45 protein-coding genes and 3 pseudogenes (2 of these 48 running past the window's edge) are annotated in these 57,671 nt (G+C 43.8%); 27 read left to right on the top strand and 21 right to left on the bottom strand.

What is annotated here, in order from left to right; all coding sequences use genetic code 11:
- Positions 1-1,600: the 3' portion of a DNA polymerase I gene (gene polA, locus CIK98_RS12630; RefSeq protein ID WP_094384756.1), read on the top strand. It extends 1,166 nt beyond the left edge of the window; the window shows 1,600 of its 2,766 coding nt (coding positions 1,167-2,766); its start codon lies beyond the left edge, outside the window; its stop codon occupies positions 1,598-1,600.
- 415 nt (positions 1,601-2,015) lie between these two features.
- On the opposite strand, the gene CIK98_RS12635 is transcribed toward polA, so the two are convergent.
- Positions 2,016-2,537, bottom strand: coding sequence for a gamma carbonic anhydrase family protein (locus CIK98_RS12635; protein ID WP_094384757.1), 522 nt, complete (start codon positions 2,535-2,537; stop codon positions 2,016-2,018).
- A 387-nt stretch (positions 2,538-2,924) separates the two neighbouring features.
- Here CIK98_RS12635 and CIK98_RS12640 point away from each other — a divergent pair, with 387 nt between their 5' ends.
- The 17 genes and pseudogenes from CIK98_RS12640 to CIK98_RS12715 all read left to right on the top strand — a co-directional run bounded on the left by CIK98_RS12640 (position 2,925) and on the right by CIK98_RS12715 (position 24,561).
- The gene (locus tag CIK98_RS12640; RefSeq protein ID WP_094384759.1) at positions 2,925-4,775 is read left to right on the top strand and encodes a 2-oxoacid:acceptor oxidoreductase subunit alpha; all 1,851 of its coding nucleotides are present in this window, start codon (positions 2,925-2,927) and stop codon (positions 4,773-4,775) included.
- A 23-nt stretch (positions 4,776-4,798) separates the two neighbouring features.
- A complete protein-coding gene (locus CIK98_RS12645; RefSeq protein WP_094384761.1) occupies positions 4,799-5,803 on the top strand; it encodes a 2-oxoacid:ferredoxin oxidoreductase subunit beta in 1,005 nt (334 codons plus the stop codon).
- Positions 5,804-6,083: 280 nt separating this feature from the next.
- Positions 6,084-7,685: a phosphoenolpyruvate carboxykinase (ATP) gene (pckA, locus tag CIK98_RS12650; protein ID WP_094384762.1), complete on the top strand. Its 1,602-nt coding sequence runs from the start codon at positions 6,084-6,086 to the stop codon at positions 7,683-7,685.
- A 430-nt stretch (positions 7,686-8,115) separates the two neighbouring features.
- The gene (locus CIK98_RS12655; RefSeq protein ID WP_141210541.1) at positions 8,116-9,513 is read left to right on the top strand and encodes a DUF6242 domain-containing protein; all 1,398 of its coding nucleotides are present in this window, start codon (positions 8,116-8,118) and stop codon (positions 9,511-9,513) included.
- 28 nt (positions 9,514-9,541) lie between these two features.
- Complete coding sequence (locus tag CIK98_RS12660; protein WP_094384766.1) at positions 9,542-10,222, top strand: DUF6089 family protein; 681 nt, start codon at positions 9,542-9,544, stop codon at positions 10,220-10,222.
- A 23-nt stretch (positions 10,223-10,245) separates the two neighbouring features.
- The gene (locus CIK98_RS12665) at positions 10,246-11,001 is read left to right on the top strand and encodes an isoprenyl transferase (RefSeq protein ID WP_094384768.1); all 756 of its coding nucleotides are present in this window, start codon (positions 10,246-10,248) and stop codon (positions 10,999-11,001) included.
- Entirely contained in the window at positions 10,998-13,649 is a 2,652-nt protein-coding gene (locus CIK98_RS12670) for an outer membrane protein assembly factor (protein WP_094384770.1), read from the top strand. The genes CIK98_RS12665 and CIK98_RS12670 overlap by 4 nt, the downstream gene beginning before the upstream one ends.
- Positions 13,650-13,697: 48 nt before the next feature.
- Positions 13,698-14,207: an OmpH family outer membrane protein gene (locus CIK98_RS12675; protein ID WP_094384772.1), complete on the top strand. Its 510-nt coding sequence runs from the start codon at positions 13,698-13,700 to the stop codon at positions 14,205-14,207.
- Between the two features lie 37 nt (positions 14,208-14,244).
- Complete coding sequence (locus CIK98_RS12680; RefSeq protein ID WP_094384774.1) at positions 14,245-14,742, top strand: OmpH family outer membrane protein; 498 nt, start codon at positions 14,245-14,247, stop codon at positions 14,740-14,742.
- Between the two features lie 6 nt (positions 14,743-14,748).
- The gene (locus CIK98_RS12685; protein ID WP_094384776.1) at positions 14,749-15,294 is read left to right on the top strand and encodes an OmpH family outer membrane protein; all 546 of its coding nucleotides are present in this window, start codon (positions 14,749-14,751) and stop codon (positions 15,292-15,294) included.
- 13 nt (positions 15,295-15,307) lie between these two features.
- Positions 15,308-16,126, top strand: coding sequence for a glutamate racemase (murI, locus tag CIK98_RS12690; protein WP_094384778.1), 819 nt, complete (start codon positions 15,308-15,310; stop codon positions 16,124-16,126).
- A 27-nt stretch (positions 16,127-16,153) separates the two neighbouring features.
- Positions 16,154-18,886, top strand: a pseudogene (locus tag CIK98_RS12695) (sugar-binding domain-containing protein); the annotation flags it as partial.
- Between the two features lie 54 nt (positions 18,887-18,940).
- A pseudogene (locus tag CIK98_RS12700) lies at positions 18,941-20,575 on the top strand (beta-galactosidase); the annotation flags it as partial.
- Positions 20,576-20,599: 24 nt separating this feature from the next.
- The gene (locus CIK98_RS18750) at positions 20,600-20,860 is read left to right on the top strand and encodes a hypothetical protein (protein WP_253249728.1); all 261 of its coding nucleotides are present in this window, start codon (positions 20,600-20,602) and stop codon (positions 20,858-20,860) included.
- 145 nt (positions 20,861-21,005) lie between these two features.
- Complete coding sequence (locus CIK98_RS12705) at positions 21,006-22,394, top strand: CotH kinase family protein (RefSeq protein ID WP_172409943.1); 1,389 nt, start codon at positions 21,006-21,008, stop codon at positions 22,392-22,394.
- A 4-nt stretch (positions 22,395-22,398) separates the two neighbouring features.
- Entirely contained in the window at positions 22,399-23,448 is a 1,050-nt protein-coding gene (locus CIK98_RS12710; RefSeq protein ID WP_094384782.1) for an acyltransferase, read from the top strand.
- A gap of 3 nt (positions 23,449-23,451) precedes the next feature.
- A complete protein-coding gene (locus CIK98_RS12715; protein WP_141210542.1) occupies positions 23,452-24,561 on the top strand; it encodes a glycosyltransferase in 1,110 nt (369 codons plus the stop codon).
- Positions 24,562-24,765: 204 nt separating this feature from the next.
- Here the strand turns inward: CIK98_RS12715 and CIK98_RS12720 are convergent, their stop codons facing one another.
- Positions 24,766-25,689 (bottom strand): glycosyltransferase family 2 protein, encoded by a 924-nt coding sequence (locus CIK98_RS12720; RefSeq protein ID WP_094384786.1) that lies wholly within the window; start codon positions 25,687-25,689, stop codon positions 24,766-24,768.
- Between the two features lie 27 nt (positions 25,690-25,716).
- Complete coding sequence (locus CIK98_RS12725) at positions 25,717-26,958, bottom strand: hypothetical protein (protein ID WP_094384788.1); 1,242 nt, start codon at positions 26,956-26,958, stop codon at positions 25,717-25,719.
- Positions 26,959-27,128: 170 nt separating this feature from the next.
- On the opposite strand from CIK98_RS12725, the gene CIK98_RS12730 reads away from it, so the two are divergent.
- Entirely contained in the window at positions 27,129-28,727 is a 1,599-nt protein-coding gene (locus tag CIK98_RS12730; RefSeq protein WP_094384790.1) for a phosphoethanolamine transferase, read from the top strand.
- On the opposite strand, the gene CIK98_RS12735 is transcribed toward CIK98_RS12730, so the two are convergent.
- From CIK98_RS12735 to leuS, 6 genes are all read right to left on the bottom strand, one after another.
- Positions 28,717-29,790, bottom strand: coding sequence for a glycosyltransferase family 4 protein (locus CIK98_RS12735; protein WP_094384792.1), 1,074 nt, complete (start codon positions 29,788-29,790; stop codon positions 28,717-28,719). The two genes, CIK98_RS12730 and CIK98_RS12735, sit on opposite strands and share 11 nt — an antisense overlap.
- 14 nt (positions 29,791-29,804) lie before the next feature.
- Positions 29,805-30,503 carry a glycosyltransferase family 2 protein gene (locus CIK98_RS12740; protein WP_094384794.1) on the bottom strand — a complete coding sequence of 233 codons (699 nt, stop codon included), beginning with the start codon at positions 30,501-30,503 and terminating at the stop codon, positions 29,805-29,807.
- A 5-nt stretch (positions 30,504-30,508) separates the two neighbouring features.
- Positions 30,509-32,515, bottom strand: coding sequence for a T9SS type A sorting domain-containing protein (locus tag CIK98_RS12745; RefSeq protein WP_094384796.1), 2,007 nt, complete (start codon positions 32,513-32,515; stop codon positions 30,509-30,511).
- A complete protein-coding gene (locus CIK98_RS12750) occupies positions 32,512-33,111 on the bottom strand; it encodes a non-canonical purine NTP diphosphatase (RefSeq protein WP_094384798.1) in 600 nt (199 codons plus the stop codon). The genes CIK98_RS12745 and CIK98_RS12750 overlap by 4 nt, the downstream gene beginning before the upstream one ends.
- Positions 33,108-34,031: a YitT family protein gene (locus CIK98_RS12755; protein ID WP_094384800.1), complete on the bottom strand. Its 924-nt coding sequence runs from the start codon at positions 34,029-34,031 to the stop codon at positions 33,108-33,110. The genes CIK98_RS12750 and CIK98_RS12755 overlap by 4 nt, the downstream gene beginning before the upstream one ends.
- Before the next feature lie 117 nt (positions 34,032-34,148).
- On the bottom strand, positions 34,149-36,998 hold the full coding sequence (leuS, locus tag CIK98_RS12760; protein WP_094384802.1) for a leucine--tRNA ligase: 2,850 nt from the start codon (positions 36,996-36,998) through the stop codon (positions 34,149-34,151).
- 187 nt (positions 36,999-37,185) lie between these two features.
- Between leuS and mutS the strand changes: the two genes are divergently transcribed.
- The 6 genes from mutS to CIK98_RS12790 all read left to right on the top strand — a co-directional run bounded on the left by mutS (position 37,186) and on the right by CIK98_RS12790 (position 45,765).
- Positions 37,186-39,798 (top strand): DNA mismatch repair protein MutS, encoded by a 2,613-nt coding sequence (mutS, locus tag CIK98_RS12765; protein ID WP_094384804.1) that lies wholly within the window; start codon positions 37,186-37,188, stop codon positions 39,796-39,798.
- The gene (locus tag CIK98_RS12770) at positions 39,795-41,132 is read left to right on the top strand and encodes an MATE family efflux transporter (RefSeq protein ID WP_094384806.1); all 1,338 of its coding nucleotides are present in this window, start codon (positions 39,795-39,797) and stop codon (positions 41,130-41,132) included. The genes mutS and CIK98_RS12770 overlap by 4 nt, the downstream gene beginning before the upstream one ends.
- 94 nt (positions 41,133-41,226) lie before the next feature.
- The gene (gene rpoN / locus CIK98_RS12775; protein ID WP_094384808.1) at positions 41,227-42,738 is read left to right on the top strand and encodes an RNA polymerase factor sigma-54; all 1,512 of its coding nucleotides are present in this window, start codon (positions 41,227-41,229) and stop codon (positions 42,736-42,738) included.
- Between the two features lie 39 nt (positions 42,739-42,777).
- Complete coding sequence (locus tag CIK98_RS12780) at positions 42,778-43,395, top strand: phosphatase PAP2 family protein (protein ID WP_094384810.1); 618 nt, start codon at positions 42,778-42,780, stop codon at positions 43,393-43,395.
- Positions 43,396-43,412: 17 nt separating this feature from the next.
- Positions 43,413-43,919, top strand: a complete 507-nt coding sequence (gene purE, locus CIK98_RS12785; RefSeq protein WP_094384812.1) for a 5-(carboxyamino)imidazole ribonucleotide mutase — start codon at positions 43,413-43,415, stop codon at positions 43,917-43,919.
- Position 43,920: 1 nt separating this feature from the next.
- The gene (locus CIK98_RS12790; protein WP_094384814.1) at positions 43,921-45,765 is read left to right on the top strand and encodes a 4-hydroxy-3-methylbut-2-en-1-yl diphosphate synthase; all 1,845 of its coding nucleotides are present in this window, start codon (positions 43,921-43,923) and stop codon (positions 45,763-45,765) included.
- A 33-nt stretch (positions 45,766-45,798) separates the two neighbouring features.
- Here the strand turns inward: CIK98_RS12790 and CIK98_RS12795 are convergent, their stop codons facing one another.
- Together CIK98_RS12795 and CIK98_RS12800 are read right to left on the bottom strand one after the other, a co-directional pair.
- On the bottom strand, positions 45,799-46,206 hold the full coding sequence (locus CIK98_RS12795; RefSeq protein ID WP_094384816.1) for a GtrA family protein: 408 nt from the start codon (positions 46,204-46,206) through the stop codon (positions 45,799-45,801).
- Positions 46,203-48,575: a CotH kinase family protein gene (locus CIK98_RS12800; RefSeq protein ID WP_094384818.1), complete on the bottom strand. Its 2,373-nt coding sequence runs from the start codon at positions 48,573-48,575 to the stop codon at positions 46,203-46,205. Before CIK98_RS12800 ends, CIK98_RS12795 begins: the two co-directional genes overlap by 4 nt.
- A gap of 478 nt (positions 48,576-49,053) precedes the next feature.
- Between CIK98_RS12800 and nadA the strand changes: the two genes are divergently transcribed.
- The gene (nadA, locus tag CIK98_RS12805; protein WP_094384819.1) at positions 49,054-50,046 is read left to right on the top strand and encodes a quinolinate synthase NadA; all 993 of its coding nucleotides are present in this window, start codon (positions 49,054-49,056) and stop codon (positions 50,044-50,046) included.
- 378 nt (positions 50,047-50,424) lie between these two features.
- Here nadA and CIK98_RS12810 read toward each other — a convergent pair whose 3' ends face one another.
- Together CIK98_RS12810 and CIK98_RS12815 are read right to left on the bottom strand one after the other, a co-directional pair.
- Entirely contained in the window at positions 50,425-50,925 is a 501-nt protein-coding gene (locus CIK98_RS12810) for an HD domain-containing protein (protein ID WP_094384821.1), read from the bottom strand.
- Positions 50,926-50,939: 14 nt separating this feature from the next.
- On the bottom strand, positions 50,940-51,650 hold the full coding sequence (locus CIK98_RS12815; RefSeq protein WP_253249729.1) for a DUF1349 domain-containing protein: 711 nt from the start codon (positions 51,648-51,650) through the stop codon (positions 50,940-50,942).
- Positions 51,651-51,857: 207 nt separating this feature from the next.
- Here CIK98_RS12815 and CIK98_RS12820 point away from each other — a divergent pair, with 207 nt between their 5' ends.
- Positions 51,858-52,406, top strand: coding sequence for a carbonic anhydrase (locus tag CIK98_RS12820; protein WP_094384823.1), 549 nt, complete (start codon positions 51,858-51,860; stop codon positions 52,404-52,406).
- A 17-nt stretch (positions 52,407-52,423) separates the two neighbouring features.
- Here CIK98_RS12820 and CIK98_RS12825 read toward each other — a convergent pair whose 3' ends face one another.
- The 8 genes and pseudogenes from CIK98_RS12825 to CIK98_RS12860 all read right to left on the bottom strand — a co-directional run.
- Complete coding sequence (locus CIK98_RS12825) at positions 52,424-52,630, bottom strand: DUF4250 domain-containing protein (RefSeq protein ID WP_094384825.1); 207 nt, start codon at positions 52,628-52,630, stop codon at positions 52,424-52,426.
- 13 nt (positions 52,631-52,643) lie between these two features.
- Positions 52,644-52,970: a nitrous oxide-stimulated promoter family protein gene (locus CIK98_RS12830; protein ID WP_094384827.1), complete on the bottom strand. Its 327-nt coding sequence runs from the start codon at positions 52,968-52,970 to the stop codon at positions 52,644-52,646.
- A gap of 3 nt (positions 52,971-52,973) precedes the next feature.
- Entirely contained in the window at positions 52,974-53,357 is a 384-nt protein-coding gene (locus CIK98_RS12835) for a GNAT family N-acetyltransferase (RefSeq protein ID WP_094384829.1), read from the bottom strand.
- The gene (locus tag CIK98_RS12840) at positions 53,354-54,094 is read right to left on the bottom strand and encodes an SDR family NAD(P)-dependent oxidoreductase (RefSeq protein WP_094384831.1); all 741 of its coding nucleotides are present in this window, start codon (positions 54,092-54,094) and stop codon (positions 53,354-53,356) included. The genes CIK98_RS12835 and CIK98_RS12840 overlap by 4 nt, the downstream gene beginning before the upstream one ends.
- Before the next feature lie 248 nt (positions 54,095-54,342).
- Positions 54,343-54,872: pseudogene (locus CIK98_RS12845) on the bottom strand (transposase).
- 500 nt (positions 54,873-55,372) lie between these two features.
- Entirely contained in the window at positions 55,373-56,851 is a 1,479-nt protein-coding gene (locus CIK98_RS12850; RefSeq protein WP_094384833.1) for an ATP-binding protein, read from the bottom strand.
- Positions 56,852-56,974: 123 nt separating this feature from the next.
- Complete coding sequence (locus CIK98_RS12855; RefSeq protein ID WP_094384835.1) at positions 56,975-57,283, bottom strand: hypothetical protein; 309 nt, start codon at positions 57,281-57,283, stop codon at positions 56,975-56,977.
- A protein-coding gene (locus CIK98_RS12860) for an HXXEE domain-containing protein (protein ID WP_094384837.1) crosses the window boundary here: on the bottom strand, positions 57,267-57,671 show its 3' portion. Its footprint extends 105 nt past the window's final position; the window shows 405 of its 510 coding nt (coding positions 106-510); its start codon lies beyond the right edge, outside the window; it ends in the stop codon at positions 57,267-57,269. Before CIK98_RS12860 ends, CIK98_RS12855 begins: the two co-directional genes overlap by 17 nt.

Raw genomic sequence — 57,671 nt, forward strand, 5'->3', positions numbered from 1 at the left:
CGAGGCAAGGAAAATTGTGGATTTGTTAAGGCCAGTGTATGAGAACGAGAAAATTCTGAAAGTGGGACAAAACCTCAAGTACGACTATGAGGTGTTGATGAAATATGGTGTGAGACTCGCAGGGAAGATGTTCGACACAATGCTCGCCCACTATGTCATACAACCAGAGCTTCGGCACAACATGGACTACCTTGCCGAAATTTATCTCAACTACAAGACAATCCACATCGACGAGCTTATCGGACCAAAAGGCAAAAACCAAAAGAACATGCGCGACCTTAGGCCGCAAGATGTGTATGAATATGCCGCGGAAGATGCCGACGTGACTTTGAAACTTAAAAACAAACTCGAAGGCGAACTGAAGAAGTATGGTGCCGAAGAACTGTTCTACAACATCGAAATGCCTCTCATGCCTGTTTTGGCGGAAATGGAGATGAACGGAGTGACTATAGACACACAGTCGCTGGCAGATACTTCTGATGTGCTGACAAAAAGAATGGAAGAGGTGGAAAAGGAAATATACGAACTGGCTGGAGCTCCATTCAACATCGCATCGCCAAGACAAGTAGGTGAAGTGCTTTTCGACAAACTACAGATTGTGGAGAAGGCGAAAAAGACGAAAACAGGACAGTATGTCACCAACGAAGAGGTGCTTCAGTCGTTAAAGGGAAAACACAAGATTGTGGAGGCAATACTCGAACACCGAGGACTGAAAAAGCTACTTGGCACATATATCGACGCTCTGCCGAAACTAATAAACGCTCGAACAGGCCACATACACACTTCTTTCAACCAAGCCACAACAGCCACAGGTCGTCTCTCGTCAAGTGACCCGAACCTGCAAAATATTCCGGTAAGAGGAGAAGAAGGCAAGGAAATACGCAAGGCTTTCATCCCGGAACCAGGTTGCCTGTTCTTTTCTGCCGACTACAGCCAGATTGAACTTAGAGTGATGGCACATCTCAGCGGCGACGAAAACATGATAGAGGCATTCCGCGAAGGACATGACATTCATGCAGCTACAGCAGCGAAAATATACAAAGAGGAGATGGAAAACGTTACTCGAGACCAGCGTACTAAAGCAAAGCGGGCCAACTTTGGTATCATCTATGGCATAACAATATTCGGACTTGCCGAACGACTGGAAATCAGCCGCGACGAGGCAAAGATGCTGATAGAAGGATATTTCGAAACCTTCCCAAAGGTGAAGGAATACATGGAAAAGGCAAAGGAACAGGCTAGAAACCAAGGATATGTGGAGACTCAATTTCATCGCCGCCGCTATCTGGCCGATATCAACTCTGCAAACGCCACCGTTAGAGGCTTTGCCGAGCGCAACGCCATAAACGCTCCAATCCAGGGAACTGCCGCCGACATCATTAAGGTGGCTATGATAAGGATTTACAACAGATTCCGTGCAGAAGGCATTCGCTCGAAGATGATACTTCAGGTTCACGACGAACTAAACTTCAGTGTCTATCCTGAGGAAAAAGAGAAAGTGGAACAAATAGTGCTTGAAGAGATGCAAAACGCCTTCCCTATGCAAGTGCCTCTCGTAGCTGACTGCGGTTGGGGAAACAACTGGCTGGAAGCTCATTGATTAGGTTTTAAGGCGCTACTTTGCATACACAATTACTGACCAAGCGTGACAATGTGACAAGCGTGACAAGGGTTTTCGGCATACCCTCCAACACAAAAATAGTTCTCTATTTAATATATATATATTATATATATAAATAGAGGATAATATTAATAAAAATTCAAAAGAAGGGGAGTCGAGAAAAAACGTTGTCACGCTTGTCACGCTGTCACACTTACAAGGTTTCGAAATTATCTCAGTTAGGAAAATTTTGTTCCCTAACTGGCCAGCAATTTTTGGGCAGTTATCCCAGAGTTTATCAGCAATTGGGAGAGATTTGCAATATAGTAGACAAAATAGAAATTGTAAAAAAAATACAAAAGAAAGAAATTAGGGAAGCTAATTAAATCAACTTCCCTAACTGCCGAAAATCGAGTTATTTGCCTTCGTTTTGCTCTTCAAGATACCATTTTGAGTACTCAACATAATGACGTCCGAAATTCTCTGCCTGGTCAGGACGAGTGTGTTTAATGAACTTGGCGGGCACCCCACCCCACAGTTCGTGAGCTCCTATCTTAGTGTTTTGAAGCACCAAGGCTCCAGCAGCCACCACAGCGCCCTCGCCTATGTCACAATGGTCGAGCAATGTGGCTCCCATACCAATGAGAGCGCCATCGCGAATAGTACAGGCATGAACGGTGGCGTTATGGCCTATGGTCACATCGTTGCCAATAACTGTAGGACCTGTTGTGTTCGTCACATGAATGCAAGAACCATCCTGAACGTTTGTACGGTCGCCGATGGTGATAGGCGCAACATCGCCCCTTACCACAGCATTAAACCATATAGAGCACTCGTCACCCATGGTGACCTCACCCACTATAGTAGCGTTTTCGCTGAAATAACAGTCACGCCCCCACTTTGGCGTAAGACCTTTGATAGATTTAATTAATGCCATTGCTTAATATATATAAATGTATTATTGTTCGAGGTTGCAAAGATAATGCAAAAAAACAAGTTGGCAAAGGAAAAACGTGGAATATTAACTATAACCCATCGGATATGAGTTATCAAAAAGAAGAAAAAAGGACATCGCGATAAACAAAAAGTATAAAAGAGCAAGCAAGCGACAACTAAAAGAAAGCAAATGAAACATTATCACGACATTATGTCACAAAAATAAAATAATTGGGTATAATAATGCAACTAAAAATAAGTTAGAGTATTATTTTTGTCATTTTTGAAAGATTTCTGCGAAAATATTTGGTTGTTTCAATAAAGCTTTCTATATTTGCACCCAAAATTAAGTATTCAGAATTATTATTCATGAAATAAACAAAACGCTATGGCAGAAAAATTGGAAGTAAAGGAGCTCGACCAAGTGGTTGTACGCTTCTCTGGTGACTCCGGCGATGGTATGCAGTTGGCCGGAAACATCTTCTCCACGGTGTCAGCAACCGTAGGTAATGGTATATCAACATTTCCGGACTATCCCGCCGACATCCGTGCCCCGCAAGGTTCTCTGACCGGAGTATCTGGTTTCCAAGTTCACATTGGAGCTGGTCGTGTATACACACCAGGAGACAAGTGCGATGTACTTGTTGCAATGAATGCGGCAGCCCTGAAGACACAGTACAAATATGCCAAGCCTCAGGCCACTATCATCATCGACACTGACAGTTTCGGACCTAAAGACTTGGAGAAAGCAAAGTTCCAGAGCGAAGACTACCTTGGCGAAATGGGTATCGACCCGGACCGCGTCATCCAGTGCCCTCTCACAAAGATGGTGAAGGACTGCTTGGCTGAAAGCGGTATGGACAACAAGTCCATTCTGAAGTGCCGCAACATGTTTGCACTCGGCATCGTCTGCTGGTTGTTCAACCGCGACCTTGACTTGGTGTCAAACTTCCTCCGCGAAAAATTTGCCAAGAAACCACAGATTGCAGAGAACAACATTAAGGTTGTGCAGGCTGGTTATGACTATGGACACAATACCCACGCAAGCGTTCCTGCAACATACAGAATAGAGTCTACTTCTAAGGAGAAAGGACGTTATATGGACATCACTGGCAACAAGGCCACCTCATACGGACTTATTGCCGCTGCTGAAAAGGCGGGCCTGCGCCTCTTCCTCGGTTCATATCCTATCACTCCTGCCACAGACATTCTCCACGAACTTTCAAAGCACAAGTCGTGTGGCGTTATCACCGTACAGTGCGAAGATGAGATTTCAGGATGCGCAAGTGCTGTAGGTGCCTCGTTTGCAGGTGCTCTGGCAGCAACGTCCACTTCCGGACCTGGCATCTGCCTGAAGTCAGAGGCCATCAACCTTGCTGTCATCGACGAGCTGCCTCTCGTCATCATCGACGTGCAGCGTGGCGGTCCATCCACCGGTCTGCCTACAAAGAGTGAGCAAACCGACCTGTTGCAGGCTCTCTACGGACGCAATGGTGAAAGCCCTATGCCTGTGATTGCAGCCACAAGTCCTACCGACTGTTTCGACGCCGCCTACCAAGCATCCAAGATTGCCCTTGAGCACCTCACACCGGTGATCTTGCTCACCGACGCATTCATTGCCAACGGTTCGGCTGCATGGAAACTGCCCAACATAGCAGACCTCGACGCCATCAACCCTCACTATGTGACACCAGAGCAAAAGGGCAACTACACTCCTTACGAGCGCGACCCAGAGTCACTGGTCCGCTACTGGGCAATACCAGGACAGGAAGGCTATACCCACATTCTCGGTGGTCTTGAAAAAGACGGAAAGACCGGAGCTATATCAACAGAACCGGAAAACCACAACATCATGTGCGGACTCCGTGCTGAAAAGGTGGCCAGAATACCAGTGCCCGACCTTGAGGTGGAAGGCGACAAGGATGATGCCGAACTGCTCATCGTAGGTTTCGGAAGCACCTATGGACATCTCTACTCGGCAATGGAAGAACTTCAGAAGCAGGGCAAGAAAGTGGCATTGGCTCAGTTCAAGTACATCAATCCTCTGCCAAAGAACACTGCCGAAGTGCTCACAAAATATAAAAAGGTGGTAGTGGCAGAACAAAACCTCGGACAGTTTGCTGCTTTCCTACGCTCAAAGGTAGACAACTTCGCACCATACCAGTTCAACGAAGTGAAAGGCCAGCCTTTCGTAGTAGCAGAACTCGTGGCTAACTTCTCAGAGATACTTGAAAAATAAATCACTCAAAAAAGAAAGTAAAGATGGAATTTACAGCACAAGATTATAAGAAAGGACAGCCACGTTGGTGTCCAGGATGTGGTGACCACTTTTTCCTCGCCTCATTGCATAAGGCAATGGCCGAATGTGGTGTCGCTCCACACGAAACGGCAGTGATTTCCGGTATCGGATGCTCAAGCCGACTGCCATACTATGTCAACACATACGCCATGCAGACCATCCACGGTCGTGCAGCTGCCATATCCACAGGAGCAAAGGTTGCAAACCCGAACCTCACAGTTTGGCAAATCAGCGGCGACGGCGACGGACTCGCCATTGGCGGCAACCACTTCATCCATGCCATGCGCCGAAACATCGACCTGAACATGATACTGCTCAACAACAGGATTTATGGTCTTACCAAGGGTCAATACTCCCCTACTTCACCACGCGGTTTTGTAAGCAAGTCAAGTCCTTACGGCACCGTTGAAGACCCATTCCGTCCTGCAGAACTATGCTTTGGTGCCCGTGGACATTTCTTTGCCCGCTCGGTAGCCACCGACGCTCCGGAAACAGTAGAGATTCTCAAGGCTGCCTGGAAGCACAAGGGTGCATCAGTGTGCGAGATTCTCCAAAACTGTGTCATCTTCAACAATGGTTGCTACGACCCTGTATATAACAAGGAAGGACGAAAGAAGAACGCCATCTACGTACGACACGGCCAGCCGCTCATCTTCGGCGAGAACAACGAATACGGACTCGTACAGGAAGGCTTCGGGCTTAAAGTAGTGAAGATAGGCGAAAACGGCATCACCGAGAAAGACATTCTCGTTCACGACGCCCACTGCGAGGACAACACCCTGCAGCTCAAGCTCGCCATGATGGACAACGAGCATGGATTCCCTATCGCACTCGGTGTGATCCGCGACGTGGAAGCTCCTACATACGACGATGCAGTACACAAGCAGATTGAAGAAGTGAAAGCCCAAAAGAAATATCACAACTTCATGGAACTGCTCGAGACAAACGACACTTGGGAAGTGGTGTAGGTGTTTAGTTGAGGAGTAGACGTGTTGACAAGTTGTCAACTCGTCTACTCCTCATCTATTGAAAGATATTACATTTTTGTAACATGAAGTTTGCAAAACCAAAAAAGGAATGTTATTTTTTTGTTAGTTTATCGAAAAAACAATAACAGAATAAAAAATTATCGCCCCTAAATTTTGCAGATAGGAGAATTATTACTACCTTTGCGGCGAAAAAAGGAGGAATAAAGTCACAATAGGCATTAGAAATAAGTATTCACAAATAATATTCATTTACAAAAAAATGGCAAAGTTAGATTTGACAAAGTACGGCATTACCGGAGCAACGGTAATCGCACACAATCCTTCTTACGAGCAGTTGTTCGAGGAGGAGACAAAGGCAGGACTTGAGGGTTATGAAGTTGGACAGCAGACCGAGCTTGGCGCTGTCAACGTAATGACTGGTATCTACACTGGACGTTCACCTAAGGACAAGTACATCGTAATGGACGAGAACTCTAAGGACACTGTATGGTGGACATCTGACAACTATAAGAACGACAACCACCCAATGTCTGAGGACGTTTGGGCAACTGTAAAAGACCTCGCTGTTAAGGAACTTTGCAACAAGAACCTCTATGTAGTAGACGCATTCTGTGGTGCCAACAAGGACACCCGCATGGCTGTTCGCTTCATCGTTGAAGTAGCATGGCAGGCACACTTCGTTACAAATATGTTCATCAAGCCAACAGCTGAGGAACTTGAGAACTTCGAGCCAAACTTCGTTATCTACAACGCTTCTAAGGCAAAGGTAGAGAACTACAAGGAGCTTGGTCTGAACTCTGAGACTTGCGTTGCATTCAACGTAACAAGCCGCGAGCAGGTAATCATCAACACATGGTACGGCGGTGAGATGAAGAAGGGTATGTTCTCTATGATGAACTACTACCTCCCACTCCAGGGCATCGCTTCTATGCACTGCTCTGCAAACTGCGATATGAACGGTAAGAACACAGCTATCTTCTTCGGTCTCTCAGGTACAGGTAAGACCACTCTGTCTACCGACCCGAAGCGTCGCCTTATCGGTGACGACGAGCACGGATGGGACGACAATGGCGTGTTCAACTTCGAAGGTGGTTGCTATGCAAAGGTTATCAACCTGTCAAAGGAGAACGAGCCTGACATCTATGGTGCCATCAAGCGCAACGCTCTTCTCGAGAACGTAACCGTGGCTGCTGACGGCAAGATTGACTTCAACGACAAGTCAGTGACCGAGAACACTCGTGTTTCTTACCCAATCAACCACATCAACAACATCCAGCCAGGTTCATCAGCTCCAGCTGCAAAGAACGTTATCTTCCTTTCAGCTGACGCATTCGGAGTACTTCCTCCAGTATCTATCCTGACTCCAGCACAGACCCAGTACTACTTCCTCTCTGGATTCACAGCTAAGCTCGCTGGTACAGAGCGTGGCATCACTGAGCCAACTCCTACCTTCTCAGCTTGCTTCGGCCAGGCATTCCTCGAGCTTCACCCAACAAAGTATGCTGAGGAACTCGTTAAGAAGATGGAGAAGAGCGGTGCCAAGGCATACCTCGTAAACACTGGTTGGAACGGAACAGGCAAGCGTATCTCTATTCCAGATACACGCGGTATCATCGACGCTATCCTCGATGGTTCAATCCTGAAGGCTGAGACCAAGAAGATTCCAATGTTCGACTTCGAGGTTCCAACATCACTTCCAAACGTAAATCCAGCTATCCTCGACCCACGCGACACTTACGAGTGCGCATGCCAGTGGGAGGAGAAGGCTAAGGATCTCGCTGCACGCTTCATCAAGAACTTCGCTAAGTACACAACTAACGAAGCTGGTAAGGCACTCGTAGCCGCTGGTCCACAGCTTTAATATTCACAAGAGTCATAACACTCTAATATATCTTTGTACATGAGGCTCTACTGGCAAGTGATTGTCGGTAGGGCCAATTTTTAGTAAGTTTATAAGGTAAAAAGAAATGTTGATGGATATACAAATGATAACTATCATGATTGTCACAATAGCCATGATGGCATTGGGAATAGTCATGCTAAAAAACACAAATGTGAGATAACACTTTTCATATACACAGAGCGGACATTACCGCTCTTTTTTGTTTTATGGACAAATAGTGAAACTAATGAAAAAAGAGGGCGAAATAAACAAAAAAAAGGGCCTTTTTTTACAAAGAAGTCATAAAAAGCCACTTTTTATCATATATTTAACTTAATATAAAGTAAGAAGTTGCGGATATTTGAAGAAAACTAAGTAAATTTGCACCTAAAAATAAAAAAAACTATTGATGAGAATACATTTCAGAGCTCTATGCTTGCTATTTGCAACAGCAATAACCATGGCCTCATGCCTTAACTCTGATGACGACACCGTCACTTTCTATGACGATGCCGCTATCACGTCATTTGCATTGTCTAGTGCCAAAATGACCATGCACACAACATCATCACAAGGCAAAGATTCAACATACGTGGAGGTCAGCACAACGGTGAACAGCTATAACTTCATTATCGACCAGCTAAAAGGACTCATATACAACGTCGATTCACTGCCCGTGGGCACTGACCCTACAAAAATACTCTGTACTTACACAACAAAAAACAATAGCTTTGCTGCCATAAAGTCAATGACAAACGACTCTTTGGCATATTTCAGCACTTCAGACAGCATCGACTTTTCAAAACCAAGAACTGTAACCGTATTCTCGTCAAGCGGACTCGGAAAGAAAGACTATACCATAAGCGTAAACATACACAAGGAAAAGACCGACACCTTCAAGTGGAGCCAATACCCCGACTGCTCGTTTGCAAAAACTGCAAAGGACATGAAATCATTCTATCTCAACGGCAACATCGTTCTTCTCGCATCTGACGGAGAGAAAACCAGCACATATTCGCTTGATGCAGCCAACGGGAGACAATTCAACAACCTGAATACAACACTTGCTACAGACGCATGGAAAAACGCATTGGTGAATGAAAACATACTATACGTGCTCGACGGCAAAACACTCAAAAAGACAACCAACGGGCAACAATATGACACAATCATGGACAATGCTCCAATAGACAGGCTCATTGCAGCTTCAACAAAAGAAATTTACGGCCTTGACGGCAATAATAACATCATGGTGTCAAAAGACAAAGGACAGACTTGGAACATAGACATTATGGACTCTGACAGCAAATACGTGCCAACAGACGATATTTCATACATCGCCATACCATTCAAATACGACAACAACAGCGACTATGTGCTCTTGGCAGGCAACAATGCCACAGCGGCTGCCTACACTGATTCCACAGCATTTGTCTGGAGCAAGACAATAGACAAAAGCATAGAAGACAAAGAAAACAAGTGGACTTACTACAACTACGACAGCAACAGCAAATCACCACTGAAAAGCCTGGACGGACTGACAATGGTGTGCCACGGCAATTATATTCTTGCATTAGGAGGTAAAGGACTGGGAGCATGCAAGGAAACAGCTCATGCCGCCATTTACTTCAGCCTTGACAACGGACTCACATGGCACAACAACGATACAATAGTCTACCCCTACGGCTTTGACAAATACAATACCGCCATGGCCGTATGCTCCGACAAAGACAACTATATCTGGATTGTCTGCAACAATACCGGACAAGTATGGAAAGGCCGCATGAATGAGGTAGCTTGGCAATAAAAAAGACAAAGAATATCTTATAGCCAATATGAGAATAATTGCCGTAATAGCACTGATAATCGCCTCTCTGGTCGCAAACGCACAAGAAGACCAGGAATACCGCCTCGAAATAGGCGGAGGAATCGGGCTGACATCATATCAGGGCGACCTTAACGGCAGTATAACAGCCAACATGCAGCCATCTTTCACAGCTGTGGCAAAATACAAGTGGAACCCGAGGATGGCAATAGCGGCTACAATAGGCTATCACCCAATAAAGGGAGACTACTCGAAGTCCAACACTGTCTATCCCGAACTTCCAGACGGGAAAAAGTCGTTCAGCAACTCCATAATCGACATCGGAGGACGCTACGAATATAACTTCTGGCCATACGGCACAGGCAACGACTATCGAGGGGCAAAACGGCTCACTCCATTCCTCACGGCAGGAATCGGACTTTTCGTGGCAAGCGTAAAAGGAGGAACAGTGGTGGCTACAAACTTCCCATTGGGCGGTGGAGTGAAATACAAAATTGCCAAACGGCTTAATGTCACGGCAGAGTGGGTAATGAGATTCACAACAAGCGACCTGATAGACGGAGTGCAAGACCCATACGGAATCACAAGCAGCGGGGCATTTAAGAACAAGGACAGCTACAGCACGCTTCAAGTGGCTGTGACTTACGACCTTTGGGCAAAATGCCGCACTTGTCACAACGACGATTATTAATCGATAAATACAATACTATATATATGGCATACAATTTAGACATGACAAGAATACCGGAACACGTAGCCATCATTATGGACGGAAACGGCAGATGGGCTACAGAACGTGGAAAGGTACGTAGCTACGGGCATCAGGCTGGTGTGGATGCAGTAAGGCGAATAACGTCGGAATGCACACGCATCGGTGTAAAATATCTTACCCTCTACACATTCTCGACAGAAAACTGGAACAGGCCGGCTGACGAGATTGCTGCACTCATGGGACTCATTATCTCTGCCCTGGAAGACGAACTGTTTATGAAAAACGACGTGAAGTTCCGTGTCATCGGCGACTTCGACCGACTGCCGAAGAACGTACAGGACAAACTTAACGGCCTGATGGAACTCACTGCCAACAACAAGACAATGACCATGATCGTGGCGCTAAGCTACTCTTCACGTTGGGAAATAACAAAAACAGTGAAAGACATTGCAAGGGAAGTGGCAGAAGGAAAGATAAAAATTGAAGATATATGTGAATCAACCATATCAGAACATCTCACAACAAACTTCATGCCCGACCCAGACCTGCTTATCAGAACTGGCGGTGAGATTAGGATAAGCAACTACCTGCTGTGGCAGATCGCATACAGCGAACTGTACTTCTGCGACACTTACTGGCCAGACTTCAGTGAGGAAGACCTCCATAAGGCCATTGCTACATACCAAAAAAAGCAAAGACGCTTCGGATTGACAGAAGAACAAGTCGAAAACAAAGAAAACGAAAAAAAGGAAGAATGAACACTTCTAATTTAAAGAAATACATAATCAAAAAGTTTGCGGCTATCGCACTCGTGACTTTCTTCTGCTGTCTGCAGGCAGAAGCACAGGATGTTATAGTCAATCCGGAAATATCATATGCCGGAACACCAAGAACTTGTACCATCGGCGGAATAGCCGTAAAAGGTGTCGAGGGATACGAGGACTATGTGCTTACAGGTCTATCGGGACTCTCCGTCGGCCAGGAAATCAGTGTGCCTGGACAAGAAATCACCGAAGCGGTGAAAAGATACTGGCGACATGGCTTGTTCTCAAAGGTAAGCATTTCGGCCGACTCTCTCGTCGGATCAAAAATTTACCTTTGTTTTAACCTTGCACTACTTCCAAGAGTAAGCAACATCAACTACCACGGAATCAAAAAGTCGGAAAGAGAGGACATGGAAGCTAAACTCGGTATCATGAAAGGTTCACAGATTACACCAAACATGATTGACCGTGCCAAAATCCTCGCAAAGAAATATTTCGACGACAAAGGTTACAAAAACGCCGAAATAAACATCATGCAGAGAGATGACGTGGCAGAGAAAAACAAGGTCATTCTCGATATCTATATCGACAAAAAAGACAAGATGAAGGTGCGATACATCTTCATTGATGGTAACGACAACCTCAAACTCTCAAAAATCAAGGGTGGACTGTTCAAAAAAGGTGTCTTCTCGAAAACACACGAGGCTGGTACGCTCGGTTCGTTCCTGAAATCGAAGAAATTCACACCTGAAAGATACGAAAAAGACAAGCAGAACCTCATCGACAAGTATAACGAACTGGGATACCGCGACATGACAATCGTCCGCGACAGTGTAATAAACCACGACGAGAACCATGTCAACATCTATCTCAAGATTGAGGAGGGACAAAAATACTATCTTCGTAACATTACATGGGTAGGCAACACCATCATCAATTCCGACGCTCTCAACATGATGCTCGGAATGAAGACAGGAGACGTATACAACCAAAAGGAAATGCGCAAAAGACTGTCGGAAGACGAAGATGCCGTGGGCAACTACTATTGGAACAACGGATACCTCTTCTACTCTCTCGTTCCTACGGAAGTGAACATCGTAGGCGACTCTGTAGACGTGGAAATGCGTATCAGCGAAGGACAACAGGCTCACGTAAGCCATGTAAGAATCTATGGTAACGACCGACTCTATGAAGACGTTGTAAGACGAGAACTGAAAGTAAAGCCTGGCGACCTCTTCTCTAAGGACGCTCTCATGCGTACAGCAAGAGAAATTGCCTCTATGGGATTCTTCGACCCGGAAAAAGTCAATCCTGACATACAACCAAACTATGAAGACGGAACAGTGGACATCAACTGGCCACTCGAACAGAAATCAAACGACCAGGTGGAATTCTCACTCGGTTGGGGACAGACTGGTGTAATCGGTCGAATATCACTGAAGCTCAACAACTTCTCAATGCGCAACCTCTTCGGCAAGAACAAAATGCACCGTGGCATCATGCCTATTGGCGACGGAGAACAACTCGCACTCTCGGCACAGACCAACGGATCATACTACCAGTCATACTCCATAAACTATTCTGCACCATGGTTCGGAGGCAAGCGTCCAAACGCATTCAACATCGGAGCTTACTACTCAAAACAGACCGACGTAAACAGCAATTACTATAACAGCTCATGGATGAACTCCATGTACAGCTATTACGGAGGATATGGCTCGTATAACAACTATTATAACAACTACGAGAGTTACTTGGACGACGACAAATACGTACAGCTCTTCGGATTCTCAGTAGGATGGGGCAAACGCCTTCGCTGGCCCGACGACTACTTCCAGCTGTCAATGTCGCTCAGCTACCAAAGATACATGCTCCGCGACTGGCAGTACTTCATCATCAGCAATGGTAACTGTAACAACGTCAACCTCGGCATTACACTTGCAAGAACAAGTACCGACAACCAGCTCTTCCCTCGTTGCGGTTCGGAATTCATGGCTTCTGTCACACTTACTCCACCATGGTCGAAGTTTGACAACAAAGACTACGCAACCCTTGCCACCGACCGCAATTCCGCCACATTCGAACAAGAGCAGCAGGAAAAATACCGCTGGATAGAATACCACAAGTGGAAGTTCAAGTCAAAGACATATACAGCACTCACTAGCGGACAAAAGTGTCTCGTGCTGATGACACGATGCGAATTCGGTATCCTCGGATCATACAACAAGAACAAGAAGTCACCGTTTGAAACCTTCTATGTGGGTGGTGACGGTATGAGTGGATATTCTACAGGATACGCACAGGAAACCATCGCACTCCGTGGTTACGAAAACGGATCACTCACACCATATTCTTCACTGGGATATGCCTACGACCGATTCACACTCGAGCTGCGCTACCCATTTATGCTCGGCAACACAACCATCTATGGTCTTGGATTCCTCGAAGGTGGTAACGCATGGTACGACACTAACAAGTTCAATCCATTCGACATGAAACGTTCTGCTGGTGTCGGTGTTCGTATTTTCCTGCCTATGGTCGGTCTTATGGGTATCGACTGGGCTTATGGATTCGACAAAGCACTGTCTACAGGAACAAAGGGTGGAAGTCAGTTCCACTTCATACTCGGACAGGAGTTCTAATCAGTTTAGCTGAAATTAAAAATTAAAAATTAAAGAATTAAGAGATTTATGAAGAAGATATTTTTAATGATTGTTGTGGCAATGACAACCATGGCAGCTAACGCACAGAAGTTTGCACTCCTCGATATGGAGTACATACTTAAGAATATTCCAGCTTACGAGCGGGCTAACGAGCAACTGAACCAGGTGTCGAAAAAATGGCAGGCAGAAGTGGAAGCCATTAACACCGAAGCGCAAACAATGTATAAGAACTATCAAAACGAGTCGGCATTCTTGTCAAAAGAACAGAAAAAGGCAAAACAGGACGCCATTATGAAGAAAGAGCAGGAGGCCAGCGAACTCAAACGTAAGTATTTTGGACCCGAAGGTGAATTGTATAAAAAACGCGCAAGTCTTATGGGACCTATACAAGACGAAATATACAACGTCGTAAAAGATATTGCCGACATGCGTGGATATCAACTCGTCATCGACAGGGCAAGCGACAGCGGAATAATATTCGGAAGTCCAAAAATAGACATCTCCGACGAGGTCCTGTCCAAACTCGGATATAAGTAACACCAGATTATAAACAATAATTAATTATTATACAAAGATGAAAAAAGTACTTTTTATGATCCTGATGCTGGCACCTATTGCTGCCATGGCACAGAAATTCGGACACGTTAACTCGCAGGAAGTAATCCAGGCTATGCCTGAATACACCAAGGCGAAAACAGAAATCGACGCTCTCCAGCAGCAATATGAGGCTGACCTGAAGGGTATGCAGGAGGAATTCACAAAGAAAGTGAAAGACTACGAGGCTAACGCCAACACACTGCCAGACAACATCAAACAACGCCGCGAAACTGAACTGCAGGAAATGCAGCAGAAGATTCAGCAAAGCTATCAGGACAACCAGCAGGCTCTCGCTCGTGCATCACAGGAGAAAATGCAAGCCATCACCACCAAGGTGGTTGATGCCATCAAGGCTATCGGACAAGCTGGCGGATATGTATATATCATGGACATGACCGGTGGCATTCCTTACATCAGCACCACACTCAGCACTGATGTGACTGCTCAGGTAAAAGCAAAGTTGGGCATCAAATAATTGCTAATGAAACTGATTCTTATTTCAATACTTATTGCCTTGTCGACTACTTCGACAAAGGCACAGGATGTTGAAACTGCATATCCAGTGGCTGCCGCACAACAAGCGGCAGCCACGGTAGGATATTTCAGCTATGGCGAAATCTTCATGTCTATGCCAGAATACAACATTGCACAAAAGCAGATTGAAGAACTTAAGGCAAAATACGAAGAAGAAGCAATAAGGGTGAAAAACGATTTCAACAAAAAATATGAGGAGTTTCTTGAAGGACAAAAAGACTTCCCTCTGACCATTCTTAAAAAGCGTCAAACTGAACTTCAGGAACTGATGAACAAAAACATTGCGTTCAAAGAAGAAAGCAGAAGATTGATGGCACAGGCTGAAAAAGAAATATACGCTCCTCTACACAAACGTATACAAGAACTTCTGAATCAAACCGGTTCAGAATTGAATCTTACCCTTATCGTAAATACCGACTCTGATGCATGCCCATATATCAACCCTGCGCGCAGCATCAACCTTACAGGCTTACTGAAGGAAAAACTTCAATAAAAAAACATCCTTAATGTCTCCTATCGGCATCTTTGACTCAGGCTATGGTGGACTGACCATTCTTCATGGCGTACGCCATCTGTTACCCGAATACGACTACCTGTATCTCGGAGACAACGCCCGTGCGCCTTATGGTCCGCGCTCTTTCGATGTCGTATATGAGTTTACAAGACAGGCTGTCATAAAACTCTTTGATATGGGATGCCAGCTCGTTATTCTCGGATGCAACACAGCCTCGGCAAAGGCCTTACGAACCATACAACAAGTTGACCTTCCCAAAATCGACCCGGAAAGACGTGTGCTCGGCATCATCAGACCTACGGCAGAAGTCATAGGACAGCTTACCAAAAGCCGTCACGTGGGAGTTCTTGCCACTGAAGGCACAATAAAAAGTGAAAGTTATAACCTCGAAATACAAAAGCTCTACCCAGATATTGTTGTTTCTGGAGTGGCTTGTCCTTTCTGGGTGCCATTAGTCGAATACAACGAGGCAGACAGCCCCGGAGCAGACTATTTTGTGAAGAAACGCATTGACCAACTAATGAGGCTCGACCCAAACATCGACGCAATAATACTTGGATGCACTCACTATCCGCTGCTAATGCCGAAGATAGTAAAATATGTAGAGCCTGGGATACGCATCATTCCACAAGGGGAATATGTGGCTGAAAGCCTAAAAAACTATTTTCTGCGACATCCGGAAATGGAGCAAAAATGCTCTAAGGGAGGTAATGTTGAATATCTTACAACTGAAAATCCTGACAAGTTCCGCGAGTCTGCTCAGATTTTCCTACATGAACATGTTGATGTAAAAAACATCACGCTAGCATAAACAAAATAACCTAATATTCATAAATGAATGAAAATACATTGCCTACTAACATCCTTTATGATGATGTTGTGCTTTAATACGACCTATGCACAACAGACTATAGACTTATCAGGCAAATGGAATTTCACAATAGAAAAAGAAACCTCATCTGACGACTTCGTCATGTTACCTGGCTCGATGCAAACCAATGGTAAAGGAAAAGAGGTGACTGCAAATACTATATGGACAGGCTCAACTTACGACTCTTCCTATTATTTCAATCCCTTCATGGCAAAATACCGCATGGAAGGTAACGTGAAATATCCCTTTTTCCTCACACCCAACAAACATTATGTAGGAGCGGCTTGCTATAAGCGCACAGTGAATATTCCCAAGACATGGAAAAAGAAGCGTGTGTGGCTTTTCTTGGAGCGACCGCATATCGAGACCATTGTAAGTGTAAACGGACGGGAAGTTGGCCACCAAATGTCATTGTCAACTCCTCATGAATATGATATCACAGATTTTATTAGAACAGGTACCGACAACGTGATTGCCATCCAAGTGTATAATGGTATTGAAAACGTGGGAGTGGGACAGGACTCACATAGCGTGACAGACCAGACTCAGGGCAACTGGAACGGCATCACAGGACGAATAGAACTGCGCACTTCTCCTCAGCCACGAATCCGAATACAACCAGACATTGCCTCTCGTGAAGTTGTTGTCAAGATTGACGAAGAGTGCTATAAATTTGCACTTGGCGACTCTATGCGATTATGGAGCGAGTTTGACCCTTATCTCTATACTCGAAAGGTAAATCATAAAGGCCGTGAGATAAATGTCACATTCGGTATAAGAGACATAAAAACAAAAGGGCGACAATTCTATCTCAATGGCATGCCGATATGGCTAAGAGGAACTGTTGAGAGTTGTTGTTTTCCTATGACTGGGTTTCCTCCTACAGATGAGGAATCGTGGATTAGCATCTTCAGAAAATGTAAGGAATATGGCTTGAATCATGTGCGTTTCCATAGTTATTGTCCACCGGAGGCTGCTTTTGCTGCAGCTGACAAGGTCGGAATATATCTACAACCAGAGGGACCTTCATGGCCTAATCATGGAGTAAAGCTAAGAAGAGGACAAGTGATAGACAAATATCTTCTTGAAGAATCTAAACGTATAATCGACACCTACGGACATCATCCTTCGTTCGTAATGATGGCTGCTGGAAATGAGCCGGCTGGCGACTGGGTGAACTACTGCAACGACTGGGTTAAGGAAATGCACGAATACGACCCAACGAAGGTATATTGCGGAGCATCAGTTGGTGGCGGATGGGCTTGGGATAATGGTTCTGAGTTTCACGTAAAAGGAGGAGCAAGAGGTCTCGAATGGAAAAACAGCGCTCCGCAGTCCAATGATGACTTCAGCAAAATGATGGACTTTCCAAGAAACTACCCATTCGCAGAAGCAAATAATTCACCCATCATCGCCCACGAACTAGGACAATGGTGTGCATTTCCCGACTTTAGCGAAATACCACAATATACTGGTGTGTACAAGGCAAAGAATTTCGAGATTTTCAAAGACATGCTCGCTGATAATGGTATGGCTTCACAGGCTGGAAAATTCTTATCTGCAAGCGGACAACTGCAGACGCTCTGCTATAAATATGACATTGAACGCAACTTACGCACCAACGACTATGCTGGTTTTCAGCTGTTAGGACTTAACGACTATAGCGGCCAAGGCACAGCTCTTGTTGGTATACTAAACGTCAATTGGCGCGAGAAAGGATATGTCACAGCTACCGAATGGAAAGAGTTTTGCTCACCATTAGTGCCATTGGCAAAGTTTCCGAAGTTCGTGTTCGGGGCTAACGAGACGCTTACCATTCCAGTGGATGTTTATAACGCTCTTAGCGATACAACAGCCAAGATAACATATTGCATCACTAACAACACCGACAATACAATGCTAGCAAAAGGCACTTTGGCCACTCTTCAACTGCCATTGGGCAAACATTCTGGTGTGGGAAGCGTAATACAAGACTTGTCTGCTATCACCGCTCCATCGAAAATGACTCTTTCAATCACAATTAACGGACAATGGCATAATCACTGGGACTTCTGGATATATCCCGAAATTGCAGAAAAGGAACAAATAGCAAACGCTGTTCACATCACCGACACACTCGACTCCCAAGCCCTCAAGGTGCTTGAAAACGGCGGGAAAGTACTGGTCACAGCTGCTGGTAAAGTGACTTTGGGCAACGACATCAAGCAACACTACCTACCAGTATTCTGGAACACTTCGTGGTTTAAGATGCGTCCGCCTCACACTACTGGAGCCTACATAGAAACGAGCCATCCGCTATTCAAACACGATTTCCCAACCGACTCGTGGAGCAACCTCAACTGGTGGGAGTTATTAAACAAAGCTCAGGTGATGAACCTCATGGAACTACCATCCGAATATCAGTCGCCAGTACAACCAATCGACACATGGCACGTAAACCGCAAATTGGGCATGATAATAGAAGCAAAAGTGCTGAACGGCACATTGCTGATGACTACCATGGACATCAGCAGCAACCTTTCCAGCCGCCTTGTAGCACGACAAATGCGCCATGCCATCCTTAAATACATGCAGAGCGAAGATTTCGCCCCATCGCTCCGTGTTAGTCCGGAAACGATCAACAATTTCTTCACAAAGACCGCTCCTAAGGTAGATATGTTCACCAACGACTCGCCAGACGAGCTGAAGCCAGCGTTGAATGAAAATAAAATATTAGTTCCTGAGGTAAAATGGGACAGCAAGAGTTTGATAATTGACGGACAGCGAGTAGTGCCTGTCATGGGAGAAGTTCATTTCTCGCGCATCCCTGCAAGCGAATGGAAGGACGAGGTGAGGAAGATGAAGGAGGGAGGAGTGACTATCGTTGCCACTTATGTATTCTGGAACCACATAGAAGAACAGGAGGGTATATTCAACTGGAGCGGACAGCGCGACTTGCGTCGGTTTATTGAGATATGTAAGGAGGAACAACTGCCTGTAATATTGCGTATCGGACCTTTCTGCCACGGTGAGGTGCGCAACGGAGGCATTCCAGACTGGGTCTTTACCAAGGGATGCAAGACACGATCGCAGGATCCTAAGTTCCTGTCTTTTGTAGATAAGCTCTACCGACAGATATTCTCACAGATACAGGGACTGCAATGGAAGGATGGCGGACCGCTGATGGCGTGTCAGTTCGACAACGAGTATCGTGGCTCCGGCGACTATCTGATGGCTCTGAAACGCATAGCCAAGGGTATCGGCTTCGACCTGCCGTTCTATACACGCACAGGTTGGCCTGAACTATCTAAACCTGTACCCTTCGGCGAGATGATTCCACTATATGGCGACTATGCAGACGGATTTTGGGAACGGTCGATTGAGGAGACGGCCGGCAACTACTTCAAGGCTTTCAACTTCAAGGCGTTCCGTTCCTCCACTGCCATTGCCACCGAACAACTTGGCAAGCAAAAGGAGCGACTCAACGAGGGTGACGAGCAGTATCCGTATTTCACCTGCGAACTTGGTGGAGGCATGATGCAAGCATACCACCGCCGTCCATATATTTATCCTGAAGATGCCTATTCGATGGCATTGGTGAAACTTGGCAGCGGCTCCAATCTCCTCGGATACTACATGTATCACGGTGGAACAAACCCCGAAGGACAGACATGGCTCAACGAGATGCAACGAACTATTGCCACAAACTACAACGACATGCCAGTGAAGAACTACGACTTCCAGGCACCACTCGGCGAATTCGGACAGACCTTGCCCCACTACTACATGTTGCGCAAACTACACCTCTTCATGCAAGACTATGGCGAGCTGCTTGCGCCAATGGAAACCACATTCCCTTGCCGACAGGACATCAGGAAAGGCGACGACACATTCCTCCGCTGGTCATACCGCTCTCAGGGACATAGCGCATTCATTTTCATCAACAACTACGAACGCCTGCAGAACCTCTCCACCAAAAAAGGCGTAAGGCTCGAAGCCTGCGGAATAAAACTGCCCAAGCTCACCATTCCAGCCGGCACAATGTGCATACTGCCCATAAACATCGACGGCATAAAGTACGCCACAGCCCAGCTCATAGCAAAGCGCGACGGAAAGATATACATGGAACAAATCAGCGGAATTCCAACAACCATCGCCATGCAAAACGGAAAGATTATGAAAAATCTCAAACCTCAAGGCACTTCCAAACCAGTCTACGAAAACATCTATCTGCTGACAAGCGAGGAAGCCGAACGACTATTCCTCCCGAAACAGACAGAAAAGAACTCACAAATTGCAGTAGAATACACAAAAATAAAAGAAGCAAGCCCATTACGCAAGATTACCATCGGAGCAAAAGGAGTGGCAGAAGAGCCTAGCGACGAGGACTTTGACAATGCCGCCATATAAAAAACCCCCTTGCCATAAGAAGCAATGGAACACCCCAACCAACAGCTCAGCATTGAATACCAAGGTGACTGCGCCCGCCTCTATGCCAACGGAAAACTCATAGCCGACCAGTTCCAGTACGGTCGCCCATTCCTCTATGGTCTATGGCGACTGCCCGAAGGCACCACAGAGCTTGAGCTCCGCATCCTGCCCATGCAGGCCGATGCCCCCATCTATCTGCCAAGAGAGGCGGACAAAACTCCGGGAGAGAAAGTAAAGAGAGTATGTATTGAAAAATATATTTAAAATAGATTTTTCGCTCTTTTCTTTGTCATAAAAAAAATATTCACTACCTTTGCCGCGACAAATTAGAACAGGACATCTGTACAAATCACTTATGACAAAAAGAATATTCTTAATATTTTCACTCTTTTCCCTTGCGTTTTCCGTAATGGCCAAAACGCAATGGGAAACTGCTATTGCAGAATATAACGAACATTCTCTGCCATTAGTCAATGTCGAGACAAATACAAGCGTTCTGAGCAAAGAAAAATACACTCCTGGACACATTATCATCTGCGACCACGAAATGCGCACAGAAGGCAAGCTATTCGCTTCCTTCAACTGCAAGATAAGGTATCGTGGAGCTTCATCACTAAAATACGAGAAAAAATCGTTTGCCATAAAGCTGCTCGACAGTGATGGCGAAGACCTCGACACCAACATCCTTGGCATCAGGGAAGAGAACGACTGGATACTTGACGCTATGGCCATCGACCGCATAAGAATGCGCAACCGCGTCTGTTTCGACATATGGAACGAGATAAGCCGAACGCCCTACCCTACCGACTTCGACAACCGCAATGGCACTCTCGGCTATTTTGTGGAGGTTTACCTCAACGGCGAATACCACGGACTGTATTGCATGACCGACAAGATAGACCGGAAGCTGCTCGGACTGAAGAAAGCCAAGGAACTGAGCGACGGCAGTCCTTATGTCAGAGGCGTGTTGTATAAAGGCGAAGCCTGGACCGACGCGACAAGCATGAGAGGTTATGACACTTCAGAATCTTTCGACGAGGAAACATGGAACGGCTGGGAACTTCAATATCCCGACGACTATCCATGCTTCGACGCCTGGAAGCCTCTTATGAGTCTCATCGATTTCTGCAACACCCGCAATGCATTCTTCAAGTTGCATTACCGCCAACATTTTTATTACGACAACCTCGTGGATTATGCCGTATTCATTATGGCTCATAATATTATCGACAACAATGTGAAAAACACCCACTTTAGCTGTCCAGACATCAATGTCAGCGAGACATTCCTCATCACTCCCTGGGACCTTGACTGCTCTCTTGGCGGCCTGTATGAGGGAAGTCATTATGAAGAATATACTAAGGTTTCTGACTTAACGTCCAACTATATGTTCTATCAACTGTATATGTATAACGTTGACAATTTCCGTGGAAGCATGAAGGAACGTTGGCAAGAGTTGTCGTCAGGCATCATGTCTCCCAATAGTTTCAACTCCCGTCTTGACGCTTATGCCGAGAGATTCAAGGAGTCTGGCGCATGGCAGCGTGAGTATGACAAGTGGAACAACAATCCAGTCCCCCTCGACCTCGACGAGGAGTTGGAATATGTGAAGCAATGGTATGTTGACAATATTTCAGCACTGAATAAGATATTGGGTGTCGTTTCGTACGTACCTTCCATGATTTTGCAAAAAGAAAATGGAGACGGGAAAATATACAGCCTTGACGGAAAGAGAACTGTATCTATCCCTGGTGGCAAAAGAGTATACATAGAAAATGGCAGAAAAGTAATCCGATGATAATATGATACACACATTACAGTCACTAAGATTCATTTTCATCATGCTTGTGGTGTTGTCACACTATATAGGTTCAAGTTTTGACTTTGGAGGAGAATGTGGTGTCTCGTTCTTCTTCATGTTAAGTGGATTCGTGCTTTCATTGGCATACAGCGAAAGAATATCAAAAGGATTATTCAGCACAAAGCCATTCTGTGTGAAACAATGGATAAAGATATATCCATTGCATATTATTACGTTCATCATAATGTTTGCACTTGACTTAAGACTTGAGAAATATTGTGAACCTGAAGCAGCAATAGCAAACTTACTTTTGCTGCAAAGTTGGGTTCCTGCCGACAGATTCTACTTCGTGGCCAACAGTCCGTCATGGTTTCTTTGTGACATCATGTTTTTCTACGTGGTGTTTTCCTCGTTAAACAAACTCATTTTACGTGTCGACAACATAAGACTATACTCAATAAGCCTCTTCGTGTTTTTGTTGTATATATGCCTAATGGTTGTATTACCCTCCAGTCTGGTGAATCCCGTACTGTATGCCAATCCGTTAACGAGACTATTGGATTTCATTATTGGTATTATATTATTCAAACTATACATCTCAGATAAAGGCATCGCACTGAAGGATAAGCTTGTCAAAAAGTCTTCTTTTGTAGTGTCGTCAATGGAATTTTCTTTGATATTGCTCATAGTAGTCACAGCCATAGTATATCCTCACCTTCAACCGAGAGTAAGGACAGTATCCATCTTTTGGCTATCCATCCCCTTGACCATATTCTTCTTTGCATTGTCAGACCAAAGCAAAGGCGTTGTTTCCAGGTTTTTGCAAGGAAAAACAATGCTATGGTTGGGAAACATATCATTTTGCTTGTATATCATACATGCACCAGTGCTAAGGATATTCAACAGTATATCGGTTCAAGTTGGTATATCTGACTTGACAACAATTCATTTTATACTGTTTACCACCATACTAATACTGTTCTCTCATCTTACAAATAAATTCAACATGGCGTTTTTGTCGAAGATAAGGAACACAAATTTCTTTAAATAGAATATGAGGATATTACTTTTAGGTGAGGCAAGCTTTGTACATAGCACATTACGTAAGGCGTTTGAGGCTCTTGGGCACGATGTGACACTTGTGTCCGCGGGTTGTATATGGGATTGTCCTCGTGATATTGATGTGGGCAGGGATATGCGTTGGGGCAAATTAAGTGGCTTGAAGGTTATTTGGAAGATACTTACAAATCTGACTGTGTTCATTGGCAACGACATTGTTCAGATGAACGACTTCCACACCATACCGTTGAAGTTAGGATGGAACAAGCTTTTCTTCAAGTTCATAAAGCGCTTTAACAAGAAAGTGGTGAGAGGATGTTGGGGAGACGACATTGTTGTGTTTGATGCCCAAGCCCAAGGCGTACTTGCCTATTCCGACACTCATATAGGAACTAAAGCCATAAATGTAGAGGAAAACAAATGGAGAATAGAAGAACAGCATCTGCCGGAGTTTTTGAGTTGTTGTCGGTATGTAAATAAGCATGCAGACGCTTTTGCCGCCTGTCTTTATGAGTACTATATGTACTATAACAAGGATGAATATCGCCCAAGACTGCATTATCTGCCCCTACCCATTGAGATACCCGATGAGAAGAATATCAGTGTGAAAGGCGAGCATTGGCCCATAAAGGTGCTTGTAGGCATACAGAAGCGTAGGGACTTTATAAAGGGAGCAAGCATAATAGGTGAGCTTGTTGAAAAGATTGCGGCAGAACATCCCGACAAGGTTGTTGTAAACAAGGTATATGATGTACCGTATATAGAATATTGCAAAATACTCGAAGAAGCCGATGTATTGGTAGACCAGTTATATTCTTATACTCCCGCCATGAACTCGCTTGCCGCCATGGCTCGTGGAACAGTTGTCATTGGCGGTGGCGAGGAGGAATATTACGACTTTATTGGAGAGAAAGAATTACGTCCAATAATTAATGTTCGTCCTCATGATGATGAATACAACCTAAATGTTCTGCGTAAAGCTTTGCTCACTCCAGGCTGGATAAGCAAAATGTCTCGTGAGAGTGCCGCTTTTGTGCGCAAGCATCACGACTATATGAAAGTCAGTAGGCAGTATATAGAAGTGTATGATAGACTGTTATCATAGTTAATTGCCATTCATGAGGGTTTTCTACAATATCCATTAGAATAAACCATATATGGAGCATGGAATCTGTTTCCTAACCTCTGCGTTTTCCGTCAGAAGCCTTCTGATGTACATCAGAAACCTTCTGATATACGTCCGAAGCCTTCGGACACACATCCAAAGGCTTCGGACGAAGAATTCAAAGGTAGGATAACAAAATGTTCGTTACTTCCCCTTTTTTACATGATAGAAAAACATTTTAAACAACTTGCAGGAACATTTCAGTCCTAACAGGTCCAACGCCAAAGACTTTACCAGCCCTTGAAATCCTCCGTAAGTATGTGGTACCACCTTAAGCGATGGTATCAAGATTTCGCCCGACTGTATATAAACATAGAGTTGTATGTTATACATGTCCATATAAAGCTTATGCCATCGTCTGTCGCGGATGTTGATTCCATGCTTTTGGACAATATCCATCTGAGCCTTAATCAGCTCCGAATAGCTGTCCATCGAAGCCATCAGGCCGTTTGGATTCCAGTAATACTTGTATGCTCCCTGCGACGTTGTGGCTATCACCGGATTTCTTCTTAATATCTCACCAATCATCCACATGTCTTCAAACCTTCTCTTTTGTATAGGAAAGCGAAGATTCACAAAGAGTTCATTCTTGAATATCTTGTTCCACATCCAGCAATGGTTACAACCATTATCTGCCAGCCAGTCCATGCAGTTGTGATAAACATGATTGCCTACGTTGAGGAAACATTCATCATAATATCCCGCGTGTTGCAGGACTGAATACTCCACGATGTCGAAATCTGCATGAATTTCGAGCATTTCGATAAGTGGCTTCAATGTGTCTGGCGCCAATTCGTCGTCGCTGTCAACAAATGTAACATACTCGCCTTTCACCACATCCAATCCATAGTTTTTTGCCTCAGAAGGACCGCCGTTTTGCTTGTGTATCACGGAGATTCTTTTGTCATTTCTTTCCCATTCATCCGCCAAGAATCCACTGTTGTCGGTAGAACCGTCATCCACTATTATTATCTCGCAGTCGTCAATATCCTGCGAGAGAACACTCTCCAAGCAACGCCCGAGTGTGTTCTCATTGTTGTATAAAGGAATGATAATACTAAGTTTCATAATAATAATAATGCAGTTTGGTATATACTATATTAAATATTTTATGATTTTTTGTAAAGAATGTACTATGATGTTGTCATATACGAGCGACGGGGCGAAAGTATGAAACGGGAATAACAGTATAGTAAAAATATAAACCCATGGGTTATTGAATACCGTATAAGAATTTAAGCTATTGATTATTTTGTCTGATGTGTTACCTATAATATTTGTCACATATACCTTATATCCATTCATTTTTGACATGTGGAATATAAAGAAAGAAGTGTATAGGCTCATTGGGATGGTTCTTCCATAATCACATGAAAGAAACGTAAATATTGGCAGCTGTATGAAAAGTTGAAACAGTAATATTCTGCTTATTTCATATTTATCGATATTCTCACATAATCTTTTGCCTTCTCTATATACAGATGGCACATAAGTACATAGGAAATAGGCAAGAGAGAAAACTATGATAAGTGTAATAATTGTCCATAATGGCATATTATCACGAAAAGTGCATTCATAATGAAGTGAAAACACTTCTTTGTTTGTCAATCCAAGAAATTGAATGGCAAACCCGATATTTTCATTTTGAATATCCACATATTGCGATAAATATGGCAACCATGATTGCCATATATCATTTACTTGATTGTCTGTTCCCCTGAATATGCAAGATAAAACCATACATAGTATAGGTATCAAAAATATGAACAAAGAATTTTTAATATTCTTCTTTTTGTTCCAATATTGCAAAACTAATACAGGAACCATTACAAAGAATATTGGTTCGTAAATGGTAATGCTGACAGACATTATCATTATCGATATTATAAGGCTATTGATTCCATTGTCCTTTAAGTATCTGAAAAATAACTTATATGAAAGATAACAAAGACAAAGCATCATGAAATCTCTTCTGTAAACAGTCAGTGAAGTTGTACTGCAAACTATTGGAAACATAGCTCCAAGTATACTCCATTTATACTCGTTGAATATTTTAATAATAAGATAAAGAAATAATACATAAAAAAATGCCTCAATTAATACTATTGCATATCTTATGTCGAATGAATGAATATGGTTTGCCCATAATAAACATTGGCCAATGAGTCCTCGCCTCACAAAACCACCTTCATAGTTTATCATCCAATCACTTATCTCATATGTTTCATAATCCGGGATATAAACGAAGGAATATATGGCTACAAAGCAAATAATGGCAATAAAATATATTGTCAGAATATTGTTTACGTAATATGCTTTTTCGTCACTGATATTCATTCTCAAAATTATTTAGGAGGCAAAGATACAGTTTCTTTTTTATATAGCCAAGAGAAATTGTAAAATATCCACTATTTTTTAATAGAAATGCTTTGACAACTGGAATAATCTTTGTACCTTTGTCTCGATAATAAAGAGAATGAATACTTTATTCACCAATATTGATAATTATGAACACTCAAAACAAAGCTGATAATATACAATGTTTAACGAGAGTTAGAAACTTTGGAAAAAATTTGTTATGTAACAATTCTTTTTCCACTAACAGTTTAAGGCTTATAAAATTCTGTTTGTATATTACATTCTTTTATGGTGTTACATTATTATTAGCTGAGTTTTATGACAATCCATTTTCAAGCATCGGCGATTTTGCCATTTTGGTGTCACACTGGTTAATGATTGAGGTTGTTGTCTTTGGACTCTTTTACATAATAAGTATCAATAAATACGTATTTAGCGTGTCATTTCCAATAATTATGGTATTATCCACCATAATAGCATATTATCGCTACACTTTGCATTTGACATTAATGCCAGAGGTAATAGAACTATTGCTGGAGAATGACTTACGTACGAGTATCGACTTAGTCAGTTGGCAACTTATTTTGTGGATTATTATATCTTTCACTGTATCTTTCTTTGTTACTATCCACAGATTTCGTATCAAGCAAATTCCATGCAAATGGTTTCACTGTATTATATCTTTTCTTATAATATTTGTGCCATTGAATATGGAAATGTCAATTAATGCTATTGCAAAAAGAATACCTTATTCCATATTTTTTACTGTAGTAGAATATATAGATAATCATAGAAGTGTAGCATCAGAAAGACCGGATTTTGACGGACTTGTAAAATGTAACACTGATACTATGACTGTCGTTTTCATTATTGGAGAATCCTTGAGGGCTTCGAGTATGCAGATTAATGGATATGAAAGAGAAACCACTCCCTTACTATGTAAAGAAAAGAATGTTGTTTCAATGTCAAATATATATAGTGATTATAATTTAACCCATCTCAGCATACCTCATTTTATGACCCGATCTGACGAAAGACACCCTGACAGGGCTTATACCGAGCGTTCTTTCGTATCGTTGATGAAACATGCTGGTTTTTCTACTGCGTGGCTTGCAAATCAGGAGAGTATAAAGAGTTTCTTGTATTTTATGAAGGAGTGCGACAGACTCAAGTATGTTAGCAGTGGAAAGGTGTCATATATTTATGACAAATGGCTTGATACAGATTTGTTGCCTTACTTAGATGATGAACTAAGGCGTAAAGAACCACGCAAACTGATAATACTTCATACCGTTGGTTCTCATTGGTATTATAACACTCATTTCACTGATGAGTATCAAAAATTCATTCCTGTCACAAACAGCAAAATATTATCCTCAAACACATTCGAACAAATTCGCAATTCATATGATAACACCATATTGTTCTCTGATTATTTTTGGAATCAGGTAATAAAGAGATTGAAAAAAAGGAATGCTGTTTTGATTTATTTATCAGATCATGGTGAGTGCATGGGTGAAGACGGTCATTTTATTCATGGTAGTGTGGATAATGAACCTCAACATTTGCCTGGTTGTTTTGTATGGTATTCTGATATATTCGCCAGTAAATACCACGATAAGGTTGATGCTTTGCTATTTAACAAAGACAAAAGATATAAGTCTTATTTCTTGTTTCATAGCATTCTTGATGCCGCAGATATAAAGACTGAATACATTGACAATCACTTGAATATATTCACAAGATGACTTGTATCCATTTACCAAAAATATAATCCTTTGAATATTGTTTGCCTATAGTCAAGGCATGCGTGCCATATTCCTTTCTCTGTTCTTCTGATGCCATCATTTTCATAACTGCTAGAATATACTTTTTGTAGTTATCTTGTTCTACAATAAGGCCATTATATTCGTTGGTAATAATATCGCTCGCACCATAATGGAAGTTGAAAACCACAGACGGCAACCCGCAGGCTTGGGCTTCTATTAGAGTCATGGGAAGTCCCTCGTAGCGTGATGTCATAAGATGAAGACTATAATGCGGATAAATTTCCATAATATTGTTGTTTCTGCCACACAGCTTCACTTTGTCCTCAAGATTCAGGTTGAGTATCTGCTGCTGCAACGATTCCCTACACGACCCTTCGCCATAAATGTCGAGTTGCCAGTCAGGATACTGCATTGATATTTCCTTCCAACAGTCGATAAGTATGTCAAAGCCTTTCTGTTTCTCCAGTCTTCCTACAGCTATAGCTTTCCTTACGGAATAATCCTTAGCGTATGAAGTAACTTCGTTTATGTAGTTGGGAATAATATCCACTCTCTTGGCATGTCTGAACTGCTTGGCATCTTCGCTTGTGAGACAAACAATTCTTTCTGCCTTTAATTCTGTGAGGAAAAACAACCGGTTAAAAGGATTGAAGTTTCTTGCCAGATGCGATTCATATATCTTCCTCGCATTAGTACGACAGAATGGCAACAAGATGGCTCCTAAGGTTGTGGTAAAGAATATGATGTCTGGGTTAAGTCGATTAATAGTATTGTTCAACCGGTTGATTGCAGTAAGCATTGTATTCATGCGACTTAATAGTCTTGACACAGCATTGTTGGTTTTCTTGGCAAATGGAACATCAAGATGTATCAATTTTATTCCATCCATAAGATGATAGTGTTGCGGACGGATGTCATGATACACAGATATAAGTGTCACGTTATGGTGATATTGGGTGAATAGTGTGTTTGCCTTATCACTTACAATACGTTCCACTCCACCGTTTTCAGAATAATCTTCTATAACGTATATGATGTTCATGTTTAGTGAAATTATTAATATAGATTAGCAATATTCTTAATTATACTCCATCTGAATTTCATCTGTTGCCATATAGAGTATTTGCTTCCTTTGCCATTACAAGAGATAGTCTCCTTATGTCTACGGAATAAAATGAGTTTGTCTGGTATGAACTTCACATTGTATTTATAAGCAGCAACATTGCCTATCCATATATCGTGCATAGGAATGTCTTTGGGGAATGGCAGTGATGCCTCAAGTATATTGCGCCTGAAAGCCATACAGCAGCCTGTATAACCGTTTTTCCATACAGTGTTGTATATGTGTCCTTGTCTTACTTGCATAATGGCATAGAGTGAAGGATATAATGGATTTAGATTACTGTCTGTCACTTCCGCATCGCTCACCACACAATCATACTTCTGCAACCATTTCATGCACACCTCTACCTTATTCGTTTTCCAAACGTCATCCTGGTCTGCAAGAAAAATATAGTCTCCTTTTGCTTCTTTCAAAGCGTTTTCAAAATTGAATGTTGGCGAATGTTTGCGTGGCCCTTCAATTATTCTTATCCTTTTGTCACCAATACAATTGATTATTACAATTGTCCCATCCGTTGATCCGTCGTCAGACACAATGATTTCGTCGTCAGAGGACAGTTGGCATAATATAGAGTCAATCTGTTCTCTGATGAATTTTTCACCATTATATGTGGCGACACATACTGAAATCATGGCAATCAGTTTACAATTACGACTTTACAAACAGTACCTTTTTTTCCATCATTTGTTGCTGTATTCACCATATACACACCTGAGGCCACACGCTTGCCTCTAAGGTCGTTGCCATCCCATTGGAATGATCCTCCTGTGCTTCGTCCTTGGGCAACGAGTGTGCCATTAGAACTGGTGATTTTGACATCTGAATTTATTGACAGACCGGTGATATTAATCATTCCTTTATATTCTGGAGTTACTGGATTAGGATAAGCCCAAACATTGTCGCTATCCATTTCTTCGTTTGCCTGAGTTGCCTCGCTATGATATGAGCATAGTCCGCTTTCTGTGCCTATATACACAATGCCTGTTCTCTCGTCTATGGTAATGCTTTGTACGTTGTCGGACAACAAAGGACTGTTTGAAGCCGTAAAATGCTTCTCTTCCACCATATTGTCTGCACTTATAAGGTATACTCCACTGCCATCAGTGCCTATCCACTTGCGGTTAGCATTGTCTATCGCTATGGCAGTAATATTCAGTCCTGACAACAGGTAGTCGGCATAGTTTGTTCCATCGTTTCGCGGCACTTTCACTTGATAGAAACCTTTGGTAGGGTCTTTCTTATATTCTTCTGTAAGTACAAACAAACCTTGGTTAAGACCTACCCAAATATTTCCTTCGTGGTCTTCTGCAAGACTATAGCATCGTTCAACATTGGAAATGATGGCACCATCCTCGTTTACGAAATTGGAATATTCTGTGAGTTTGTCAGTGGATAAGTCATAACTGTATACAGCAGTATGATTCCAATAGTCACTGTATATCCATAACTTGTTTTCTGAATCAATACTCATGAATTTCAAATTTTCGTTGCCTTCTGTAGGATTAAATTTATCTATTTCTGTCCAGTTGTTGTTTGAATCAAGTTTTAATAATATATTATTGATACTCTCACTATTCGCTACATAAAGGTCGCCTGTTTTGGAATAAAGGAGCGAAGTTACCATTTGATAATTCACATGTCCCTCAAGACCATCTACAAAAGATATGGGACTGTTTTCATTATTATAGTATTTGACAAGTTCCCCGTCGTAAAACTCAAAAAGACCGGCTGACATTCCTGCCATTACGTGCCTAGAGTCTCTTGGGTCTACATCTAATGTCAAAATATCATAATAACGAATTCCATATTTTTGACCTATCCCTTCATTACTATATGCAGTCCATTCATCTTTATCAATATCCAACACTTGTATTGAAGCTGGTTTTCGGGTATCCCACATGCCTCCATTACATGTATACAGTTTGTTCTCATGTATCTTCATATACCCGAAATAGTTGTATTTCGGCCCTCCGGGCTGAAGGGTTTTCACGAGGTCGATGTTTTCTTCGTAGGCGGTGTTGTCGGTGGAGAAGATGGTTTGGGGCCAGGAGGTGACTTGGGCCCAGTTGGACTTGTCTATAAGGTTTGAGGACAAAGAGGCCTTGTAGGTCTTGTTTTGGGCTGTACGGGCATATATGTTGTCGTTGTCCACTCCTATCTTGCTAACCTGAAGTCCGAGCATGTATGACTCTGAAATCTCCACCTTGTTGAGGTCGAGTTTCACGCCACCGAAATTGGTGGCCAAATAGGCATAGTGGCCATTCATGGTTATGCTATTGATGGTCTTGTCTTCTGTCATAATCTTGTTGTACAAGTCTGAAATGTTCGACACGTTGCCTTGCAAGTCCATGAGGTCGATATTTGAGTTGTCGTAGACTATTAATAGTTTTTTTGCGGCTGTGTTCCAACCGATATTGATAATGTTCACGTCGTTTAGACCTGTTACCTTGTCGAAGGTCTGGATGCTTTGGTCTGCTTTGTTGTAAAGATACAAAGAGTTGGAGGCGCGAACAAAGAGCTGCTCCCCTACCCTTTCAATCTGTTGTGGGTCACTGTATGACAGATATATTTTCCAGTCGCCTATGGCTGCATTTGCGACTGTCGTAACAAGTAGTGTCAGGATGTAGAAGAGCTGTCTTTTCATAATGTCTTTATATAGTTTGAAAGTTTTGCCACGGCACGTGCCCTGTGGCTAATGGTGTTCTTTATATCGTTTCCAAGTTCTGCGAATGTCTTGTCGTAGCCTTCGGGCTGGAATATGGGGTCGTAGCCAAAGCCCTCACCTCCCCTACGCTCTGGTATTATCTCACCTTCTACGATACCTTCGAAGAGTGTGAAATGAGAGTGAGGAGTGAGAATGAGGCAGATGACAGTGCGGAAACGGGCCTTGCGATTGCCTTTTCCTTCCAGTTCTCGTAATAGTGTTGTCATGTTTGCTTCTGAGTCATGGCTTTCGGCTTCAGGATTTTTCACTGCTGCATATCGTGCGCTATACACTCCTGGCTCTCCGCCAAGTGCTTCTACCTCAAGTCCGGTGTCGTCGGCAAACACATTGCAGTGGTATTTGTTATATATATACTCTGCTTTCTGACGTGCGTTTTCTTCAAGAGTACAGCCTGTTTCAGGAATGTCGTCATGGCAGTCTATGTCGTTGAGCGACAGCACTTCAAACTTCTCGCCGAGAATATTCCTTATCTCGTCGAGCTTATGCTTGTTGTTTGTTGCAAATACTATTTTCATTGTTCTTTCTTCTTTACTTTCACTTTTATTGCGTCAAATCCTTCGCCATAAACGCCAATTACTGAGCTTTGGCTTACAAAGGCATTGGGGTCGATGGTTTTTATCAGACGGAATATCTGGAGGCTTTCACGCTTCTTGGCAAGCAGGCATATCACCTTTGTGGGCTTGCCTGTCCAGTAGCCATGACCATCGAGAATGGTGAGCGTGTGTTCTGTCTCGCGTGTTATGGCATAAGCTATCTCCTGGTATTTCTTTGAAAAAATGAGGAACTGCACTGACTGTCGCTGCCAATACATCACGTAATCGAGCATCAGACACTCTATAAACATCGTGCAAAGACCAAATACAACCATGGTGCAACGGTTTTGCAGAGGACCGAAACTATCGATGAACAAAGAGCTGCCAATAATGCATATATCAATGATTATCAACGCTTTTCCGAGCGAGATGTTATGATACTTGTTTATTACAGCAGCCACGATATCCGTACCGCCGGTGCTTCCGTTGTTAAGAAACACAATGGCGAGTGCCGTACCGGTGAGCATACATCCTATGACAAGCGACATGAAATCGTTACCTTCCCCCAACAGCTTATAGAAATGTCCGTCGGGCTGTACCACGATGTCCTGTGCCACTTCAAGGAAGAAGGTCAGGACAAATGTGGCATAAATGGTCTTTGTAAGAAATTTCCACCCAAGTATTTTCAATGCCGCCACGATGAGCACTGCATTGATTATGAAGAAGGTGTACTGAACAGGAAATTTGGTGGCATAGAATATGATGGCTCCTATACCCGATATTCCGCCTGTTACTATTTCATAGGGCAAGAGGAACACTGTGAAACCAAATGTATATAACATTAGACCAAGAGTTATGTTCACATAATCTCTTATTTCATAAATTATTTCCTGTCGTGTCATGATACTATTTTTTTAAAGTTGACAAGTTGACAAGTTGACGAGTTGTTACCGCATTCGCAAATAACTTGTCTACTTGTTTACTTGTCAACTTGTCAACTAAATAATTACTCGTCAACTTTACTTCACAACGATATTCACTATCTTTTTCGGAACGATGATGACTTTCACCACCTTCTTGTCGCCTATATATTTAGCAGATTTCTCGTCTGCCAAGACTGCTTCCTCTATTGTCTTGTTGTCGGCATCTGCTGCAAACTGCATTTGGAAGCGTGCCTTACCATTGAAAGAAACAGTGAGCTGCATGCTGCTCTCTACGAGATAGCTCTCGTTGAACTGTGGCCAGGTGGCATCACATGCACTGCCTTGCTCGCCAAGGGCATGCCACAATTCTTCTGCAATATGTGGTGCAAAAGGACAGATAAGGGCAACGAGGTCTTTCAGTACAACCTTGCTGCGACACTTTGACTGTGCCAGTTCGCCCACTGCTATCATAAAGGCAGAGATACTTGTATTGTAGGAGAAGTGCTCAATGTCGAATGTCACCTTCTTTATGAGCTTGTGGAGACTCTTAAGCTGCTCTGCCGTCGGTTCGTCGTCGTTGGGAAGGAATTCGTCGTCACGATTATAGAAGAGCGCCCACAGCTTCTTCAGGAATCGGTGGCATCCGTCAATACCATTTGTATCCCAAGGTTTCGACTGCTCAACGGGACCGAGGAACATCTCGTACAGACGTAATGTGTCGGCACCATATTTCTCTACTATCATATCAGGATTAACCACGTTGAACATCGACTTGGACATCTTTTCTATAGCCCATCCGCAGATATACTTGCCGTCTTCGAGTATGAATTCTGCATTTGCATATTCAGGACGCCACGCCTTGAAAGCCTCAAGGTCGAGCTGGTCGTTGCTTACTATGTTCACATCCACGTGGATAGGAGTAACCTCATACTGGTCTTTCAGTCCTAATGACACAAAGGTTGGATGGTCGGCTCCTTCTTGGTTGATACGGTAAACGAAGTTGCTTCGTCCTTGTATCATACCTTGGTTGACGAGTTTCTTGAATGGCTCGTCGGCACAAGAGTAACCACTGTCGTAGAGGAACTTATTCCAGAATCGGGAATAAATCAAGTGACCCGTAGCATGCTCAGTACCACCGACATATAGGTCTACGTTCTGCCAATATTCATCGGCTTCCTTACCCACAAGAGCCTTATCGTTCTTCGGGTCCATATAGCGCAGGTAGTAAGCTGAAGAGCCTGCAAATCCTGGCATTGTGTTGAGTTCCAGAGGGAATATGGTCTTGTTGTCGATAAGCGACTTGTCGACAACTTCTTCCTTCACGGTATCCCATGCCCAGCACTTGGCTCTTCCCAATGGAGGTTCGCCTGTTTCTGTTGGCTTATACTCGTCAATCTCCGGCAAGAGCAGTGGCAGTTTCTCCTTCGGAATCATATAAGGCATGTTGTCCTTGTAATAAACAGGGAACGGCTCTCCCCAGTATCTCTGACGAGAGAAGATTGCATCGCGCAAACGGTAGTTCACCTTTACACGACCAAGATTGTTCTCTGTTACGAATTTCTTTGTTGCGGCAATAGCCTCCTTCACGGTCAATCCGTTGAGTGAGAAACCATTAAGAGCCTCTACCCCACTCTTTGGCGAGTTTTCCACAATGCCTTCCTTTGCGTCGAAGCTCTGCTCGCTGACGTCGGCTCCCTCAATGAGAGGGATGATGGGCAGGTTGAAATGCTTGGCAAAGGCATAGTCGCGCGAGTCGTGTGCTGGAACTGCCATGATGGCTCCAGTGCCATATCCAGCGAGTACATATTCTGAAATCCAGATAGGAATAGCATCGCCTGTAAATGGATTTACTGCGTATGAGCCTGAGAATACGCCAGTTACACGGTGGTCGCTGATGCGGTCGCGCTCTGTGCGCTTCTTTACGTATGCTATATATTCATCCACAGCGGCACGCTGCTCGGCTGTGGTCAGTTCATCCACCAGTTCGCTCTCTGGAGCCAACACCATAAATGTCACACCAAAGATAGTGTCGGCACGGGTTGTGAAGATAGTGAAATGCTTGTCGCTGTCCTTCACCTTGAACTCCATCTCGGTACCTTCCGAACGGCCAATCCAGTTGCGCTGTGTCTCCTTCAGAGAGTCGGTCCAGTCGATAGTCTCCAGTCCGTCAAGCAGACGCTGTGCATAAGCCGACACCCTGAGACACCACTGGCGCATCTTCTGCTGCACTACGGGATATCCGCCACGCACACTCACTCCATCAACAACCTCGTCGTTGGCAAGCACTGTTCCGAGCTTAGGACACCAGTTCACCATTGTCTCGCCGAGATAGGCAATACGATAGTTCATCAGCACCTCTTGCTTCTTCTTCTCTGAGAATGAATTCCATTCTGATGCAGTGAAATGCAATTCCTCTGTGCAAGCAGCTGATATATTCTCCGTTCCCATCAGTTCGAAATGCTCAATGAGTTTGATAATGGGTTGAGCCTTCTGTGATGCAAGACTATAGTATGACTTGAACATGCGGATGAAGGCCCACTGTGTCCAATGATAATAGTCGGGAGCACATGTGCGCACTTCACGGTCCCAGTCGAATGAGAATCCTATCTTGTCCAACTGCTCTCGGTAGTGGTTGATATTGGCCACTGTAGTAATTTCCGGATGCTGTCCGGTCTGTATTGCATATTGTTCTGCAGGAAGACCATATGCATCATATCCCATTGGGTTAAGCACATTGAATCCCTGTTGTCGCTTGTAGCGTGCATATATGTCACTTGCAATGTAGCCAAGCGGATGTCCCACATGAAGTCCTGCTCCGGAAGGGTAGGGGAACATGTTGAGAACATAGAATTTTTTGCGGTTTTTGTCCTCTGTAACTTTGTAGGTCTTGTCGTCGACCCACTTCTTCTGCCATCTTTTCTCGATGTCTCTAAAGTTGTATTCCATTATATCTTAAATTGTTTAAGTTTTCGTTTCACACTATAAAATAGTTGTTGTTGTGTGCAAAGTTACAACTTATTCTTTATATATAATGTATTTAGATGCAGTTTTTTTTGTTTTTTTCTCCTTTTTGTTTTGTTTTTAGCCCGACTTTGAGTAATTTTGCAGTCCAAAGCAAATTTTTATATCGTTTATGGCAAAGAAAGACAACGAACTTACTCCGATGATGAAGCAGTTCTTCGACCTTAAGGCGAAACATCCCGATGCGGTACTCCTGTTCCGCTGCGGCGACTTTTACGAGACTTATTGCGAAGACGCTATCACTGCATCGAAAATACTTGGCATCACTCTTACACGCCGTAACAATGGTGCATCGGCAGGGTCGGAGATGGCAGGATTTCCACATCACGCTCTCGACACTTACCTTCCTAAACTGGTGAGGGCGGGTAGGAGAGTGGCTATATGCGACCAACTGGAAGACCCTAAACTGACAAAGAAACTCGTAAAGCGAGGCATCACCGAGCTTGTCACTCCCGGTGTAGCCATGAACGACAATGTACTCAACTATAAGGAAAATAACTTCTTGGCCGCCGTACATTTCGGAAAGACAGCCATGGGAGTATCGTTTCTTGACATTTCCACCGGAGAGTTTCTTACAGGAGAAGGCACTCCCGACTACGTTGAAAAACTTCTCACAAATCTTGAACCAAGGGAAATACTCGTAGACAGGGTAAAGAAAAAAGACTTTGACGAGTTATTCGGACAAAAATACTTTACATACGAACTTGACGACTGGGTGTTTACAGAACAGTCGGCCATGGGTAAGCTCACAACCCACTTCGAGGTAAAAAACCTAAAAGGATTCGGTATCGACCATCTGAAAAGTGGCATTGTTGCTGCTGGAGCAATACTACAATACCTTGAGATGACCCAACACACCCACATCTCACACATCACTTCCATCGCACGATTAGAAGAGGAGAAATACGTGCGACTCGACAAGTTCACCATCAGAAGTCTCGAACTGGTGCAGACTCTACAGGATGACGGCACATCACTTCTCAACGTTGTAGACCAGACTGTTACTCCTATGGGAGGCCGCATGCTGCGTCGCTGGCTCGTCTTCCCACTGAAAAACCAACGCCAAATAACCGATCGCCTCGACATGGTGGAATACTTCTTCCGCGAACCGGAGTTCCGCGAACTTACTGACGAACAACTACATCGCATAGGCGACCTCGAACGAATCATATCAAAAGTGGCTGTGGGAAGGGTGTCGCCACGGGAAGTGGTACAGCTGAAAAACGCACTTGAAGCTATACAGCCCATAAAGACAGCATGTCTCTATGCCAAAAACGAAGTACTGAAAAGGGTAGGGGAGAGACTAAACCTCTGCGAGTCTATACGAAAGAGAATTGCAAAGGAAATAGAACCTGACTCACCACAGCTCGTAAACAAGGGCGGAGTGATACGAGATGGTGTGAACGAGGAACTCGACAAACTAAGACAAGTGGCATACCACGGAAAGGACTACTTGCTGAAAATACAGGAACGAGAACAAAAAGAAACTGGTATACAGAGTCTTAAGGTAGGTTATAACAATGTGTTCGGATACTATCTCGAAGTAAGAAACACTTACAAGGAAATGGTGCCTGAAACATGGATAAGAAAGCAGACACTGGCCAATGCCGAACGATATATCACACAAGAACTGAAAGAATATGAGGAAACCATACTCGGGGCAGAGGAAAAAATTTTGTCGATCGAAATGAGACTCTTCAACGAACTTGTAATGGCCATGCAAGAGTTCACGCCCCAGATACAGATAAACGCAAACCTAATAGCACATATAGACTGTCTGCTCTCGTTCGCAAAGACTGCGGAGTTGCATCACTACATCCGTCCTACCATCGACACTTCCGACGTGATAGATATTCGCCAAGGCCGACATCCTGTAATAGAGACACAACTGCCACTGGGAGAGAAATATGTGCCTAACGACATCATGCTTGACTCAGGACAACAGCAAATCATGATAATTACCGGACCAAACATGGCCGGTAAGTCGGCTCTGCTAAGACAAACGGCACTCATAGTGCTGATGGCTCAGGTGGGAAGCTTTGTTCCAGCCGAAAGCGCAAGGATAGGTCTTGTAGATAAAATTTTTACACGAGTAGGGGCAAGCGATAATATATCATTAGGCGAGTCAACATTCATGGTAGAGATGACAGAGGCATCAAATATTCTTAACAATGTCACACCAAAGTCACTCGTGCTTTTCGACGAACTCGGACGAGGCACGTCTACCTACGACGGCATATCCATTGCCTGGGCCATAGTGGAATATCTCCACGAACACCCAAAGGCACAGGCCCGAACACTCTTTGCCACACACTACCATGAACTCAACGAGATGGAAAAAAACTTCAAACGCATTAAAAACTTTAATGTAAGCGTAAAAGAAGTAGAAGGAAAAGTAATATTCCTCAGAAAACTAATGCCAGGAGGAAGCGAACACTCCTTCGGTATACATGTGGCTGAGATAGCAGGTATGCCGCGTAGTATAGTAAAAAGAGCTAATACCATACTCAAACAACTCGAAGCTGACAACGCCGGAGTGGGAAGCACTGGGGCACAGAAAATAGAAGTGACCAAGAAACAGGAAGGCATGCAACTCAGCTTCTTCCAGCTTGACGACCCCGTGCTATGCCAGATTCGCGACGAAATACGTGGACTCGACATCAACAACCTCACACCAGTAGAGGCACTCAACAAGTTAAACGAAATAAAAAGAATACTTAATTGAAAAACAATCACTATACAGCACTCATTAGACTGGGAACACCGGTGGTGATAGGACAGATAGGTAATCTTGTGCTGAATTTCGCAGATACATTCATGATAGGCCACCATTCCACAATGGAACTTGCGGCGGCAAGCTTCGTTAACAATATATTCGTGCTTGTCATACTGTTCGCCCTCGGCTTCAACTTTGCACTCACTCCCATCATCGGACCTTTCATAGGACGTGAAGAACACGACAAGGCGGGTGGAGTGATGAAGGCGGCTGCCTATGCCAACACCATGCTTACCATTGGACTTGTTGTTTCGGCTGTGGCATTCTATTTCACACTGCCATTCTTCGGACAACCCGACGAACTGTTGCCTCTGATGAAACCTTATCTCTTAGTGAACATATTATCTATACCATTTGCCGTGGCAGGCTGCCAGTTTAAACAGTTTTTCGACACCATCGGACGTACAAAGGTGTCGATGTATGTACTTGTATCCGCCAACATCTTAAATATTGTGGGCAACTATGCCTTCATCTACGGACATTGGGGTTGCCCGGAATTAGGACTTCTCGGAGCAGGACTGTCCACAGCCGTTTCACGCATAGTCATCGCACTTTCGTTTTTCATCATTTATGTCAGGAGCAAATCTTGCAGAGTATTCTTCAACGGTACAGTCAATGCCAAAGGTTGTGAGGTGAAAACTCATTTCAGAAAGATAAATACACTCGGATGGATGTCGGCCATACAATCTACCATAGAGTGTGGAGCCTTCTCTCTCGTGGCTATATTTGTTGGCTGGATAGGCACAAAACCCCTTGCTGCCCACCAGGTTATGATTACCCTTTCAATGTTCTTCTACAATATATATCTTGGCATAGCCACGGCAGTGAGCATCCGCGTGAGCCATTTTGTAGGTATGCAGGAACGACAAGCCATAATAGAAGTGACAAAGAGCGGGTTCTTCATCATCATCGCCATAGCCACAATCATGGCTATACCAATCGTACTCTTCCGTCATGACATAGGCTCTGTGTTCAGTTCCGACCCATTGGTGGGACAACTCGTGGCGGCCACAGTCATTCCGCTCATAGTCTATCAGGTGAGCGATGCCTTCCAGTGTTGCCTTGCCAACGCCCTGCGCGGACTTGGCGAGATGCGACCAATGATGTGGGCTGCCTTCGTGGCCTATTTCTTGGTTTCACTGCCACTAAGCTGGTTTCTCGGCATAAAAATGGGCTTTGGACTTGTGGGTATTTGGAGTTCATTCCCCGTATGCCTCACAGTGGCAGGATTGTTATACTACATAATATTCATAAATAGTCTTAGGACAAAACAGATGACATAGAATAAAAAAACAGAATAGAACAAAAGTTTTTCAAAATCCATATACGACTTTCGGGGAAATATTGTACCTTTGCCGAAAAATAATGCATAAATAAATGGCACAGGGACAAGTACAAATAAACAAACAGCAACAAGAGCAGAAACTGACAAACAGTGTAAGTCAGTTACAACTGCTGCAGGCAAAACTCTCAGAGCTGCCTTTGACACAACTTGTTGACTACATCAGAACAGAAATGGACGACAATCCAGCTCTGGAAATGGTGCTGCCCGACGACCATGTCGACAACCATGAAGACAACTACGACAACCATGACATTGACACCGATAGCGAAAGTGACAATGCTGAGGACTTTGAAACCGAAAGAGAAAGAGAAGAAAGACAGTCACAACTTAACGATGCACTGAACTCTCTCGCACAAGACGACGACGAGCTTCCAGTATACACCAGCCAAAACCAATCCAATGGCATGACTTACGAACAAGGCGAGACTTTCTACGACTCTCTGACAATGCAAATGATGGAAACAGAATTGTCGGAAAAGGAAAGACAGATAATGGAATACATCATTGGATCGCTCGACAGCGACGGATGGCTAAGAAAATCTACTATTGCCATTGCCGACGAACTCACTGTATTTAATGATATTGACGTTAACCAACGGGAAATAGATGTAGTGTTGAAAAAACTGCAGGACTTCGACCCTGCCGGCATTGGAGCTCGCTCGCTCAAGGAATGTCTCATGCTACAGATAAAAAGACGGGACGAATCACTACTGAAAGAACAAATGACAAAGGTGGTGGAGGAATACTTTAATGATTTCACAAAAAATAATTGGAAAAAAATAAAGACCGCTCTTAAACTCAACGACGATGACACAGCAAGGCTAAGACACGAAATGGTTAGGCTAAACCCTAAACCAGGCACCATGACTGGTGGATGGGCGGATAATGACGCCAGACAAGTGACACCTGATGTATATATAGACACTCACGACGATGGTTCTGTCACCTTTGCACTCAACAATGGTGACATGCCAAACCTTACCATCACTCCATCGTTTCTCGATATAGTACGCCAAAACCAAGGCAATAGTGGAAACATGAGCCGACAAATGCGAGAGGCACTAATATATGCCCACAACAAGGTTGGACTTGCACAAAGACTCATCGACGCCATAAAAATAAGACGTAACACGCTCACATTGGTGGTAAAGGCCATAATACATTGGCAACACGACTACTTCGTCGATGGTGACGACTCATCAATACGCCCCATGAAACTAAAGGATATAGCTGAGAAAACCAATCTCGATATATCTACCGTGTCAAGGGCATGCAACGGAAAATATGCTCAGACCAACTGGGGTATACTGCCTTTCCGCCACTTCTTCTGTGAAAGCTACGTGGCTGAAAACGGCGAGGAATTGTCGAAAAACAATATAAAGAAAATACTACAGGAAATAATTGACAAAGAAGACAAAAACAAGCCGCTAAGCGACGACAGTATTGCTAACATACTGGCAGACAAAGGGTTTCCTATTGCTCGACGAACCGTGGCAAAATATCGTGAACAACTCGGAATACCTGTGGCTAAGATGAGAAGATGATACACAAGAATAAATGAATTTTTTTATTATTTGAGAAATATGAAATTCAACAAGAATATTATTATTGCCTCAAGGGTTGTGAGCATGGTGTTCACACCTTTCTACCTGCCAACGCTCGGACTCCTTGCGCTGTTTTCATTCAGCTACCTGAGTCTGCTTCCGTTCCAGTATAAGGCAATAGTCATAGCCATAGTATATTTCTTCACCATACTATTGCCCACACTACTTATCCACGTTTATCGCCGACACCAACACTGGAACCTTATAGAACTTGGACAACGGGAACGACGCATGGTTCCATACGTTTTGTCTATATTGTGTTATTTCACTTGCGTTTACATCATGCGCTCACTCCATATTCCACATTTTATGTCGAGTATAGTGGTTGCAGCACTCTGCATACAGATTATCTGTGCCATAGTGAATGGATGGTGGAAAATAAGCACTCACACAGCTGCCATAGGCGGTGTAGTGGGAGCCCTTGTGGCCTTCGCGGCCATCTTCGGATTTAATCCTCTACCATGGCTTTGCATAACAATCATTATTGCCGGAATTCTCGGCACAAGCAGGATGATACTGCGACAGCACAGCCTAAGCGAAGTGGTATCGGGATTTCTCGTAGGAGTATTCGTAGGATGGATTGTTTTAGTAATATAATAATAAAAAATACAGATATGAAACCAGTAGTAAGCATTATCATGGGCAGCACCAGCGATCTGCCTGTAATGGAAAAAGCATGCAAGTTTCTCGATGAGATGCAGATACCTTTCGAGGTGAACGCTCTCTCGGCTCACCGTACTCCAGACGCGGTGGAACAATTCGCACGTGGCGCTAAAGAACGTGGAATAAAGGTTATAATTGCTGCAGCAGGAATGGCGGCAGCTCTACCTGGTGTGATAGCGGCATCTACCACACTGCCTGTCATCGGAGTACCTATCAAAGGTATGCTCGATGGTCTCGACGCAATGCTCAGCATTATTCAGATGCCTCCTGGAATACCTGTAGCCACCGTTGGAGTCAATGGTGCTCAAAATGCTGCTATTCTTGCAGTGGAGATGATTGCTATTGCCGACAATGAAACGGCTGAAAAACTGGCAGCATACAAGGCTTCCCTAAAAGAAAAAATTGAAAAGGCTAACCGCGACCTTGCGGAAGTGAAATACCAATACAAGACAAACTGATATGATTGACTTGTTTAACTATAGAAGAAGAAACACCTCCATCACTCATGTGGGTGACACTCCCATGGGAGGCGATAATCCTATTCGCGTACAGTCGATGACCACTACTGCCACTACCGACACAAAAGGTTCTGTGGCTCAAACAAAACGTATTGTCGACGCGGGTGGCGAATACGTAAGACTTACAACACAGGGTGTGAGAGAGGCTGAAAACCTCCGTAACATCAACTCCATGTTACGCAACTCTGGATATACGGTGCCTCTCGTGGCTGACGTGCATTTCAACCCTAATGTGGCTGACGTGGCGGCTTTATACGCTGAAAAGGTGAGAGTGAACCCTGGTAATTACATAGATCCAGCCCGTACATTCAAGCATATTGAATACACCGACGAGGAATATGCAGCCGAACTGAAACGTCTTGAAGAGCGCTTTACCACATTCCTCGATATTTGCCGCAAAAACAATACGGCAGTGAGAATAGGTGTAAACCATGGATCTCTTTCTGATAGAATAATGTCACGATATGGCGACACTCCTGAAGGTATTGTTGAGAGCTGCATGGAGTTTTTGCGCATTTGCAGAAAACAGAATTTCAACGACGTGGTGATTTCAATAAAGGCAAGCAACACTGTGGTGATGGTACGCTCAGTAAGACTGCTCGTCGACCAAATGGAGAAAGAAGGACTCTGCTATCCGTTGCATCTCGGAGTAACTGAGGCTGGTGAAGGAGAAGACGGAAGAATAAAAAGTGCTGTGGGCATTGGCGCATTGCTGGCAGATGGTATAGGCGATACTATCAGAGTTTCGTTGAGCGAGGAACCCGAGGCTGAAATTCCTGTTGCCTTACACCTTATTAAATATATAATAGGCAGACAGGGACATACAATGATTCCAGCCACCACTGCAAAAAACTTCGACTGGCTGCGACCAGAACGTAGAAAGACTGTAGCAGTGGAAAATGTGGGAGGCGACAAAGTGCCTGTGGTTATAGCCTCATCAAAAGCCAACTCAAATGATTCATTCACTCTTAACCCTGACTTCATATACGTTGGTAGTGAAATGCCTGTCAATAGGGTAGAGGGACAGAAATACATCGTAGACTTTAATATCTGGAAAGGTGAAACAGATACATTCCCCATCTTTCCATACAACGCACTGCCGTTTGTATCCCAATGTCAGGCAACAATTAAATTCGTGGTTTTGCCATACGGAGCACCATCGGAAGAATACATAGCCTGTCTCAGGCATAATCCTCAGGCTGTGGTGGTGAGCGTAAGCAACCATCAAAATCGTCTTGGAGAGCAACGTGCACTGGTTCACGACCTTATGAATCATGGAGTGAACAATCCTGTAGTTTTCTGCCAAGCATACAAGCATAGTCAAGAGGAAAAAAGTCTATTCCAGTTAGAGTCGGCAGCCGACATGGGTGCCCTGATGATGGATGGACTATGTGACGGTATTTGGCTTATGAACGATGGCAGTCTCGCTCTCACAGATATTGTAGACACTTCTTTCGGTATACTTCAAGCTGCCCGACTTCGTACAACAAAGACAGAATACATCAGTTGTCCTGGCTGTGGACGCACTCTCTACGACCTTCGATCCACCATAGCCAAAATAAAGGAAGCCACAAGCCACATGAAAGGACTAAAGATTGGCATTATGGGATGTATTGTCAATGGTCCGGGAGAAATGGCTGACGCAGACTACGGATACGTTGGAGCCGGTCGCGGAAAAATCTCCCTCTACCGAAAAAAGGAATGTATAGAAAAAAACATTCCTGAAGAGGAAGCAGTGGAAAAACTACTGAAGCTGATAGAAGAAGATAGGGAGGGAGTTGTGTAAGGGAGTTATGATGGGGAGTTATAACTCCTCATTTTAACTCCTTTTCCTATATACAAAATGCAGCAACGTGAAATTCACCGGCACTGCAACGGCAAATACAAACCATGGAGCTATCACCTTGTCGATGCCTATGGATATGAACGCGTTGAACAAAACCATATGGATAAGATAGTTCACAAGATGACTGCCACCAAAGCCAGCCACGTTTTTCAGCGAAACGCGCGATTGGAATGTGAAATAGGTGGTCATGAAGAAGTTGCATACGAGACTTACCACATATCCCACTGTGTAAGAAAGGTTTAGCCACAAACTGCTGTCAGACATCAGCTGTACGAGATAATATACTGCATACTGGATGAGCGTTGCCACTACACCAACTATGCAGAACCTTATAAACTCCTTCCGCTTTTGTCCCCTTTCTCCACTTTCAGTTTCTTTCATCGTCCGTTCACCATTATAATCTTGTTTTTCCAAATATATGCTCCTGGGCGCAGACCTTTAGTGTTGGTGGCATTCTTCCTTACTGTCACTCCCGAAAGCGTCAAAATGTCTGAAGCCTTGGTTTCGTCGCAACTTACCCCGCCCACCGACGTATCGTCTTTAAGTATAGCCTCAATGGTGGTGGATGTTGCATTGGTCATGGTAAAGGTGTAACTCTCGCCATCCACCTCTTTGGTCTCCTTTTTAGTTCCCGTCACAGTGGTCACTGTCCATCCTTTCACCCTTTCAGCATTACCTTCCACAGTAAGTTCCTTTCCAGTATAGTATTTTCCGTCGAATATTGGTCGGCTAAGCTCTATACCGTTCATCTTAATAGTTACTCCCTCAAGTTCTGTTTCATCTGTATTGCTGTTCACCTTAAGTACCGAAGGCTTGCCTGCTCCATAATAGTCGGCCACCATATCATAGAAATAGTTGGCACGCTTTGCTATGAAGCTGCGGGCTGAAGAAAGTTCATCAGAATAGTTTGGCCACCACTGGTTGAAGAGTTTCCTGTGATTAGGATATTCATATTTTATCATCTCATACATAGGATCCCATACTTCTCTCGTGCCACGCTCGTTAAGGAAGTCTCCCATATATATGGCGGCCCTGTCGAGGAATTCACGCTTGAAGTCGTCGGTTTTCATTAACTTACGAAACAGCAAAGTATGTTCTGGCTGGTTAGCCCATGCTGTATTAGAGTCATATTTGTTGTCGTTCACCCATTTTATTGTGTTGTAGTCTGGCTGTGTACCATAGAGACCTAGTCCGAAGTCGGTGTCTTTCATTATCCAGCGCCATCGTCCATCCTCAGTGCGTGGTCTCCACATCACAATATTGTTTCCCGGGAAGTCACGATTGTTGAAGAAGAGGTTAGTGAGCATGAGGTTAAGGAATTCTGTAGTGTCCATCCATTTCTCGTATTCCTCTCTCGAGTGTCCATTTTCTTTGTAGAATTCCTTGAAGGCATTGTAGTTTTCCATGTCTCCTTCTTTCAGCTCATACCAGTTTTCTATCATGTCGATGTCTTCCAGCCCATCATAGTTGCTGTATATATTGTCTTCGTTGCTTCTCTCTCGTATGTTTAGCATTCCCTTGTATTCACCGTTTATATATACTATAGCTGGATGCCATGCCTGCCAGTCAAGGTCCACATGCTGTGCCACGGTACGCTGGATTATTGCGTCGCGCATGTAGAGATAGTCAAAGTCGTTGCCAGCATTACGAAGGGCAAGCGACTTGAAATCGGTAATGCCTGGACGCTGGTCTGGGAAGAACTCGTATTTGAAACGTTTCTCTCCAAAGCGCTTGTTGGCATATATGGCAAGCGACTTCAGTGCGGCCGATCTTGTGGCTCCTCCCATCACTCTTGTCTCACAAAGCTGGTTCAGCTCGCTGTCGGTACTGGCTGAAGTGAAGAATTCGAGGTTTATAGGCCTACGCCAGTCGTACTCATAGTTTTTTTTGCCACTGCTATAGCTTCCGTCCACATATATTCCTATCTTAGAATCATAAAAATATTTTTTGTCTGTAACTATAGATATTACAGGCAACGTAAGTCTTCGTGGAAAGAATATGTAGGAATGGGTGGTGGAGCGGGGCGAGAGTTTGTCGTCGGCAAAAAGTTTCGCGCGCACCACTGTAGTTTTCGATATTGTTATAGGGTTTACATATTTTTTGCTACTACTTGTAGGTTCCGTTCCGTCTGTAGTATACCTTATCTCCGCTCCTTCCGTTCCTTCGGGCAGTGAGAGCTGCAAGGCGTAGAGCGTTCCGTTTTCCATCACACATCCTTTCTTGCTGAATACAGGTTCTCCAAGCACGTCTTTCAGTGTCTTTCCACAGTTGGTCTTTCCAGGAGTAGGTTGTGCCTGATAGCCCCAATCAGCAGCTCCGTCAGTCTTTCGTCCGTAAGCAATATTTGGTGCTGGCTGCTTTTTCAGACCCTCTATCTTGTCTGCCAGCGTATTGTTGTAATATAGATAAACTGCACATCCCTTTCCCGACTCTAATCTGAACGGAGTATGCAGTCCTTTCTCCTCTTTGTCACAGTACACCATGACATATTCTCCAGGCTTCACTATTCTCGACGGCAGTATCCATGCAGTTTCGTCATTATCTTTGTCGTTGATGGAATAATGCGAAAGATTCACCTTCTCACTACCGGCATTATACAATTCTACCCACGAATCGGGAAATTCGTTGATATCGTCCATAACGCAATCGATGTTCGACTGCATTATCTCGTTAATCACTAATTGTGCCTGGGCAGTATTACACATTCCTGCAGCAAGCATAGTGGCAATGGCAGTATTTCTCAACTTCATAAATTTAATTATTAAAAAAATAAATAGGTTATTTGGTTCAATGCTGCAAAATTAATAATAAGTATCGAAATATCCAAGGAAAATGTGGAAAAAGTGTTGATAACCCCGTGAATAACCCTGTTGATAACCTGTGTAGACTTATCCACATATTCACACCAAGAGGCTTAGAAAGCATGATTATTGGGTTATCAACATGGTTATTAGAAAGTTTTTTGTGAGATTTCAACAGATTTTTGATGAAAAAAGATATAAACTTATTAATTTTGCACCGAAATAGCAAATTGTGGATAACTCATAGACTTCTCTATGTGTCAGACATATAGTTTCAACACTATGTGTAGATAACTCTTCATCACGTGTTGACAACAAATTATGCAAGAAAACATGGAAATAGTTTTTCACATATTCACACCATATCATACTTAAAATTTTATTTTTAAAAAAAGAAAAAAGAAAAGATAATAAAAATAATATTGTGATGATAAAAGAAGAATGGAAACAAAAAGGGTTTATTGACGAACCTGTAGCTGAGGGTATCGACCTGAAAGCTGAAATAAGGCGAATGTGCAAGGAGAAAAACGCTGTCATTCTCGCCCACTATTACACGCGTGGAGAAATACAGGAAGTGGCCGACTTCATAGGCGACTCACTGGCCTTGGCGAGAAAGGCTGCCGATACCGACGCAAAGATAATACTTATGTGTGGAGTTCATTTCATGGCCGAGACTTGCAAGATTCTCAGTCCTTCGAAACTCGTGCTTGCTCCCGACATCAATGCCGGTTGCTCACTTGCCGACTCTTGCCGTGCCGAAGACTTGCGCAAGTATAAGGAAGAGCATCCTGGCTACAAGGTGGTAAGCTATGTAAACACCACGGCTGCCGTGAAGGCTCTCACTGATGTTGTGGTGACAAGTGGAAATGCCGAGAAGATTGTGGCATCGTTTCCGCAAGACGAGAAGATGATATTTGGTCCAGACTACAACCTGGGTTCATATATAAATAGTGTCACTGGCCGCAATATGTTGCTTTGGCAGGGAGGATGCCATGTGCATGAGCGTTTTTCAGTGGCTGAGATTGCCCGACTTAAGCAGGAGCATCCCGAGGCCTTGGTGCTTGCCCATCCTGAATGTAAGGGACCGGTGCTTGCTGCTGCTGACGTGGTAGGCTCCACCGCTGTGCTTCTGAAGTATGCTGTGGAGAATCCTGACAAAGAGTATATCGTTGCCACCGAAGCCGGCATACTCCACGAGATGGAGCGTTGCTGTCCCGACACCAAGTTCTATCCGGTGCCGCCGGAAGTGAGCGAGGGTGGGGCAGGGTGCAGCTGCAACGAGTGCGACTACATGAAGATGAACACTCTTCTGAAGATGTACAACGCACTGAAGTATGAATGGCCATCGGTGGATGTTGATCCGGAAGTGGCTCGCGAGGCAGTGAAACCTATAGAGCGTATGCTTGAGCTGAGCAAATAAAAATAAAGCGATGCGGGAAACTATTCTCAGGTTTCCCGCATCGTTGTGAATACCTAATTACCTTATCTCCTTACGTGAAAAGTTTAATTTTATCTGTCATCTGTCACCATTCTGTTCTAATATATTAATATACAATAGTTTAATGCGGTGACAGACAGGTGACAGACGATTTCCTCTGTCACCAACATAATTAATCAATAACGGGCTGTATCACGACCGTTCCACAGTTGGTATCACGACTGTTCCACAGTTATGGAACACTTGTTACACCAGTCATGGAACGACCGTCCCAACAGCTGTTCAAAATTCCAGCAATACAGACGTATCATCTGCTCCACCACTGCCTTCTCTTACTCTATACGAGTATTATTTATTGTATTATCCATTTATACCATACATTGTTTCAAGTATTCTTATTCCGCTCTCTGTCCGGAAGATGTTCTTGCGAACAGCACGTATGGCATTCGGGGATTCTTCGTCCTCAAACAGATTTACAAGTAAGTCTGCCTCAATTAGTATCTGATAATCCAAATCTTCGCATATATGGTAAGTGTGATGATGGCCGACGAGCCAACAGATGCGTTCAATCTGACGGTCGGTAAAACCGCCGAGTCGCGTTAGCATCTCACGGGCTACGGCAGGACCTTCCTGTTCTTGAAGTTTGCCGTTCTGATGTCCATATTTCTTTTCACTCGCCCTTATTCCAATGTCATGAACGAGGGCTGCGCTTTCAAGTATGAACAGCGTATCCTCGTCCAGCCCCTCGCATTTGCCGATCATCGAGGCGTAGGCATGAACTTTAGTAGTATGCTGTATGCGTTTCGGGTCGCCATTGTTATAGTCAATCATGGCGAGAGCCAATTCTTCAATTTTATTCATCTTCAAATCTTTATTCAATCCGGTTGTTGTCCATCGTGGGCTTTCCATGCACATTCTGTCAGCTTCATGTCGGTGAAGATTGCCTTGAAAGACGACTGTTCCGGAGAGCAGGCGTATATGCCAAACCGAATTTTGCCTCCACCCTGATGCATGTGGCATACTCGCATCTGTGTGAAGCGCACTCCGTCTTGAGAGCACTCGATGCAATAGTCGTCCTCTCTGCGCGAGAGCCTGTACCACATTGTCTTTACTTGGGCGGGAATGGCAGTTGTCGCCCAATCAGAATATCCGTTGTTGGTCACTACGCTTCCCAAATGCTGAAACTCTTCGTTTTCATACTCTACACTGCCCTTTAGCCAGTTGTCGCTGTCGAGGTAAAGGACTATGCCACATTGGTCGAAGCGATGGTGGCTTTCAGTGAAATCGGTCTTCACGATGAAACTGAAAAATTTCTCCTCTGTCTCCATCTGGAAAACAGGTGCGTTGTCGTTGCGGAAATGATAATAGGTGCGTTGCCAAAGGTCGGTGCAAGGTTTGGTTACCACCTCGATGGTGTCGCCCTTGATGACGCAACTCTCTGGTTGTCGTGTCCATTTGAAATTGTTAATGTCCAGAGTTGTTGTGAATGCCTTATCCGAACGAACTACATTGGTGTCGGCATTTGCCTGGCAAGGAAACAGGCCCGACAGCATAGCAAAGATGCCCATGGTTATCAGTTTTTTCATTGTTGTGTAATATTCTTATTATCCTTTTTTATATATGTGTGCAAAGTTACAATAGATTCGTCAAAAACCATGCAAAAAAAAGCGTTTTTTTTTGTTTTGTTTGGCGATATGGCATCTTTTCTGTAATTTTGTCGCAGTTTTTGCGAAGATAACAGAATGTGATGGCAAGAAACTTGAATAAAGAATGTATAAAAAAGGATTACGGATATGATTGACGAGATTATAGAATTTAACAAGACGTTCGTAGCGGAGAAGGGCTACGAGAAATATATCACAGACAAGTATCCTGACAAGAAATTGGCAGTGTTGTCTTGTATGGACACCCGACTGACCGAACTTCTTCCTGCAGCGCTTGGATTGAAGAACGGCGATGCAAAGATAATAAAGAATGCAGGAGGACTGGTTATTTCGGCTTTCGACTCAGCCATGCGCAGCCTGATTGTTGCCATCTATGAGTTGGGAGTGGAGGAAATAATGGTTGTCGCCCATTCTCATTGCGGAGCCTGTCACATGAGTTTCGACCATTTCCGCCATGAAATGATAGCCCGTGGAGTGACTGACGAAACACTTGGCACCATCGAAAAATGCGGAATAGACTTGCATCACTGGCTTGAGGGATTCAAAGACACTCCCACATCGGTGAAAAAGACAGTGGAGACAATCAAGACCCATCCGCTTGTGCCAAAGGACATTGCGGTTCGTGGATTTATCATTGATTCTGAAACAGGAGAGTTGGAGGAAGTTTTGAAGAGTTGACAAATCAGATCGTCTCTCTACAAAGATTCATCATAGCCAACCGGTCGCATTTGTTTTTGCACTTCGCTATATACATAGCCGTAGTGTTTGAGATATTGTTTTATTTCCTGCGGTTCGCGCCCAAAGGCATAGCAGAGGGATTCAAGTGAGTCGTACTCTTCATCTCTCAGAAGCATGTTGATGCTCGACACGAGTATGTGTGGATCTTGTGGCAGATATTCCATAATAATGTGACTTTTATGGGTTCAACAGTTTTGAGTAAGCCATCTCACGATACAGATGCCTTAGGGCAGCAATGGGATGATAGATAATCATTCTTGGTCCCGACCATCGCATTACCATTTTGATACGCTCTTTCATCTCTGGTCGATAGCAATGCACAGGACATTTCTTGCAGGTTGGCTTATACTCACCATATCGGCATCTGTCAAGTCGTCTGAGGGCATAGTCCAACAGCTCCTTGCAGTTTGGGCATAGTTTGTCGTTGCCTTCGCGCTTCAGGCAATACAGGCGTATCATCTGCTCCACCACCGCCTTTTCTTCCTCTATACGAGTGTGTTTCATTTGTCAATCTTTATATTCCATAAGTATGTCGCAACGCTCGTAGGCATTGCCTTGTAAATCCATAACGGCCTTGCCTAACTGATGGCCTATGTGCTTGCCTTGATGATGATGAGAAACTGCCATTTTGGCCAGTTCATAGGATTGCTTCTCAGGGTGATGTTTCAGAGCGCAACAGCCTACTACCTCACCATCGTCAGTGATGGCAAGAAAAATCTGTCCGCCTTTTTCCACTATATCGTCAACATGCGAGAAAGTCTCAATATCAGAGGCTTCAATCTTGAGGTATGACTCTATCCACTCCCTGTTTAGGCGAATGAAATCATTTCTGTATTCCGACTTATAGGTTTCGATGCGTACTCTTGTGGGCGAAGAAAATACTTCTTTCATTTTACTTTCATTTTTATCCAAATTGACCGCGGAATCATCTGCCAGAAGAAGACAAGCAGACGATAGAGCCAGTTGATGGTGATTACTTGTTTGCGCCTCTCTATTCCATCCACTATACTTACGGCAACCTTTCTTGCGTCGAGTTGCATGGGGAAATTGCTGCCCTCAATCAATGGTGTCTTGACAAATCCGGGTCGTATATCCGTGATGTGAATATTGCGTATTTTTCTGATACTCGTCAATTGGCACAGACATTCGAGATAATGGCTGGTGAATCGTTTTGAGGCGGAATATGCCGGTGCGGCTCCGAGGCCTTTTGTTCGTGATATGGAACTGATGACAGCTATTTGTCCATCCGTTTCGGGACGCTGTTCAAAATAGCGGAAGGCTTCGCCTACAAGTTTTGCCATACCAAGACAGTCGGTTTCGATGGTGGTCAACTCCTTGTTGGCTTCAAGAGCCGTATTCTGGTATCCTATGCCAGAACTATGGAAATACAAGTCCATGCCTCCCAACTTGCCGATGAGTTTGTGCAGACCGTCAACAGCCTCAGGGGTATTGACATCAATCACCTCGTATGCCACGACACCGTCTATTTCGCCCGACATTTTTGCGAGAATGTCTTCCCGTCTTCCAGCCACACCGATGCGCCATCCCCGCCTTGCAAGGATTAGTGTCACCTCATAGCCAATGCCCGAGGTGGCTCCCATCACGATAGCTGATTGTTTGTTATCCATAATTATGGTGTCTTTTTGATAGTTTTGTGCAAAATGTGTCTTGTGACATTTTTATGCACGAACCTTAGTTTATTCGCTACATTTTTATGCATGAACTTTCGCTTTCTTACTGCACTTTTATGCATGAATATTGTTGGCAAAGTTAATCAAAATATTCAATATATGGAATAATTCCTTGTGATATTTACGGGAATTTAACAGAGACTTATGATATTACAACTCCGCGGATTCAACTAGCAAGTGCAAATTTACAACATTTTTTTGTAAAAGCACTCATTAGGAGTTGAGAAATTGAGTTTTCCCTTGGTCTTGTGTTAATTATCTGCATAATCTTAGTTATTTGTTGCTGACTGATGTTCGAAAAGCAAGTATTCTTTGGATTGTATTACCTAATGAGCCCATTTACATTCTTGCCCTTATTCAGTTTTCTCATGAACAGCATATTGGTGCTTCTCTCAGTGAGTGTGACAATTGCTCCATGCCCATTCTTTCCTACTATTGTGTCCATCTCGAAGTCTCCGAAACGCCTGCTGTCAGCTTCTACAGGACGTTCACTGATGCTGATACGATTAGGTATGGATATTCGTTTGCGGTATACAACATTACGTTGAGCCGTTTCCCAAATATAATGCCCATTGTGTCCACTATTACGCTTTATTTCGCGTGAAATGGTGGATGGACTGACATTTATTGCCTTGGCAATGTCTTTTTTCTTCGTTCCGTTTTGGAGTAAGATAAAAATTGTGTACCTTTGCTCCGAGGTTAATTGTTTGTACATAAGCAATGCAAAATTAATTAATCTTTGGGAGACAGCGGTCTCCCTTTTTATTTTTTTAGCATTGCTAGTTGAATTTTCTTCTGATGGGGGCTTCTCGCCCCCAACCCCCTCGGTGTTTTCTGGTATTAGATTATTTATTCTCATCTACCAGAAAATAGCAGTTCTATGTTGAACTTGCGTTGTGGCGAGGGCTGGCATTGGTCAGCCCACAACCGTTGTTAATAATGAGATTTGAATGTGATTTAAAAAACAGGGTTACGTCGGACTGGTGCCGGCTTCGTTCTACTAGTCATAATAGAGCTTGCGGCAAGGTTTATTGGTGCTCCCGACAGAAGATTACAAAACAGATAGTGGGCGAAAACCGATGCAACAACATCAGCTTTCGCCCACTAAACGGGGGAATTGTCAAAGAAAATTAAAATTGAGCTTTTTCCAAAACGTAGATATTACATCGGTTTAGGAATAAACTCAACCTTAGTAGTGTTTATATATTAGAAGGATTAGATAATCTGAGTTAAACGGTCTGCAAATAAATTGTCCAGCACAACTGATTGATTGACAATGCCGGCGTGTTCACCTCGGGCAACGCCCATCGTCGTAATCATCACCAACTGAATGCTGTGCGTCTTATTGTGCATCTTGCTTGCGGCAAAAGCCTCTATCTTATTCAAGAAATCTTCTTCATCGGTTTTCGTTATGGCGTATTTACCACCAGTGAACTTCATTTCACAAAGATAGTCCGTCCTGTCGGCCTTACTTTCCAGCAGCAAGTCAATCTGAGCCCCCTTTCCGTCGGGACTTTTCCCACTCCAACAATAATTCCGGTTAATGGAGGCTATACGCAGGGTGTCTTGGATTTGGGGCAAGTGTTCCACACAAAGCAGTTCAAAGGTATCTCCAGCCCATGTGTAGAAAGTGGGAGTGCCGTGAATGGAATTCCATATTCCCTTCTTCGCCTGTTTGCCTTGTATGAAACGCAAATAGAAAAGTGAAAAGAAGTCAATCAACTGATAGACCGTCTCCACACGTTCCTTGCCATAGCGTGGATATGCCCTGATGATGCCTGACTCCATAAGGTTTTCAAGCAACTTAGTCAGCGTTCCACCAGTCTTGACATCTATGGCTGTGCTGATCTCTTTCTGGGTCATGCCATAAAACTGTCTTCCCAGAACTTTGACAATGTCCACATATCTCTCCTTGCTGGCATAAAGACCGGCAAATACATCAAGGAATTCCTGATGTATCTTCTCGTCAGCAAAGAATATACGGTCTATGTTTTCCGTGATGGTCTGACTGTTGCGTAGTTTGTCAAGATAAAATGGGACACCTCCCAATGCCATGTAGCAGATACACATCTCATATCGGGACAGACGGAATCCGTTTCGTCGGTAATACTTCTGGCATTCGGCCAATGTGAAGGGTGCAAGTTTGATGGTCTCTGTAAGTCGCCCGTGCAGACCTCCGTAATCGCGTATGACATTGTCAAGCATCCAGCTCGTGGCTGAACCGCACACTACCAAAATGATGTTTCTCTGACTGTCTGCCCATGAGTTCCAGAAATAGCCGAGTTCCGAAATCATCTCGGACGACTGAGGACCGGCCAACCAAGGCAACTCATCAATAAGGATGACCTTCCGACGGGAGCGTATGCCTTCAAGCAGCCTTCGCAGAAGCAAGAAGGCTTCACGCCAGCATGTAGGTCTTTCGGTCGTAGCGGCATCCAACCCTGACAATATCAATGAATCGTAGAAATGATCCAGTTGCAGTTTACGGTAAGTCTCGTAATTCTTGTCCCCGTCCTTTACGTATGTTCCGACGGCAGAAAAGACAATCTTACTTCCATACACTTCACTGACCAGATACGACTTGCCGATGCGTCTGCGCCCATAGATGGCGACAAACTCAGATTTTTTGGACTTGTACAAGCGTTCGAGCGTGGATATTTCCATTTCTCTGCCTATGATATTGGGGTACTTCATGCTGAACTGTTTTTATTGCTCTGCAAAAGTACAATTTTTATTTCAGACTCATGCATCTTTTGCTTAAAAATCAGCGAAAACGAGAAAATATTTTTGATTTTCGCTGATTTTTAAACATAAGATCTACTCAAAATGGAAATGATAGTCACCCTTATCTGGCTCGTCTATCACGATGTTCCCCATATCAGGCTGAAACTTGAAATTGCGGATGCTATCAAGTTCAATGTCTTTCATTACGTCTGGAAACATCCTCTTAATGAAGATGGCGCGTACTTCGCCCGTGTAGTTTTTCTTGCTGCCCAACCTCTCGGCTATATTCCAGACAAAGTGACGTAGGTCAAGAGTGGTAAGAGTGGACTTTAACCTGATGGGTACAGGTGTATGCTGCCAGTCATCGGCCCACTTCCTGATTGCATCACAGAGTTTTTCCAATCCAATGGGCAAATATCAGATTCATTGCCATAAATATAATTCCTGCAACGCCCCATAGCAATAGTTCTACTCCGCTCATTGCATACCAGATGCTTTGCATGCCAAGGTATGAATAGGGTAGGAGGAGTACGGAGGTAATAAATCCAGGAACATAACTTTGCAGAATGATGGCCTGTATGATGTGAACTAACTGATGGAAAGAGAAGGCAATGAAGAGGGCAGACCATATTTCCATACAGTAGTTGCCTTGAATGAACACATAACAAGTACAAAGAATGAGGATGACAAATTCTTCCATAGCTGCTATGACGAATGATTGTGTGTCAAGAGAAGACAGATACTTGAATAATGGTTTTAGTCTTGGGTATTTGTCTTCAAAGATATGGCG

Source organism: Prevotella sp. P2-180 (genome assembly GCF_002251435.1).
Lineage (GTDB): Bacteria > Bacteroidota > Bacteroidia > Bacteroidales > Bacteroidaceae > Prevotella.

What these genes read in the sequence shown, in the direction of transcription:
- CIK98_RS12685 (WP_094384776.1), top strand. Translation starts at nt 14,749, where the DNA reads ATGAAACTGATTCTTATTTCAATACTTATTGCCTTGTCGACTACTTCG.
- nadA (WP_094384819.1), top strand. Translation starts at nt 49,054, where the DNA reads ATGATAAAAGAAGAATGGAAACAAAAAGGGTTTATTGACGAACCTGTA.
- CIK98_RS12715 (WP_141210542.1), top strand. Translation starts at nt 23,452, where the DNA reads ATGAGGATATTACTTTTAGGTGAGGCAAGCTTTGTACATAGCACATTA.
- CIK98_RS12730 (WP_094384790.1), top strand. Translation starts at nt 27,129, where the DNA reads ATGAACACTCAAAACAAAGCTGATAATATACAATGTTTAACGAGAGTT.
- CIK98_RS12680 (WP_094384774.1), top strand. Translation starts at nt 14,245, where the DNA reads ATGAAAAAAGTACTTTTTATGATCCTGATGCTGGCACCTATTGCTGCC.
- CIK98_RS12795 (WP_094384816.1), bottom strand. Translation starts at nt 46,206, where the DNA reads ATGAAAGAAACTGAAAGTGGAGAAAGGGGACAAAAGCGGAAGGAGTTT.
- mutS (WP_094384804.1), top strand. Translation starts at nt 37,186, where the DNA reads ATGGCAAAGAAAGACAACGAACTTACTCCGATGATGAAGCAGTTCTTC.
- CIK98_RS12725 (WP_094384788.1), bottom strand. Translation starts at nt 26,958, where the DNA reads ATGAATATCAGTGACGAAAAAGCATATTACGTAAACAATATTCTGACA.
- rpoN (WP_094384808.1), top strand. Translation starts at nt 41,227, where the DNA reads ATGGCACAGGGACAAGTACAAATAAACAAACAGCAACAAGAGCAGAAA.
- CIK98_RS12780 (WP_094384810.1), top strand. Translation starts at nt 42,778, where the DNA reads ATGAAATTCAACAAGAATATTATTATTGCCTCAAGGGTTGTGAGCATG.
- CIK98_RS12660 (WP_094384766.1), top strand. Translation starts at nt 9,542, where the DNA reads ATGAGAATAATTGCCGTAATAGCACTGATAATCGCCTCTCTGGTCGCA.
- CIK98_RS12705 (WP_172409943.1), top strand. Translation starts at nt 21,006, where the DNA reads ATGGCCAAAACGCAATGGGAAACTGCTATTGCAGAATATAACGAACAT.
- CIK98_RS12645 (WP_094384761.1), top strand. Translation starts at nt 4,799, where the DNA reads ATGGAATTTACAGCACAAGATTATAAGAAAGGACAGCCACGTTGGTGT.
- CIK98_RS12840 (WP_094384831.1), bottom strand. Translation starts at nt 54,094, where the DNA reads ATGGATAACAAACAATCAGCTATCGTGATGGGAGCCACCTCGGGCATT.
- CIK98_RS12790 (WP_094384814.1), top strand. Translation starts at nt 43,921, where the DNA reads ATGATTGACTTGTTTAACTATAGAAGAAGAAACACCTCCATCACTCAT.
- CIK98_RS12670 (WP_094384770.1), top strand. Translation starts at nt 10,998, where the DNA reads ATGAACACTTCTAATTTAAAGAAATACATAATCAAAAAGTTTGCGGCT.
- CIK98_RS12635 (WP_094384757.1), bottom strand. Translation starts at nt 2,537, where the DNA reads ATGGCATTAATTAAATCTATCAAAGGTCTTACGCCAAAGTGGGGGCGT.
- CIK98_RS12665 (WP_094384768.1), top strand. Translation starts at nt 10,246, where the DNA reads ATGGCATACAATTTAGACATGACAAGAATACCGGAACACGTAGCCATC.
- murI (WP_094384778.1), top strand. Translation starts at nt 15,308, where the DNA reads ATGTCTCCTATCGGCATCTTTGACTCAGGCTATGGTGGACTGACCATT.
- CIK98_RS12710 (WP_094384782.1), top strand. Translation starts at nt 22,399, where the DNA reads ATGATACACACATTACAGTCACTAAGATTCATTTTCATCATGCTTGTG.
- CIK98_RS18750 (WP_253249728.1), top strand. Translation starts at nt 20,600, where the DNA reads ATGGAACACCCCAACCAACAGCTCAGCATTGAATACCAAGGTGACTGC.
- CIK98_RS12740 (WP_094384794.1), bottom strand. Translation starts at nt 30,503, where the DNA reads ATGATTTCAGTATGTGTCGCCACATATAATGGTGAAAAATTCATCAGA.
- CIK98_RS12735 (WP_094384792.1), bottom strand. Translation starts at nt 29,790, where the DNA reads ATGAACATCATATACGTTATAGAAGATTATTCTGAAAACGGTGGAGTG.
- CIK98_RS12850 (WP_094384833.1), bottom strand. Translation starts at nt 56,851, where the DNA reads ATGAAGTACCCCAATATCATAGGCAGAGAAATGGAAATATCCACGCTC.
- CIK98_RS12750 (WP_094384798.1), bottom strand. Translation starts at nt 33,111, where the DNA reads ATGAAAATAGTATTTGCAACAAACAACAAGCATAAGCTCGACGAGATA.
- CIK98_RS12755 (WP_094384800.1), bottom strand. Translation starts at nt 34,031, where the DNA reads ATGACACGACAGGAAATAATTTATGAAATAAGAGATTATGTGAACATA.
- CIK98_RS12810 (WP_094384821.1), bottom strand. Translation starts at nt 50,925, where the DNA reads ATGAATAAAATTGAAGAATTGGCTCTCGCCATGATTGACTATAACAAT.
- leuS (WP_094384802.1), bottom strand. Translation starts at nt 36,998, where the DNA reads ATGGAATACAACTTTAGAGACATCGAGAAAAGATGGCAGAAGAAGTGG.
- CIK98_RS12800 (WP_094384818.1), bottom strand. Translation starts at nt 48,575, where the DNA reads ATGAAGTTGAGAAATACTGCCATTGCCACTATGCTTGCTGCAGGAATG.
- CIK98_RS12835 (WP_094384829.1), bottom strand. Translation starts at nt 53,357, where the DNA reads ATGAAAGAAGTATTTTCTTCGCCCACAAGAGTACGCATCGAAACCTAT.
- CIK98_RS12830 (WP_094384827.1), bottom strand. Translation starts at nt 52,970, where the DNA reads ATGAAACACACTCGTATAGAGGAAGAAAAGGCGGTGGTGGAGCAGATG.
- purE (WP_094384812.1), top strand. Translation starts at nt 43,413, where the DNA reads ATGAAACCAGTAGTAAGCATTATCATGGGCAGCACCAGCGATCTGCCT.
- CIK98_RS12820 (WP_094384823.1), top strand. Translation starts at nt 51,858, where the DNA reads ATGATTGACGAGATTATAGAATTTAACAAGACGTTCGTAGCGGAGAAG.
- CIK98_RS12815 (WP_253249729.1), bottom strand. Translation starts at nt 51,650, where the DNA reads ATGAAAAAACTGATAACCATGGGCATCTTTGCTATGCTGTCGGGCCTG.
- CIK98_RS12720 (WP_094384786.1), bottom strand. Translation starts at nt 25,689, where the DNA reads ATGAAACTTAGTATTATCATTCCTTTATACAACAATGAGAACACACTC.
- CIK98_RS12745 (WP_094384796.1), bottom strand. Translation starts at nt 32,515, where the DNA reads ATGAAAAGACAGCTCTTCTACATCCTGACACTACTTGTTACGACAGTC.
- pckA (WP_094384762.1), top strand. Translation starts at nt 6,084, where the DNA reads ATGGCAAAGTTAGATTTGACAAAGTACGGCATTACCGGAGCAACGGTA.
- CIK98_RS12655 (WP_141210541.1), top strand. Translation starts at nt 8,116, where the DNA reads ATGAGAATACATTTCAGAGCTCTATGCTTGCTATTTGCAACAGCAATA.
- CIK98_RS12825 (WP_094384825.1), bottom strand. Translation starts at nt 52,630, where the DNA reads ATGGAATATCTGCCACAAGATCCACACATACTCGTGTCGAGCATCAAC.
- CIK98_RS12675 (WP_094384772.1), top strand. Translation starts at nt 13,698, where the DNA reads ATGAAGAAGATATTTTTAATGATTGTTGTGGCAATGACAACCATGGCA.
- CIK98_RS12640 (WP_094384759.1), top strand. Translation starts at nt 2,925, where the DNA reads ATGGCAGAAAAATTGGAAGTAAAGGAGCTCGACCAAGTGGTTGTACGC.